This is a genomic window from Syntrophotaleaceae bacterium, assembly GCA_041390365.1.
Lineage (GTDB): Bacteria > Desulfobacterota > Desulfuromonadia > Desulfuromonadales > Syntrophotaleaceae > JAWKQB01.
In genome coordinates, this window is the sequence record JAWKQB010000001.1 from 976424 (window position 1) to 1032857 (window position 56434).

Sequence of the window (56434 nt, forward strand, 5' to 3'; positions counted from 1 at the left end):
ATCCAGACCGCCGGTGGGGCGGACCAGATCGATGTGGACCGCCTCACCGTGACCTCTACCGTCTCCGCCGAAGCCCTGGCCTACAGCAACACGGATTCCTACGACAATACGTCCCGGGCCTACGCGGGCGGCGATGCCAGGGCCGAAGGCATCAAGGCGGGGGATGGGGACAACCGGATCCGCCTGGTCAGCGCACTGACCGTTACCGCTACAGCGACCGCCGCTGCGGTGGGCGGCGGAGAGGACTATGGTTATGCCTATGTGGGGAATCCAGGCGCCTCCGGCGCCGTCGCCGAGGCGGTCGGGGTTGCCGCGGGCGATGGCAACAACAGCATCACCAATGACGGCCGCCTGGAGGTCAATGCCACGGCCACCGCCTCGGTTGCGACTTCGGGTGAAGACGGGCAGGGCAGCCACGCCTTTACTCATGCGGCTGCCACCGCCATCCGCACGGGAGACGGAAGCAACACCATCGTCAATCGGGGTGTGATCGAAGTGACCGCGAAAGATGCGACCTTCGGTATTGTGACGGGTGCCGGGACCGATACCATCATCCACTCCGGTACCCTTGCCACCGGCGATGCGCCTGGGTCTTTCAGCGGAACCGGCATCGCCATCACCACCGGCGCCGGCGCCGATCAGGTGCTGCTGGACGACGGCTCGGTGACGGTCGGAATGGTCGACCTGGGCGCGGACGACGACCAACTGTGGTTCACCGGCACGCCGCAGGTGACAGGTGTGGTCACCGGCGCGGCGGGCACCGACACGCTGGTGTTCGACGGCGCCGGCGGCATCGCCTTTACGCCGGCGGAGTTCGAGCAGGCTCGCAAACAGGGAGCCGGAACCTTCGTCCTCGCATCCCTGCCGACGATGAAAAACCTTACCGTCGACGAAGGGACCCTGCGTATAGAGAGCAGCTACGCCATGGATGACGACAGCACCTTCCGGACCGTCATCAACGGCGACGGCAGTTCCGGGCGGCTGTCGGTCGCCGGGACCGTCGGGCTTGACGGAGTTTTGCAAGTCAGCAAAGGAACAGGGTTTTTCTTCGACGGGACCAACTACGACATCATCACCGCAGCATCGGTCGACGGCGCCTTTGCCGACATCACCCTTCCCGACACCAACAGCCTGGTCAGCTTCACCCTGGAACAGACCCTTGACGCGGTTCGGATCGAAACCCGGGCCGAAAGTTTCACTACCGTCGCCACCAACCCGGTGGCCAGGAGCGTGGCCGATTACCTGGACCGGATTCAATCGGTCGCTTCCGGCGACCTGCTGACCGTTCTCGCCGAAGTGCAGAATCTGTCCCCCGGCTCATTCGAGCAGGCTTTTTCCAGCCTGAGCCCCGATTCCTACAACAACTATTCGATGACATCCTTCACCATCGCCCGCCAATTTCTTCATTCCTACCGGCAGCGGATGAATACTATTCGGGTCTTCTCCCTGGGAGGGGAAGTGCCTGACCATGACAAGCCGATCCTCCTGGCCTATTCAGGAACCGACCTCGGCCAGTTTGCACCGTCTATTCAGAAGCCGAAGAAATACGGTTTCTGGTTCAAGGGACTTTGGCAGGAGGGGGACCGGGAAGATGAAGACGGCACCACCGGCTCTGATTTCAGGATAAGAGGAGCGGCCCTCGGCTTCGACCGGATCTTCGGCGACCACCTGCTCGTCGGGGCCGGTTTCGGCTACTCCCGCGCCGATATCGACCTGAATCACGATGCCGGAAGCGGCGACATCGACACCTGGCTGGGCTCCCTGTACGGAAGCTGGTTCATGGATAATTTCTATCTGGATGGAACGGTTTCCTTTGGTGACAACCGCTACGATTCACGTCGCCATATCGTTGTGGGAACCCTGGAGGGTGAGGCGGTCAGCGACCACGATGGAGACATTTTTTCCGCCTGCCTGGGCGCCGGATACATTTTCGACTTCGGCAAATGGTCGGTCGGCCCGATGGCGTCCCTGGAGTATGCCGCCTTGTCGGAAGACGGTTTCACCGAAGCTGGAGGCGGGGGCGTCGGCCTTCGGGTCGAGGGGAGGGATACGGAGGCCCTGATATCGGAAGCGGGACTAAGGGTCCGGCGCGAGTTTGAAATGGGAGCCGGCTTCCTTTCCACTCTGGAGATGAGCGGCGCCTGGCGGCATGACTTCTCCATCGACGACGGCGTGATCACCTCCGCCTTCGCCGGTTCTCCGGGTCTGACATTCGCCATCCCCGGCCAGGATGTCGATGCAGACGGGTTGCTCTTGGGAACGGCCCTGACCCTGCTGAACAAAAAAGGGTTTTCTTTGACCGTCGACTACCAGGGTGATTTTCGCTCCGACTACGAATCTCATGCCCTGGCGGCTGAATTGCGATTGGTGTTTTGATGGCCTAACCCGGGTTATCGGGATACCCCCTGCGGATATGACCCTTGATGAAGTAGCGCTTGCCTCTCTTGCTTGATTTTAATATAAGTAGAATTTATAGAGAGGCAGCTTTTCAATGAGGGAAAGGAGGGGGCATGGTCGCCGAAATTCTTCAGGAACTGTTGGACTCAGCCGATATCCGGCTGAACGGATCCCGGCCATGGGATATTCAGGTCAGGGATGACCGCTGGTTCAAACGGGTCTGGCGGGAAAAGAACCTGGGGCTGGGCGAGTCCTATATGGACGGCTGGTGGGATTGCGAACAGCTGGACGAAATGTTCTTTCGCCTGCTGGGCTGCGGCCTGGACCAAAAAGTTCGGGGAAACTTGCATTATCTTTTCTGTTTTTTGCCGGCGATACTTTTCAATCTGCAATCAGGGTTTCGCTGCCGCCGAGTGGCGAAACAGCACTATGATCTGGGGAACGACCTGTTCCTCGCTTTTCTCGACGACCACCAGCAGTACAGCTGCGGGTACTTCAAAGAGACCGAAGATCTGCAGCAGGCACAACAGAACAAACTTGCCCTGATCGCCGGAAAATTGCAGCTTTCGGCTGGAGAACATGTCCTGGATATCGGGTGCGGATGGGGCGGACTGGCCCGGTATGCCGCCGAACGCCATGGTTGCCGGGTGACGGCGGTCAATATTTCCAGGGAACAGTTGCATTACGCCCGGGAGCGCTGCCAGGGATTACCTGTCGAATTTCACGACTCCGATTATCGGGCCCTGAATGGTCGCTTCGACAAGGTCGTTTCGGTCGGCATGTTCGAGCATGTCGGCCGAAAAAACTATCGCACCTATATGCAGGTGGTGCATCGCTGTCTCAAGGACGAGGGTATCTTTCTGCTGCATACCATCGGCAGCAACGTCTCCCGCAACGGCTGCGACCCATGGGTGAACAAATATATCTTTCCCAACGGCATGCTGCCCGGTCCGGCTCACATCGGTAAAGCGGTCGAGGGGCTTTTCGTGGTCGAGGACTGGCACAATTTCGGACCCCACTACGATAAGACACTGATGGCCTGGAACCGGAATTTCAAGCAGGCCTGGCCGAAGTTGAGGGACAAGTACGACGAGCGCTTTAAACGAATGTGGGAGTACTATCTGCTATCCTGCGCAGGAGCGTTTCGGGCCCGGACCATCCAGCTGTGGCAGATCGTCATGACCAAACAGGGCAGCTGCTGCCCCCAGCCCGCCTGCCGATTACAATAAAGAACAGCAGCGTTGATCCCTTTTCGATAGGATTAATGTCTTGTTGATCAAACTGTCAAATTCAAAACGGGAAGAGGGATCTTTGCATGGATAGGGAAAAACGTGATTTCGACAAGGAGGCTTCCGCCTGGGACGAAAATCCCCGGAGGGTAAAAATGGCGAAGGACATCGCCGCTGCGATCAGCGAGGAAATACGGCTGACGCCTGACATGGATGTCCTGGATTTTGGCTGCGGCACGGGCCTGCTGGCCCTCGAACTTCTGCCCCTGGTTCGTTCAGTGGTTGGGGTCGACAGCTCGCAAGGGATGCTCGATATCTTCCGCCAGAAGATCGCTGAAGGCCGGCTGAACAATGTGCGCGTCATGGAAATCGATTTTGAACGGGGCGATGGTCTGCAGGGGCGGTATGATCTGGCGGTCAGCAGCATGACCCTTCATCATATCCCCGAAATCGCCTCTCTGTTACGACACATCCGGAATGTATTGAAACCCGGAGGATATCTCTCGGTGGCCGACCTCGATCTGGAGGAGGGAAAGTTTCACACCGATAATACCGGCGTGTTCCATTTCGGATTTTGTCGTGAAGAGCTGCGCCAACTGTTTTTTGAGGCAGGCTTTGAAGATATCCGTGCTCGCAATGCGGCAGTGGTTATCAAGCAGGGTGCGGACGGTGAAATGAAACAATTCGGCATTTTTCTGATGACCGGGCGAAAAGGGAAGGCCCGGACAACTCGCTCAGGAGCAAGGTAAATAGTTCGATTACGATTCTGACAACGACAAGGTTATACGGGGGATTCATTAAAGGTTTTGCAGATCAGGCTTTCCGCTTCCGCCACCACCTCGTCCACGCTGACCCGATTCAGACAGGGGGCGCCCATGGGGCATTCGGCCTGTTGACAGGGTCGGCAGGCGATCGGATGGGCAATCATGCGGAACGGACCGGGCCGCAGGGCACCGTATCGAGCGGGGTCTTTCCCGCCGAATATCGTCACCGTGGGTGTGCCCAGAGCGTAAGCGATATGAGCCGGTCCGCTGTCATTGGTCACCAGTACGGACAGGTGTTGGATCACAGCCCCCAGTTGGCCCAGACTGAGCCGTCCGCTCAGGTCGATCCCCGGCACTCCGGCGGCTTGCAGAACCGCCTCGGCCGTCTGCCGTCCCTCCGTGTCTCCGAAGAGGACCAGCCGCCCTCCATGATGTTGCTGCAGCCTGCGTCCCACTTCCGCAAACCGCTCGGCCGGCCAGCGCCGCGCGGCGTCCCGTGCTTCGGGGTGCAGTCCAATCAGGACGCTCTTTCCCTCTCCAATCAATCGTGAGGCCTGCCGACGGTCAACAGCTGCCAGAGGAAACTCGGTTTCCAGGGTCTGATCCGGCAATCCCAGGAACCGGGTCAGGGCCAGGACCCTGAGGATTTCATGCCCCTCGGTCGGCAGGGGCAGCGCCGCATCCAGCAAACCCGGCCCGTCTCCCGGTCGCACGAATCCCGCGGTCGCACTGGCTCCCAGCATCAGGGTGAAGGGGTTGGAGTTGACTCCCGAACCTTGCATCTGAATGGCAAGATCGAACTTTTCCGACTGCATGCGATAGAAAAACCGACTGGCCGACCGTGACGAAAATAGTTGTTCGGCCAGTCCCGGATAGCCCGGGAAAGGTGCAAAACTGTCGAAGTTCGACGAGCGGCGCACCAGACCTTCCAGCATCGGCAGCGTCACCATGGTGATGTCCGCCTCAGGCAAGCCTTTTCTTATCGACCGGAAAGCCGGGGTGGCGCAGATGAAATCGCCGATGCGGCAGGCACGCACCAGTACGATCTTGCGGGGAGGCCTCTTCAAACGCTGCACCAGTCCGGGCTGGAAAGCCGAAACCTTCATCGGTCTTCTCCGGATTTCATCCCTTCCACCATGTCCTTCAGCAGATCGAGGGCATGTCCGTCCACCTTTTGTTCTTCGTTGAGCACGGTCGAGGGTTCCTCGGTAAAAAAGGTCCCGGATGGAACTAGGCCGCAGCCTCCGTAGCGGCGCATGAGCAGATTCTGCACCAGGGCCTCTTCTCCGGAATGGTAGCGTGGCAGGCGGTCCCAGAACTGAAAACCTCCTACACTCTGCAGTTTCTTGCGGTCGTAGAGCACGCAGCCGCCGATCCAGGCCACTTTGTACAGGCGCATTTCACCGGCGGGCAATCTCTGCCCGACATGATACAGGTTTGCGGCGCGGTGAAGGTGCCAGCGTTCCCATGCCAAGGAGCCGGGTTCCACGATTTCCGGCTTCACCAGGCCTTGCCAATACTCGATCGGCTGCTGCTCCGGCCGCACATCCCCGATAAAGGAGAGCCCGGCGCCAAAAGCGCCCACGAAACCGCAACGATGTTCCTCAAGTATCGAAACCAGTTGTTGCAGAACCCACGGTTCCATCAGCACATCGTCGTCAAGAAACAGCACGTAGGGAGCCTGCGCCTGTTTCAGAAGGAAATGGCGTTGTTCCGCAATTCCCTTTGAGGGCAGGCGGTGGAAATACGCGGTGCTGCCGCCTCTGGCCAGAATCAGGCGACGCAGAGTGCGTATCGCAGGGTTGTCCATGGCCGGAATTTCGCTCTGGTCGGCGATGGTCACATGGAGCGTTTTGAAGCTCTGCTGGGCGACACCCGTCAGGGTCACGGCCAGCGAGGCCGGCCGGTTGCAGGTCGGAATCAGCACATCCACCCGCCTCATCAGAAAATCCCCCGGTAGATCGAACATTCCCGACAGATTCGAGGTGGGCGGCGGGATTGAAGCTGCTCACGAAAGGATAGGTACTCCGGTCCGTTCCATATGTCCCGAACCGGTTTTTCGGCGAGACTGCCGAAGCTGACCCTGTCCGGCGAAGCCGCCATGCAGCACGGCATCACCTGACCAGTCCAACTGACATAGATTCCCGACCACGGCCAATCGCAACGTTCCCTTCCGGACCTGTCCGGGGCCTGTTTACTGGCTTCTGTTTTCGGCAACCGCAAGCGTATGCCGGCTTTTCGGGCTTTTGAACGGGCTGCCCCGAAATATCGGGCGATCCGCTGAGGGTTTTCATGCAGCAAGGTCTGTTCTTCCACGAAATTCCGCATCGTCAGTACCTTTTCGGAGAGGTCCGGTTCGCTGAATTCCTGGGACAAATGCTGTACGAAAACCTCCTCCATGTCCCATTCCTTGGCAAGGTCAACAAGATCCGGCAGCTCTGCCAGATTTTTCCGCATGATGACCATGACCAGTTTCAAAACCGGCGTGCTGGAGGACATCCGGCGCCTGGTTTTGACCAATAATTCCAGATTGGATTTCAATGTCCGGTAATCGGCGCCTGTGCGGATCCACTCGTAGGTTTCCGCACTGGTCCCGTCGACGGAGATATGCAGCTCGTTCAAACCACTGATCACGCACTCTCTGGCTTGCGTTTCATCCAGCAAAGTCAGATTGGTACTGGTCGTTACCACAAGGCCGCGCTTCCGGGCAAAGGCGGCCATATCGAAAAAACGCGGGTGCAGCAGGGGTTCGCCCAGACCCTGGAGATGCAGTTTTTCCAAACCGGGAAAGCCGTCGAGCAACTCGGCAAAAAGCCGGAAATCCATTAAGGCCGGAGACCCGTTTTTAGGCAGATCGGTCCGAAAACGGATCGGGCACATGCGGCAGAGCAGATTGCATCGACCCGACGGTTCGACCTGAAGGTAGGTGGGCAAGGGAAGATCGTTCATCCCGATTCCTCCAAGCGCATCCTCACAGAAAAAATACCCGATACCGCAGGGCTCCACGCAAACGCCAGTAGATGCTCAGCGGCGGGATCGCCAGGGAGGTCAGCGCCATCTCGAGCACGTGGGCCAGGGTGCGTCGGGTGTTCTGCAGGCGGCGCAGAATGAAGCGTAACGTCAACCCGAGCCAAAGCCCGAAACCGATAGCTGCCAGCGGAAGATTCCACGTGAACAGTCCTGTCGCGAACATCGGCAGAGCCAGGACGATTCCATAGTAATGCCAGGGGGGCGAAGGTTGCAGCTGCCGGTAGAGGTCGGGATGCTTCTTATAGAGCAGGGCGTTGAACTGGCTCTTTTTCTGCTGGCGGATGCTGACTCCCCAACGGACCGTGCGGGTCGGATGCACGACCACGGCTTCCGGGGTTTCGACCAGCCCGAACCCCCCTTTTATTAGACGAAAGTAGAGGTCGCTGTCTTCCCGCCAGGCCAAACGGAAATTTTCATCGAATCCTCCGACGGATTCCAGAGCGGAACGACGGTAGAAGCAGTTTGCGGTGACGAAGCGCGATCGTTCCAGACCGGAGGCGTCCAGTTCGTAATCGGTGGGAGAATCGGGGATCGGAACCAGCACACGTCCTCCTGCTCCGGCGATGCCCTTGCCCATGGACGCCGTTCCCTTGGCCAGCCAGCCGGATTGGGGCACGCAGTCGTCATCTGTGAAAGCGATGATGTCTCCTCTCGCCGCTTTCCACCCCAAATTGCGGGCTGCCGCGGGACCGCTCCTGCCACCTTCCAGGTAGCGTAATCGTGGATGCGACCCGGCGGCATCCAGGGTATAAGTCCGGGATCCGGCGGTTTCCCCGGCCGCCGGCAGACAGCCGGAATAGGTCATTGCCGCAGCGCAGCGCTCGACCAGGCGCCGTGTTTCCTCCTGAACTCCGTCGTCCACCACAACAATTTCATAGCGGTTCCGGTCGAAATCCTGTTCCATCAGGGCGTTCAGGCATTTAATCAAAAGTTCGGGCCTGCGAAAGGTTGGCACGACCACCGTGACGGTCGCGTCCTTCATGATTTTTGCCCCCCGCCGGGCGTCGACTTTTCAACCAGAAAAGGGCCGATCACCAGGGCATCCAGGGGTGAGGTCCAGAAGCATTCCAAAGCGTCCCGAGGGGTGCACACAATCGGTTTGCCCCGTGTATTGAAGGAGGTGTTGACCAGCACTGGAACCCCCGTTTTGCGGAAGAAAGCCTGCACCAGATCGTAGTAGAGCGGGTTTTGCCGCCTGTTGATAGTCTGGATCCTTGCGGTCCCGTCGACGTGGCGCACGGCAGGAATTCTGTCGGCCTTGTCCGGAGCCACCGGGAAAACGAAGAGCATGAAAGGAGAGGCGGTCGCCTTTTCGAACCATTGGCCGGCCTCCTCCTCGAGTACGACCGGGGCCACGGGGCGAAAATCCTCACGGTCCTTGATGTCGTTCAGCCGCTCCTGCATTTCGGCATGGATCGGGGACGCCAGAATCGACCGGGCACCCAGTGCCCGAGGGCCGAATTCGAGCCGCCCCTGGTACCACCCGATGATTTTGTCATCGACCAGCAGGTTCGATGTTTCTTCCTCAATGTTTTGCAAACGCCTGTAAGGGATCTTCGCCCAGCGAAGACAGGTTTCGATTTCCTGTTCATCATACCCAGGACCGAGGAAAACGTGGTCCATGCGGTAATTCCTTCCTTTCGGGGTTCCTTCCCGGATATCTACCCACAGGGCGGCTCCCAGGGCTGTTCCGGCATCTCCTGCTGCCGGCTGAACCCAGATGTTTGTGAAAGGCCCTTGGTCTCGAAGGCGGGCATTCAGAACGCAGTTCAAGGCTACTCCTCCGGAAAGACACAGGTTTTGCGACCCCGTCTGCAGGTGCAGCCAGGTCGCCAGCTCCAGCACCGTCTCTTCCAGGGCCTTCTGCAACGAGTAGGCGATGTCGTAGTGGCGCTGAGTGAACGGATTTTTTCTTTTTCTTTTAGGACCGAAGCGTTCTTCCAGATGCAGCGGGCCGAGAGTAAACTGTCCGTCCTCCCGCAACCGGATGAGGTCGAGAAACTCCTTCAGGAATGCCGGCTTGCCGAAGGAGGCCAGGGCCATCACCTTGTATTCGTCGGAAGAGTGGAGAAACCCGAGATGTTCCGTGACGCGCTCGTAAAGGATACCCAGCGAATGGGGCATGTTTACCTGAGCCAGTTTCTCGATATGCAGGCCGCTTCCATGATGATAGGAGGTGGTGGCCTGTTCACCCCGCCCATCCAGGGTCAGTACAGCCGCTTCCTCAAAAGGGGAAGGCAAATAGGCACTGGCGGCGTGGGCCGCATGGTGTTCCACGAAATGCCAACGGTGCCGGAACTTTCCGTTTTTCTGAGAATTGGCGAATTTCGCCTGAATATGGAAGGGTGCGCCGTCGGCCAGTTGGCGGGGGGCATTGACGATATAGGAGAGAAAAAGTGGGTCCCAGGGGCTTGTCCCGTCCTCGGGAATGGCTTCGGCGCTCGGCTGCAGCGGCAAGGCGATCTGACGCCGGCCGGCATTGGGGCCGAGAAGAATGTAGGGGTCATAGGAGTAGGCCACATGATCAAGGGCCGCCAGATCGATTCCCCCCTGGTCGAGACAATAAGCGATGGCATGATAGGGAAGCTGATAGGCGGTGAAGGGAACGGGCCGCTTGCCGTGCTTGACGTGAGTGAAGCGCTCCTCTTCGGCGGCCGCCACTACTTTGCCATCCTTGACCAGGCAGGCCGCCGGGTCGTGATAGGCCGCATTGATTCCCAGAATGTACATCCTGGCCTCCTTGAAGATCAATGTCCCACGTCCGGTTCGCCCAGATGATCGTCCAGTCGATTTGACAGGGCCTCGGGATGAAAAATATGTCTATTAATCAATTAATTACGCTTGGTCCCCGGCATTGCTTTCAGATAAACAGTAAACGGCCAATTGTCAATCGGGCGGTTGCAGGACAGGGGTTATTTCCTGTAAACCAACGAACTTCCCCCGAGTTGAAACCCTCGTCCTGGACCGGGTTGTTGGTCCAATATATTTCTGCATTGTTTGCGGAAATAATGGTGCAAAGAACTCCGTGGTAAAATTCGGAGTATAAATTTTGCAACAAGTTTGTTATTTTAATTTTGCATGGAGGGCGTTTATGGAAGTCAGAAGATATAAATTTTCATGGGATCTGCTGGGAGACCTGGTCAAGGGCCGTCCAAACCTGGGCCCCGAAACCCGGCTTGAAGTCTATCGGCTTATGCAGTTTGTATTTCGGGATGTCATCGAACAGCATGTAGGGGCGGAAGAGACCGATAAGATTTTTTTTGAATCCGGCAATCTGGCCGGCAAGGAATTTTACCGGCATCTGTTTACCCATCAACAGGATTTTAAGGGTTTCATAAAGAAACTGCAGGATGTTCTGCGGGACATGGGGATCGGGATTTTGCGGATCGAGGAAGCGGATCTGGATAAGGGAAAACTGGTATTGACCGTGTCAGAAGATCTTGACTGCTCGGGATTGCCGGAAGTCGGCTATCAGACCTGCAAGTATGATGAAGGTTTCATCGCCGGGCTCCTGGAGAGCTTTACCGGCGCCTCCTTCAGGGTCACGGAAGTCGATTGCTGGTGCACGGGGGACCGGACCTGTCGCTTTGTTGCCGAAATCGATCAATAAGGCAATTTCGATTCATCGAACCCGAGGTGTCCCCAATGCTCCCTGAAAAGGAACATCAGTTAGCAGAAGAGCTTGCAAGCTTTTTGATCGATACTCTGCTGCTCCCCCTACCTCCTGAAATTCCAAAGAATTTTTCAGGAATAGACTCTCTGCGGACTCTTCATGAAACCCTCTGCCAAATGCGCGGATATCTTCATTCGATATCCAACGGGGATCTGTCCGGGAAGGTTCCGGTAGCGGGTTTTGTCGGAGCCACGCTCAAGAGCCTGCAGGCCAATCTGCGCCATATGACCTGGCAGACAAAGATGGTGGCTTCGGGAGATTTTTCCCAGCGGGTGGAATTCATGGGGGAGTTCTCCGAGTCCTTTAACGCCATGGTTGAGCAACTGGACAGAACCATGCGCGAGCTTGTGGCAAGAAAACAGGAGATCAGTCTGGCCAATGAGGAGTTGCGCAGGGAGATCGGCATACGCCAGGAAACCGAGGCCGCTCTGCGCAAAAGCAGGGAGAAACTGCGACAGTTGGCGATGACGGACAGTCTGACCGGTCTTTTCAACCGGCGCCATTTCAATCGAATGGCATTGAAGGAAGTCGAAAGGGCGCTACGCTATTCCCGTCCACTTTCAGTGATAGTGATGGACCTGGACCATTTCAAAAACGTCAATGACGGGTTCGGGCACGCCACCGGCGATCGGGTTTTGGTCATGGTCGCCGATACCTTGAGGGACGTTTTGCGCAAAACAGAGATTTCCGCCCGTTATGGCGGGGAGGAATTCATCGTCATGCTGCCGGAAACCTCCGCTCGGGGCGCCGCCGATGTCGCCGAAAGACTGCGTGGCAATATCGAGGGGAAACGATTGGATGTTCCAAAGGGACGCATCACCGTCACCGCCAGTTTCGGTGTCAGCGACGCCCTCGACCGCACCCAGCCTATAACCGGTCTTCAACGCCTTTCCGACCTTGTTTCTTCCGCCGATCGAGCCATGTATGCTTCGAAGGGATTGGGCAGAAACCGGGTGACGGTTTTTTCCCCGGACGCAGCCTAGTGCCCCGTGCGGTTAATCCTGTCTTCAAAACCCGGCCCTTTTGGTCGCTATCTTCGTTCCGCCTTCTCGGCTTAACTCTGGCTAGGCCTGCGGCAGCGCGCCTTGACAGCAACCAAATTGGCTCAGGATTTCTTGACTCGCTCAACCGCACGGACACCAGATTCATATAATCCAACCCCCTCAGTCTTTCCCACCCTGCCGATCCCCCTGAAGTCTGTTCCCATTTTTCTGATGGTTCTCCAGGTTGAAATCATCTGCCGTCTGATTAAAGTATATAAATGGAAAAGTTCCGGGGTTTTATATTTCTTCGACAAAAGCAGGCAAGAAAGGAGCCCACCATGAAAAAGTTTCGTTTGTTGATGGTCGCTCTGATGGCGGCCGGTTCCATGGTTGTTGCGGGGTGTGAAACAGATAAAGGTGTCGTCGAGGAAGAAGTCGTTGAAGAAAACGGCGTTGTTGGGGAAGAAGCGGTAGAGGACAACCAGGTCGACGGAGGAGGTATTCTGGAGGAAGGGGAGGGGGTTCTGGAGCAGGAACAGCCGGAGGGAGTTCTGGAAGAAGGTGAAGGCGTTCTCGAACAGGAAAAGAGGGAAGGAATACTGGAAGAAGGGGAAGGTGTCCTCGAGCAGGAAAAGAGGTAGGCGAACCTCATCTGGAACTGCGCGCAATGGGCTGGCAGCAAAGGAGGGGTGCCTGAGGGAAAGGTCCTCCAAGGAGAAGCATCATGTTTAAGATAACCCTCAAGGGAGCTGATCGACTGGATATCGAGATGAGCGGCAGGCTGAATTCCGATGAAATGAAAATTGTTCTCGACGAGCTCGAAAGCAAATCAAAACATATCGTCAACGGCAAGATGCTTTACGATGTCATTGAATTCCACCTGCCCTCCCTCGGCGCCATCGGCCTGGAACTCGCCCGTATGCCCTCCATGTGGAAGGTTATGAAAAAATTTCAGAGGGCAGCTGTATTGACTGACAAGACATGGATCAAAAAGGTGAGTGAGCTGGAAGGATTATTTCTCCCGGGTCTCGAGATCAAGGCTTTCGACAGGGATCGGATAGCCGAAGCCGAAGCCTGGCTGGCCGGTTGAAAGCGACCCGTGGCTGCAAAATCTCGAGCAAAGCAAACAGCTCAGAATATGAGATCGAAAACGCCGATTACGACCAGCAGTCCGATGATGAAAATGGCCAGTATGATCCAAAGAATTATTTTCATAGGGCACCTCATAAGACCGATTTTAGGCTCCCGACCCTGCGCTGCTAAGATTTTAGCTCTCTGCAGTACGCTTTCCAGTGCAAGGGGGGGAATATTGGAGTTTAGAAGGTTATAAAAGGAGCTCATCATTCCCCCATACGTCTTGTATCCCTGGGCCGCGGTCAGTCTGTTCGTCCTTGGCGCTACCGGACTGCCCCTTATCCGTTCGAATGAATGGTGGATCCGGTGGTTCGATTTCCCGAGGTTCCAGCTCATGGTCATCGGACTGGCCCTGATCCTGCCGGCCCTGTTGCGGGCGGGACAGATGCCCTTGTTGCCAAAACTGCTGCTCCTGTTGCTGCTGTTGGCCGTCGGGTTTCAGGGGGTCAAAATGTTCCCCTATTCCAGATTGTCTCCCTTTCAAGTGAAGCAGGCCGCTGCAGACGGAAACAGCGCGGTCATCCGTCTCGTCACCTGTAATGTCCTGATGGAAAACCGGAATTTATGCAATTATCTGAAGGTTTTGCAGGAGGCTGATCCGGACGTGATTCTGACCACGGAAGCCGACCAATGGTGGGCGGATCAACTGGCAATCCTGGACTCTGCCTACCCCTGGCAGGTCAAGCATCCTTTGCCGAACACATATGGCATGATTCTTCATTCCAGGTTTCCACTGATCGATCCAGCCGTCCGGTTCCTCATCGAGCCCGATGTTCCCTCCATCCACACCGCCCTTCAACTTCCGGACGGACGAAGGATTCATCTGGTCGGGCTTCATCCCCGTCCGCCGGTACCATCGGAAAACGAGGATACTGCGGAAAGGGATGCAGAACTTTATCTGATCGGCAAAATGGTCAGCGGTTCGGATCTCCCGGTGTTGGTTCTCGGCGATCTCAACGATGTCGCCTGGTCCCGGACCACCTCGCGTTTTCAGAAAGTCAGCGGACTGCTCGATCCAAGAATCGGAAGGGGCATGTACAATACCTTTCATGCGGACTACTTTTTCCTGCGTTTCCCCCTGGATCATATATTTCATTCCCGCCACTTCCGACATGTCAGCATGAAACGGCTGTCCCACATCGGCTCCGATCATTTTCCTTTTTTTGTCGCCCTGACCCTGACCGGAAACGAAGCATCCGAAGAGCATCAATAGCCTGCAGGATTTTCTCTGATATGTTGTAAGCAAGGCGGAAGCGGTACCGGTTTGCGGAATCGGGGAGGGTAACCTTGTATGAATACCTGAAACCTTTTGCGGAATGGGCCGGGGCGGTGGTGGAGGCTATCGGCATCTTTCTTATTTCCGCCGCTGCCTTCCATGCCCTGATCATCGTCATGGTTCGTCTGGCTCAGAAACAAAAGATCGAGACGGCCTTTCGGGACGTGCGACAAAATTTGGGACGCGGCATTCTGCTCGGGCTGGAATTTCTGGTCGCTTCGGATATTATTCACACTGTTGCGGTTGATTTGACCTTCAGGACTATCGGAGTTCTGGTGACCATAGTGCTGATTCGAACATTCCTCAGTTTTACCCTCGAAGTGGAACTTACAGGGAACTGGCCCTGGCAACATGAAAAATAATGTCGATGGTAAACACCAACCGGAAAAAGGAGGTCGAGCATGGGAATCCTGACTTGGATCATCATGGGATTGATCGTAGGGGTCATCGCCAAGCTCATTATGCCCGGGAAAGATCCGGGAGGTTTCATAATCACCATCCTGCTTGGCATTGCCGGCGCTTTTCTGGGAGGATTCATCGGCCGGTTGCTCGGTTTCGGGGCTGTAACCGGGTTCAATATCGGGAGCTTCCTGTTGGCGACCCTGGGCGCCATTCTGCTGCTGGTTCTGTACCGTTTCATAAGAAAGTAAACGATTCCGTCAGGTGAAACCGATGAAGTCAGGCAAAGCTCCGTTGCCCCTGTTGTGCTTATTGATCGGCATGCTCTTTGGTTGCAGCAACCTTTATTACGGGGCCATGGAAAAGATCGGGGTGCATAAGCGTGAAATCATGGTCGATCGCGTGGAAGCGGCGCGGGATGCTCAGCTCGAGGCCAAAGACCAGTTTCTGACAGCCATGGAGCAGTTCAGAAGTGTGGTCGCTTTTCAAGGCGGGGAACTGGAAAAGGAGTACAACCGGCTGAACCGAACCCTGCAGGAGACCGAGGCGAAAGCCGAGGCCGTGAGCGACCGCATCGATGCCGTTGAAGATGTCTCCGTGGCCCTTTTTGAGGAGTGGCGGGCGGAGATCGATCAATATGCCAGCAGTGATCTGAAGCAGGCGAGCCGGCGCAAATACCGGGCGATGCAAAGCAGATACGAGGAACTGATACAGGCCATGAGGCGGGCCGAAGCCAAGCTCGATCCGGCTTTGGTCCCGCTGCGCGATCAGGTTCTTTATCTGAAGCACAACCTGAACGCCCGGGCCATCGCCGGACTGAGCGATGAAGCGGTCAGTATCCAGGCCAATGTCGATACCCTGGTTCGGGACATGGAAAGAGCCATCGCAGAGGCGGACGCCTTTATCGCTTCATTGCAGGACTAGCTCCTTTCAAATGGAATGATCGAGCCAAGTCGTACCCACTTCCTCGAAAAATGATGACAAACGCTTCGGCGGCGCGAAGAAATTATTTCGACCCCCCTCTGTCAGCTATCCGCAGGCAAGGACTCCGGACTTCCCCCATTCTATCCCCCATAGAAGCAAGATGAAAAATGCCTGATTGACATTTTTTCTCATTGGGATACTATTCTCGAACAACAATTAATGCTCAACGGAAAGACCGAATCCTTAACCATTGCCAACACTTACAGAGGGAGGGAGGAAAATGGCCATTCTAAAGGAGTTCAAGGAATTTGCCGTCAAGGGGAATGTCGTGGATATGGCGGTCGGTATCGTCATCGGGGCAGCTTTTGGACAGATCGTCTCTTCCCTGGTCGCCGATGTGGTCATGCCGCCCATCGGGATGATGATTGCAGGGATAGATTTTTCAAATCTGGCCCTGACCCTCCAGGAAGCATCGGGCGAAACGCCGGCAGTGGTCATCACCTACGGCAATTTCATCATGAAGATCATCAACTTCATCATCATCGCCTTCGCCATTTTCCTTGCAGTCAAAGGGATCAATTCCCTCAAGCGCAAAAAGGAGGAAGCTCCCGCCGCGGCGCCGGAAATTCCCGCTCAGGAAAAACTCCTGCGGGAAATCCGCGATCTTCTCAAGGAGAAGGCTTGATGGTTTTGGCGATCCTGGCGGATTTTCCTGAACCGGAGGGGTTCCAGAATGTCCACCTAAGTGACCGCCCACTAGTCGAAATCTCTTTCATGGTCTCCTCTGAGGACGTCTCGGAGGATTGTGGCTGCCCCGCAAAATATTTGCCTGTTGCGGCTCCCTCTCATGGGCCGGTTCGAGTCTGTCGACCCGGCCCTCATTTCTGCCCTTTGCCGCCCTGGCCACCGTTATTCTCCAAAAAAGACAAGAGCTTTCCGACTTCCTCGACCGTTTCGCTGTCCCCTGCCTTTTCAGCCAGATTCGCCGCCCGGGTCAGCCAGTCCCTGGCTGCTTCCCTGTCACCGCGCAAACCGGCACTTCTGCCGGCCTGAAAATAACGGATTGCCGCCGCTCGTGACCGGCCATCCCGTTCCAGGGCCCCGGCGGAAAGGGCCGTTGCAGCGGCCATGGCCCGGTAGTTCAGGAGTTGCCGCTGGAGCCAGGCCGCCCGGTCGAAGGCAACTGCCGCATCGGCCCAGCGTTGCTGGGAAAGGCCGAGGTATCCCCTGAGCTCGTCGAGATCCGCCTTCAAATCAGGCGGATCAGGAGATCCCATTGCGGTGATGGCGGATTGTATGCCTGCAGCATCTCCGCGGTCGGCGGAGATGCGTCCCCGCAGGTAATGGGTTCGTCCCAACACCTCCGGACCCGCTCGGCCCTTTTCCTCAAGAATGAGGTCCGTGACCTCCCAGGCCTGATCTCTGCGATCCGCCCGATAGAGAAGCACGGCGTCCACCAGGCGAAACGCCGGTGGAAACTTGCTGTCCTGCCTTTGAAAACCGGCTTTCGCTGCATCTATCTGTCTGCGGGCACCGGCAACATCGTCCTGCTGCAGCAAAGTCACGGCGAGATTGTAATGGGCATCGACGATTTCGGCGAACCCGTTTCTCAACCTTGCCCTCTGCAGGGCCTGCTGATAAAGACGGGCGGCTTCGGCATATTCGGATTTTTCGTAGACAAGTCGTGCTGATCGGTTCAACCGGTTCAGGTGATCGTCCCCGACCGGCATTCGTTCAGCAGGGTTTTTTGAACTGCATCCAACCAAGGTGAAAGGTGCGGCAGCCAGCAGCAAAAAAAGCATGCAAGGAATTTTGAGTACCAAGGAAGACCTCATGGCCGTGCCTCCAGAGGAGGAAGGGTATCCGGCCGGGGTTCCTCGTCGGAGGAACCGCCAAACAGCCAATTGGACTGAAGCTGTCGCAGGAGTTTCTCCATTTCCACCATGACCTGCTCGGTCTGCAGCAGCAGGACGGGGAGATTGGAGGTTGCATCTCCCACCCGATCGGTAATGGATGGCAACGCGGGGGTGGTTTGGTGCAGATCGCCCAGGATGCCGTTGAGAGAATCCAGGGCCGTCCGTAGATCCCGGGAAAGATTCGGCATGTCAGCAACCTGGGTATCGATCCTGCCAGTGAGACGGGAGACGTTGCCGGCCGTACCCTGCAAGGAACCCATGATCGGCTCCAACCGTCGTGCCACAGAACGAAGCTGCGTCAGCAGGTCCTCGATGTTGTCGGCCATTTCCTTCTCCCTGATCAGGCGGCCTGCCGTTCCTTCGCCACGGGCAATACCCCCGGTAATGTCGGCGAGGTTGTTCAATATCAGACGCAGGTCTCCCTGGGGGTTTTGCAGGTCCCTGGCCAGGGCGGAAATATCCCGGATGGCGGTTTGAGCATCCTCGATCAGCGGCATGACCCGTTCGTGAAGATCGTCGACGAGGGCCGTCAGGGTCTCCGTAGGCGCCCGATCGGCCTTGGCTTTGATCACCGCATAATCGTAGTCGAGGGGCTGTCCCTGCCCTCGGGTAATTTCCAGATAGGCTGCCCCGGCAACTCCAAAACGTTTGCGGATAATGGCTTGGGAATCTCGCCGGATAAAAGCCTCCATCCCGTCCTCTATGCGTACTTCAGCATATATCCTTTGGTGCGGATCGATGACGATATCCGTGACGGTTCCGGCGCGGGTGCCGAGAATCTCCACTTCGGCTCCTTCGGCCAATCCGAACAGGCCCTCCTCCGGCATCACCACTTTCAAGCGTGCGCCCGGGTCGATCCATTCGCGGAAGCGGCCGCTGCCCAATACCGCTGCCACGAACAGCAGCAGGGTCACGAGGAAGATAAGGCCTACGGTTTCATTGACGTAGCGAAACTGGTGACGATCATTCGATTTCATGGGCAGGTCACCTCGGTCAGCCTGCGGTTTGCCAGACGCATCCTGCGGGTCGCCGGCAGGGATGAATCTTTCCAGACAGATGGGTTTCGGGTCATCCAGATCACCGCGGCACCCCTCAGACGCGCCCTGCCCATGACCTGAATCAACCGGCAGGAGGCGGGGTGTGGCCAGTCCTGGAAGGGTTCCTCCAGCAGGATCAGCTGAGGGGTCCCGAGAAAAGCCCGAATCCACGCGGCCCGCTCGAGGTCGGTCGGCAGGGCTTCTTCAGGGTACCCCGTGGGGAGACCGGGAAGGCCCAGATCCAAGCCCAGCTGAGCGGCCTCGGCCTGCACCTTGGCTACAGAAAGCCTGGAATGATGCAACGGCCGCATGAGGATATTTTCCCGAATTGTCAGCTTTATAAACCATGCACCCCGGCAGAAGATCCTGCCGATTTTGCCGCGCATCCCGTTGGCAAAATCCGGTCCTACCTTCGACCAGTCCCGGCCGAGAAATCGCACGTTGCCCACGGAAGGGTGCAGCAGACCCGAGAACAGGTCTCCGAGGATCGTACACTGCCCCGGTTGCTCCAGACGGATGAGAAGCAGCTCGTTTCCCGAAATGTCGGTTTGGAGGGAGACGGGCCAGGGAGTTTGCAGGATATCCTCTTCGATCAGGACTTGATCCAGGCTCAGAACGATGCGATGTTTCCGGATCATGACGGGTCCCTTTCCGTTATCGGGACAGCAGCAGGGTGTAGAGCCCGGATATCAGAATGATGACCATTGCCGACAAACCGAAGGCTCGGGGCAACAGACCTTCGGGCATGTCCGAATCCGTTGCTTCCGTTAATCCGATGGTGCAGGCCAGCAGGCCGATAGCGAAACCGACGGACAGCGACTTCAGCGGGATAATGGCGAATTCCGCCGGACCGAGGGAAGTGAGCAGGGAATTAAGGAATTCGGTTGCCGAAAGCGCCGATACTTTCGACGCATTGCCGGCGATGAATCCGGTTCCGAGGGAGACCAGCAGAAAGGCCACTGTCAGACAGAAGGTACCGAGCGTCACGGCCAGCACCCTGGGGACGACCAGCAGCAGAAAGGGGTCGATTCCCTGGGAATCCAGCATATGGATCTGCCCGCCGGTCTTTTGCCTGCCGAGTTCAATGACCATGGCCAGACCGTGGCGGCCCAGTACGATAAAGCCGACCAGAATCGGTGCCATTTCCCTCGCCAGGACCAGAATGAGGAAATCGCCGATCAGCTGGCTCTGACCGAACAGGTCCAGCCAGTAGAGAAGCTGATAGACCAGACCCAGGCCCACCAGTAAGCCGACGGCCATGGTAAAGATCAGGGAATGCCTTCCGATCTGAAAACAGTGATGGATGAATTCCCGCCTTACTGTCCCTCTCCAGGTCAGAGGACGGAAACTCTGCCAGAGAACGGCAGCAGCGGCGGCGAAGGTCCAAACCAGGGAATAGATGCCACCGATGAGCCGAGCACCGACCCCCGCCAAAAATTTTTTCGGCAAGGAGATGGCCTTTTGGGTAGAGCCGCCATGCGGTTCGGCGCGAAGAGTGATCGTCATCCTATTTTCCCTCGCAGCAGATAGGTTCGAATCTCCCCGATGTCCGGGACGAAAAAGGTGCCTCGCTGGCCGAAAAGATAATCGTTCTGCAGATGGCGATAGGCTCCCTCACCGGCCTGAATGCCATTCTCGGGGCTGGAACTCGCCATTCCGCTGGCGGAGCGGACTGCGGGACCCCAGAGATTGAAGGAGCCCTTGCCGCAGCCAACCAGGTTGCCCAGGACCATGCCGGTGTCGAAACCCACTCGAAGGACGCCGGACTCTGAATTCACGGGAAAGACCCGCGGCAACTCCTCGAGAATCGCCAGGGCGGAATCGGCCGTCCTTTGGGCGTGTTGGCCTGAGGTGTTGGAAAAGCCCGTGGCGAGAACGATCTGGTCTCCCAGCATTTTCAGATATTCGATGCCATTGGCTGTCGCAATCTGCTCGATTCGGCACACAAGATCCTCCAACAAGGAGCAGGCTGTATTTTCCTCAGGATGGGCAAGAAACAGAGAGTCGCCGAGCAGGACGACCATTACGGACAAATTCTCGAATACCGTGGAGTAGACGGTTTTTGGGTCCGGCTGCGGCCGGTCGGGACCCTGCAAGCTATCCCGTAGAGAAGCGCCCCGCATGGTGCGCAGTGGAGGAAGTGTGGGAGAGGTTTCCACGGAAACCCATGGAGCCTGGCTTTTCTGCCCGTCTTCAGCGCCGGGCGACTCGACCAGGATGTCTTCATGGACCGTTTCAAAGGAAGAAAGGGTGTGTTCCCCATCGTCCTGGAAACGGAAGGCCAGAAGACCTGCAATCGCCCGGGCCAGGTTTCGATCCTCCTTGGACCACCCCCTCGATTTTCCATCGTGCTCGAGCCAGACGCTGCCGGCTGACCGGTTCCCCGGGCGGATCGGTGTTGCCAGCAGGGCGCAGCAGTCGAGGGGCTCGAAATAGGCTTTGAAAATTTCTCCCGCCCGAAGATCATTTTCCAGGTCCGTCGATTCGATCGGGTCACTTCCTGAAACGGCCTCGAAAAAGCGGGGAAAATCCTGCTGTGAAAGAATGGTCCCACTGGTATGACCATTGTTTTCCCGGTCGTAACTGTCCAGGCAGACCAGGTCTTTGCCGTGATCCATCGTTTTCCAGAGGCTGAATCGCCTGATTGCCATGGTTTGGCATACGATTTCTGAAAGTGACTGCAGGGACTCATTGTCCCCTTGTCTGTAAAGGGAGGGCAGAGAAACGATATTTTCAAAGGCCTGGCTTTGGGCCTCCATCCGCCGTTCCCTTGCCGCCAACTGTCGTTGGGTGCGAATCGCTTTCTGACTTCGCATCAACAGCAAAGCGGCAATCAGGGCCACCATGAAAAAGGCGATGCTGGACAGGAGAAGTGCTCTTTGGAGGTTCTCCTTGAGAAAACCGACGAAATCTGCCTCGGGTACCGTGATCAGAAGAGTCCACTCCCGGTTGACCAGCGACCTGAGGGACGATGTCATGCTGGAATAGCGTTTGCCGTCGAGGGCCAGGTGGCGGATTCCATAGCCTTCGATACGAAACCGATCATAGGCTCTGGTGAGCAGGGCGTTGTCCAATTGGTCGATCTTCACCGGGGCAAAAGACCCTTTCGAGATGCGCAGCATCCGATCCATGACCGGAAAGGCCACCAGTTGACCTTTGCCGTCAATGATGAGGGCCCTTCCGGTTTTTCCGATTTCGAGCCCGGCCAGAAACCGGCTCAATCCTGCCAGTTCGATGTCGATGCTGAGCACGCCGCGCAGGTCGCCTTGCGGGTCGCGAACCGCAAGGGCGGCCGTGACACCGGGTTCGCGGTTGGAAAAGAATATGTAGACATCGGTCCAGTACACCTCCTGCGATTGGGCCGCCCCCTGATACCAGGGGCGGGTCCGGGGGTCGTAGGTGTCTGCCTGATCCTGTTCGATGCCCAGGATATTGCCGGCCGGATCGCGACGCACCCAGCGGACCTCCCGGTTTGGCCCGGTTTGCCGAATGATTTTGGTGTGCATCGACCCGTCCGACATGCGCCGCACCATCAGGAATCGGCCGTCGGGTATGCCGACCTGAAAGGATTGAATCTGCGGGTAGACCGCCAGGAACTGCAGGCCGAGAGTCTCGAACAGGTTGACGGCTTCGGTGCTCCAGTTTTTCGAGGCAAATAGACCCGAGGCCAGTCTGGTCAGCTCACCGGCGGGGGATAGATGATTTTTAACTTGAGACGTGATGCGCTGGTCGAGCATCTCCACCAGGGAGTCGGCAAGGGCTACGGCATCCCTTCGATTCCGGGTGTAGGTATATCGGGCAATCGCCATGACCACGGCGACCAGGATGACAAGGTAGATCGCCGGCAACAGGCTCTGCATCAGTTGCCGGCGACTTTCCTTACGCCGAAGCTCGGCTGCTTCCCGTGTATCCACCCATTCGTTGTTCGGCACTTCTGCAGCTCCCTCAGTCAAAAGGGACCGGAGTCATCCTCGGAAGAACCCAACAGCAAACAATCGGCTTTTCTGGATCTGGTATTCCCGGGCGAGGAAAAAAATCGTCCAAAGCCAACAAAACAGCACTTGCTGCTGTGGCTTGCGAGCAGGGGTAAAAACTGGATTCTGGAAATGTTTTGAAATAGTATAGCGAAAGAAAACGCAGACGTTCGCCTGAATATGAAAGGAATCTTAAGTGAACAAATCTGGAATTTTGCTGACGGTCTTGACCTTATTCGCTTTTTGCAGATTAGCCACCGCCGGGGAGTACCGCAATCTTCCTCTGACCCAGGAACTGGTTGATTCGGGAGTACTGATCGTCGATATCCGCACTCCGCCGGAATGGCGGGAGACCGGAGTCATTCCCGGTTCCGTTTTATTGACGTTTTTCGGGCAGGACAGGAGTTATGATCTGGACGGCTTCATTGCCGACCTGCAGCTCTACGCGGACAGAAACCGGGACATTGCACTGCTTTGTCGAAGCGGCAACCGGACGGCGAAAGCGGCCGGGCTCCTGGCGGAACGCGGATATACCTCCGTCATCAACGTGACAGGGGGCATCAGGACGGCACCGGAAAAGGGCATCAAACTGGTTCCCTATCCGGACGAAGATTCTCTGGAAGACTGAGATCCGCGAGACAGGGGAGTGGCCAGGAAAGGTTCCTCCTTTTTTCTGTATGCCGGGAAATAATCATTTCCAAAGGCTTTTTCGGCATCCGACTGCTGGCATTTCATTACCAGCTGGTCATAACGCTGCTGATTGAAAATCATGCGAAATGTGTGAAATTCAGCCCTTTTTTTGGAAAACCCCGCCTTGAAGCGAAAAAGGCTGTCCTTTTTTCCGCCGACACCGCCACCCAGATGCAGATACCTTTCCCCCCTGTTTTGAGCCCACTGCCGGACGCTGTCGAACATAAGTTTTGAGGGCGCTTTTTCAAGGAAAGGCGAAGCTGTTGCGGCCAGATGAAATTGGACCAGTCCGTCCATGACAGTGACCAGTCCCGAAGCCGCGACCTTGCCGTCCGGGGCTATTACAGTGCAGAGGTGCAGTCGGAATCCGAGGGCAAACCGGAATTCGTCAAAGTAGGAGTCGGAAAAACAGTAGCAGCTGCTGGCTTTGAGTCGGTTCATGGTTTCATGGTACAGGGTTATGAAGTCGGACCAACGGCTCCAATCGTCCATGACCGCCTCAAATCCCTCCTCCCGCAAACGCTGGATATTGTCCCGGTGATTCTCCCGGGTGTTACGCCAGATGTCACGGTCACTCATGACCAGATCGATATAGACGGTCTCGCCGTGATAAACCAGTTTCCCCTGTCGATCCAGGGAATCCCAGGGCAGGCCGATCAGCGGATGGAGGCGGAAAAACCCGCTGACGGCATCGATATCGGCGGCGCTCCTGCCAAACTCCCGCAGAAAGTAGTCGGGGGATATATGATCGGCTCCCGGACAGTACAGAGGTGATGGATAACCATAGGGTGATGCAAGATCACACCAGTGTCGGGGAGCTTGAAGATGGGGGGGGAGACTGCGTATCAAAAGGGGAATGAGCATCGACGAATCCCCCTGCTCAGCGTAAAAGGCCGCGGGTTGACCGGTTTCGTGTTCTGCGGCAAGGGACACATAGGCAGGGAGATGGTAGAAGTCGTGGAGGGTTTTTTTCAGCATGAAGGCCCAGCGTTCATCCAGGGGATCGATAAAGCCGGCAAAACCGCTTTCAGGAGCAGGTGCTTTCCGGGATGGGGGAGCGAGATTTTTCGCACAGTGCTCTTCCGTGATCCTCATCTTGTCACCTCCACCATCAAGGAAAATAACCAAAAACCAATAAGATCAGGGGAATTTTTCGGGGTCAGGCCCCGCCTCCTTTCTTTTCCCCAGCTGGTCTATTTTTCCTCGATGCAGCACAGGACCAGACCAGCTAATGAATCGAACGGGATTTCCACTTAGGATAATATAATTAATGTATCTTTCAACCCTATCGATAAAAAAAACGTTTCAGGTCCTTCTACAGGAGGATCTTTGGGAGGAGAACTTTCGGTTGGGGTGAAAAATCCTTCCGGTATCCCAGGCACAAGCAAAAGGTTTTGCCAAGGGCCTTGCCTCCTGTAACTGGGGAAAGCGGCAATCGGGAAATATCGGCCAGAAGCAGTTTGTATGCAGGAAGTCTTTCATGGTCGCCTCCTATGGTGGGAATCAAACCCCTCGCAAACTTTGTGCCATCATCAAAAATTTCGTAGAAACGGTAGGTTGAGCAGTGAAATATACGTTTTACCCGCATTGCGCTTAAAAAAGTGTTCTTATTGGACGACACAAATTGGAAAAAAATTATGTAAGTGGTTAGATCAGAACGGAAGTTTGCCGTATCTAAACGACGACAGGCGGGTCAAAAAGGCCAAACCAAGGGGGTCAGGAGAGTGCCAAGCAACCAGGTCAGCACCGCCAGGATGCTGCCTAGCTGAAGATAATGGTGGAACCGGTAGCGACCGGGGCCGAGGACCAGTATGGTGCTTTCGTGAGCCACAGGCGTGCAGAAAGCGGATGAAACGCAGATCGCCAAGCCTACCATGAAGGGTTTGGGATTCAGGGACGTTTCGGCAGCTACCTGATAGGCGAGGGGAGCCAGAATGATCGCTACCGCGGCATTTTCGATCAGTTGGGTCAACAACACCGCCAAGAGCAGGATCGAAGCCAGGAGGATGAACGGCGAAACGTGGTGAAAGGCGCTTACCAGAAGATGGGCGATTTCGGCTGCAGCCCCGGTTTTTTCCAGTGCCAGACCCAGAGGTATCATGCCCCCCAGGGTGATGATGGTCGGCAAGTCGATATTCTTGTAGGCGTCCTGAAGATTGATGCAACCGAGAAGAATAGCCAGCAGGGCCGCCAGGGGAATAGATACCGGCGGGGCGAACAGTCCGGTCACCGCGGTGAAGATGATGCCGGCCAGGAGGCTCAGGGTCAGGACCGCCTTGCGCCGGCCGATGGCCGGGACCGATTTTTCCCCCAGAAGGATCAGGTTCGGGTTGCTCCGCAAGCGAGGCAGATCTCCAACGTTCCCAAGCAGCAGCAGATAGTCCCCGTATTTGAGGGGGATTTCCGTGGGTCGGCTGAGCAGGGTCTCGCCGTTGCGGGATATGCCGATAAGAGTAAAACGATAGAAACGGCTGAAGTCCATCTGGGCAAAGGTGGCTCCCTGATAGAAGGAGTTGGGTGCCAGCAGGGCTTCAACCGTGACCAGATTGACGCTCCTCAGGGTTTTTTGATCCATTTTCACTTCACCCACCAATTGAAAGTCTGTGGATTTGAGCAGTTCCTGGATCGTGTGGGGCGGTCCTTTCATGATCAGGACGTCGCCGGGTTCCAGCCGGAACCAGCGGGGAATTCTCTGCCCCTGGCGAAGGGCGTCGATGATGGCGAGATCGCTCCGTTTTGACCAGTCGAGATCCTCGACTATCTTGCCTACTGAGGAGGAGCTTTCCATCACCAGGACCTCCGCCAGATATTCCCTTGTTTCCTCAGATCTTTCCTCTTTGCCCCAGGTAGGAAGAAACCTTCTGCCGAAAGCGATCAGGTAGAAGGCGGATGCCAGAAAAATTCCAGCCGCCATGGGGGTAAAATCGAAAAACCCGAGCCCTTCCCCGGTATATTGCCGGTAAAAATCATTGATCAGGATATTACTCCGAGTGCCGATAAGGGTCCATTGGCCGCCCAGGAGCGATCCATAGGCGGCAAACATCAGGTACCGGGACGGTACCAGGTCTTTTTCCCGGCAGACCGTAAGTATCAACGGCATGAAGACCAGGACGGTCGTTGTATCGTTGACGAACATGGAGCAGAGGGTGGTCGCGGTCAGGATCGTCAACTGCAGCATCCATTCCCGTTTGGAAGCAGCCCGAAAAAGCCGGACTCCCGCCCATTCCGCCGCTCCAGTCTGAACCAGCGCGCCGCCGAATATGAACATGGCCGCAATCATGATGACGGCTGAACTGCCGAAACCTGAAAAGGCCTCCTGATAAGTCAGGACTGATTCCCAGGTTCCATCCGGATGGGGCCAGGGCAGGATCAGGCAGATAAGGACCAGGGCGGCGATCAGTTCATAGGACAGCTTCTGGGTCCAGAAAAGGTAGAGTGCAGATGTCAGAATGGCCCCGAGCACCAGATATTCATCCATCCTGAACCTCAATAAAATGAAAAATGAGCGGGAGTGGGGGTTCATGAGTTCACTCTGCAAGCTACCCAGAGTTTAATGGCGAAACCCGGCTATGCAAGCAGGGCACAAAAACCCCCGGCCGGATACCGGTCGGGGGGATAATCACACAGCAGGCCTTTGCTGGAAAACCAGGACTGTTCAAAAATTGGAGGTTACCCGCGAGGGTGGGAAAGGGTAAAAGGGGTTTCCATTCCGATCAGGAATGAATGGGTTGTCAGTGTTTTTTGTAGGTCAGGCAGTCAGGCTGACCGCTTTTCATTCCGACCTGGATATTGGAGGCGGTACATTCGAAATCCTTGTTATAGGTGCAGTCTTCGGTTTTGCAGGCACCCACTCCGGCAGTCACTTCCTTGACGCCGCCATGAGAGGAGGATTCGAAAAAGGTGTCACAGATCGGTTGATCGGGATTTTCCCCGATGGTAATTGCCAGTGCATGGCAGGCTTTTTCTCTGTTGTAGGCACAGTTGCTGACGGTACAGTCTTTAACCTTGGGCATTTCCATGGGCATGTTCTACCTCCTTTGCCCTCCGGGATGGAACCTCGCCTATCGAACACTATCAGGGGGCCGAAAACTGTCAAGGGCAAGAAAAAATATTAACTTTCGTGTAGTTATGAATTAAGATTTCGACTTGTTTATTAAATTTTGAAATTCCCGTGCTGCAGTCCGTAATGTCAGGCATGCAACTTGCTGGTTCCCCTGGCGGGGACGCTCCGGGTTGCCGGAACGACCTTGCGCCTCACGCCCTGATTGGGCTGCAATGGCATTTTTCAGGTTCCGAATGAATGACCAGGGGACAATACAGATGGCAAAAATTGACGCGCTGTTCAAAATTTTGAAAGAAAAGGGTGGTTCAGACCTTCATCTCAGTCCGGGGAATCCGCCTTTGATCCGGCGTGCGGGGGATCTGGAGCCGATCTTCGACCGACCGATCGGACACGAGCAGAACAAGGCTCTGCTCTACGAGATCATGAGCGAGGCGCAGCGCGCGGTTTTCGAGGAGACCCAGGACCTCGATTTTGCCTACGAAGTGGCGAGCCTGGAGTCCCGTTTTCGGGCCAACATCTTCATGGGAAGGCTCGGCATCAGTGCCGTCTTCCGCCTGATTCCGGCCAAAATCCTGACCGTGGAGCAGTTGGGGCTGCCCCCTGCCGTGCTCAATTTCACCAGCTACAAAAAGGGGATGGTTCTGGTCACCGGACCGACAGGCAGCGGCAAATCGACCACATTGGCCGCGATGATCGATCATGTCAATAAAACGCGCAAGGAGCACATCCTGACCGTCGAGGATCCGGTGGAATTTGTCCACGTCAGCCAGCAGAGCCTTGTCAACCAGCGGGAGGTCGGACGTCACACCCGGTCCTTCGCCGCCGCTCTCAAGGCGGCCCTGCGGGAGGATCCCGATCTGATTCTGGTCGGGGAGATGCGGGATCTGGAAACCATCGAACTGGCCATTACCGCTGCAGAAACCGGTCATCTTGTTTTCGGCACCCTGCACACCAACAGTGCCGCCAAAACGGTGGACAGGATCATCAATGTTTTTCCGACCAATCAGCAGGAACAGATCCGGACCATGCTCGGCGAATCCCTCAAGGGGGTGATCGCCCAGCAGCTGCTGAAAACCGTCGACGGCAAACGCTGCGCCGCACTGGAAATACTTCATGTGAATCCGGCCGTGGCCAATTTGATCCGGGAGGGGAAAACTTTCCAGATCCCTTCGGTGATTCAGACCGGAAAGGCTCAGGGGATGCAGCTGATGGATCAGGCCATCCAGGAATTGCTGGTGGCGGGCAGGATCAATCGGGACGAGGCGCTAAAGTTCGCGTCCAACAAGACCATGTTTCAAGGAGGCTGAAAGACTGATATGACGGAGCAGGTTATTGCAAAAAAGCGGCGCCGGGTTCGGTTTACTCTCATCGACGGCAGCGAAGTTGAAGGAGATGTGTTTCTCTGGCTTTATGAAGTCCGTCACTTCGGGCCGCAGAAGGTGGGGGAACTTCTGAACGGAGAAAGCGGATTCATACCGGTTGCCACCGTGCAGGGTCTGGTCCATCTGAATGTGGTCAACATCGTCACTGTCAGAGCTACCGCCGAGGAAGAGTGGGACGATCTGGACCGGCTGGGGAAAAATTATACCGTCCGAATCAGAACCCGCATCGGTGAGATCAGCGGTGAAATGTTTGTGAACCTCCCCGCCGAAAACAGCCGGGTTAGCGACTGTCTGAGCCAGGCCGACCGCTTTCTGCGGATTTTCTGCGGTGATGAAATCATCTACATCGGTACGCGATTTGTTCTTTCGGTTCAGGATTGAATGGTTATTATAGGGCGTGAGGGATGAGGGGTGAGGAGTGAGGGGTAAAATCAAGATCAAAAGCCGATTTCGATCCCGATCCCGATTTCGATTTGGAAAAGGTTTAAGATCTTCAGGTTTTCAACAAACAACAATGCTGACTAGTGTCCCTTGCGGTTGAAGGCGCAACGCAGGCAGCGGCCAAAAAGGCCGGAATTTGAAGGCAGGATTAACCGCACGGGACACTAGACCCTTTTTCCCGTGAATCGCCCCTACTGGAGGCATTGCAGCAGGCCCATGGCCCACTGGCAGGAACCGCAGGGTTCGTTGTTGGCGAAACAGTCGTGGACGAAATCCTCCTCCTGCACCAGATCGCAGGGGGCCACGCAACAGTTGGCGCAATAGGGATAATCGAACTTCACCACGTTGCCGCGAAAGGTGCGGAATTCATCGCTGTTCCAGATATCCAGAAGCGGACGGTGGTTGACGTTGCCGAATTCCTTGACCTTGACCAGCCGGTCCCAGTCGTTGATATAACAGCGGTACTGGTGCCAGAGGTAGTAACAGGGATGGACGCCCCCGTACCAGGAGATGAAGGCCGAGCCGCCGGTGACGAAATCGCACTTGCGGACAGCTAATGGCGTCGTGACCGGGAGCTTGAGGGCGATTCCCAGCTCATCGGCAACCTGCTGTGCCTCGGCATAGGTGTCCATGACCTCGGCCTGCAGAGCCGAATCCCGCCGCAGCATCTGGATGACGTCGAGAAAAACGTCGGTCCTGCGCGCTTCCTTGCGCATCTGATTGACCAGAGTATTGACCTGGGCGATGCGCGGATCCACCGTATGCTTCAGAACCCGCTCCCTCTCCCAGGACATGTAGTCGTACAGGTAGATATCCAGGTCCATCTCCGCCAGGTGCTTTTTCCATTTGTCGAAGAGTTCGATGGCCGCCTCGCTGGCGTTATGGTAGGTGGTCTGCTTTACCGACGAAGAATCGTATGGCAGGGTTTGGGAGACGATGAAAAAGTCGGCTCCGCGCTCTGCCACCCAGCGAATGGTGTCGGGAAGCTGACGGAAATTCTCCAGCATGGTAACGAATTCCGCGCCGACCTTGAGCCGGCAGTCGGACTGTGAGCGGCGCGCTTCGGCCAGCAGGGCAAAGGCCCGATCCATATCGCTGAGGTCTTCCCCCTGGCGAACCTTGCTGAAGGTTTCGGGCTTGACCCCGTCCACCGACAGGCAGATGCGGTCGAGTCCGGCCTCGACCAGCTTCCGGGCGATTTGCTGATCCAGGAGCAGGCCGTTGGACTGGAAGCCGATCCATGCGCTGTCGGGCATGGCTGAACGGGCTCTGGCAATCCATTCGAGCAGGTGGGGGTGCATGAGCGGTTCGCCGATGCCGTTGAGGACCAGCGATTCGAGACGGGGAAAGGCGGGCTCCAGGGCGGCGAAGGTTTCCCGGCTCATGTCCCCGTCGATGACCCTGCTGTCACAGGACTGCTTGACGCACATCGGGCAGCGCAGATTGCAGAAGGTCGTCGTCTCAACGAACAGCTTGCTCGGGTAGGGCAGAAAGGGAGCTTCCTGCTCGTAGTTGGAGGCCTTTACGGATTTCCGGATATCCATCTTCATCGCTCAATATTCTCCTTGACAGGGACCCTCGACCGCTGATTGTCTTCAGGATACGGGGGATACAACCACAAAACCTTGATCCAGGGCAAGTAATTATAAGATTTTCCCGCTATGAACCTCGGAGACCGTTTTTTCGTTGTCAGTGAAGCGGTAGCGGAACGGTTGTCGTTGTCGTAATCGTAATCGATATTGCGGCAACGACTACGATTACGACAACGACAACGATGGCCCATGCCAGATAGGATTTTTCGAACAAGGGGGCGCGGATCTCCGAGCGGGAGCGGATTGCGACTCTATTAATAGCGAAAATGTTTTATTTTTTCGCCCATTTCACCGATTTCCGTCATCGCTTCGATACCGATCTGCAGGTGGACGTCGGTCCATTGCCGGGACACTTTTTCGTCCATTTCTTCCGTTTTGATGCCCTCGGGGGAGAAGGGCAGATCGGAAACCAGCAGCAGGGCTCCGCGGGAGATGGCGTTGTAGTGGCCGACGATGAACAGGGTGGCCGTTTCCATGTCGATGGCAATGCAGGTCATGGCCTGCAGCCGTTTCAGAAATTCCCGGTCGTGTTCCCACAGCCGGCGATTGGTGGTGTAAACGACCCCTGTGCGGTAATCGTGGCCATGGGCCAGGATCTTCTCGGAAACAAACTTGTGCAGTTTGAAGGAAGGCAGGGCGGGCACCTGCTGAGGAAAGTATTCATCGCTGGTCCCTTCACTGCGGATGGCGGCAATAGGCAGGATGAAGTGGCCGATTTCCGAGGACGTTTTCAAACCGCCGCATTTTCCCAACAGCAGAACTCCCCTGGGTCTGCGCGCACTCAGCAGGTCCATGATGGTGGCTGCATTGGCCGAACCCATGCCGAAATGGATCATGGTCAGGCCCTGGGAATTGGTTGCGGAGGGCATCGGCCTGTCCACGCCCCGGATTTCACAGTTGAATCTTGCCGCAAAACGGTTCAGGTAAGCGCGGAAATTGGTCAGGAGAACATAATCGCCGATTTCATCCAGCGTCGATCCCGTATACCGTGGCAGCCAGTTTCTGGCGATGTCCAGCTTTTCAGTCATTCGATCCGCCCTCCTTCTGCACTAACAGCAATCCGGCGAAGCCGGAATTCCGACGGTTCGGGCCGGAACCGCCGGAATCAACAAACTTACTCATCCTCCGTTTCGGGTTTGTTGCGCAGGGCGGCCCGCTTGATGTTGAGCAGGTGACGATAGTTGATGTTGTCCGTGGTTACATTGCCGCCCGCGGTGCCGCAGCCCAGGGTCATGGAGGGAACCAGTTCGTTGTACAACTGTCCCACGGAACCGTGAGCGGAAGGAGCGTTGAGGACCACCCGGTTGGCGGGAACCGCCAGCGAAAACTCCTTGAGGACTTCATCGTCATGGGAGTAGCAGGTGGCGGTATGGCCGGCCCCGCCGAACTCGAGCTGCTTGATGCAGGTCGCGATTGCCTCGTCCTTGCCCCTGGCAACCATATAGCCGAGGACCGGGGAAAGTTTTTCATGGCTCAGCATGTCCTCCGGTCCTATACGACTGACATCCAGCGGCACCATCAGCAGCTTGGTGTCGTCAGGCACATCGAACCCCGCGAGTCTTGCAATCACCTGAGGGGACTGCCCGATGATCTTTTGGCTTGGAACACCTTTTTCCTCGTCGAACATGACTTTGGCCAGCTTCGACTTTTCATCTTCGCTGCAGATGAATGCTCCCCTTTCGGCAAACATCCTTAAAGCTTTTTCGGCGATGTTCTCGTCGTCGAAGATGACGCTCTGATCCGCCGAGCAGAGGGTGCCGTGGTCGAAGGTCTTGGAGGCGATGATGTTGTTGACAGCCATGCTCAGATTGGCGGTTTTTTCCACATAGACCGGAACATTGCCCGGTCCAACTCCCAGTGCCGGATGGCCCGAGCTGTAGGCGGCCTTGACCAGAGCGCCGCCGCCGGTGGCGATGACCAGGTTGACCTTCGGATGGGTGATGAGCAGGTTGGTGGCCTCGATGGACGGTTCTTCGATCCACTGTATGCAGTTCTGAGGCGCCCCCGCGGCGATGGCAGCGTCTCTCAGCAGGGTGGCGGCTGCGGCGCTGCATCCCTGGGCCCGGGGATGGAAGGCGAAGACGATGACGTTGCGGCCCTTCAAGGAAATGAGGGCTTTGAACATGGTGGTGGAGGTCGGGTTTGTGGTGGGGGTAACGGCCACCACGATCCCGAAAGGTTCAGCGATTTCGATGATGCCATCGTTTTCACTGATGATGCCCACCGAGGGCTTGTCCTTCAGGTACTCATAAACCACATGGCAGCCGATGTGGTTTTTGACGACCTTGTCCTCGACCTTTCCCATGCCCGTTTCTTCTACGGCCATTTCCGCCAGTTTCCTTTCGTTGGCGGTTCCGGCCTTTTCCATGGCCGCGATGATCGAGTCGACCTGCGTCTGCTCATATTTCTTGAACTGTGCCGCGGCGGCGCGGGCATTGACAATCAGTTCCTCTATCCTGTTCTTGACATCGGTCATGACGAAATCTCCTTTCCTGTTTCTCCCATGAATCGCCCGATGATGATCACGGGCGGGACAATCGTTCCTGCGAATTTTTTGGGAGATGCTCATTATTATACCGCAGTCGCCTTGGAAAACGGGCAGGACCGGCAGGGTTTTGCAGGAAAATCGATTGACAGGATGAAAGCTTCTCGGTTAGAAGTGCCTCAAGGCGATCGGCATTGGATCCTGCGACGCGCGATTTTTATTTCCAGCGATATGGGTTCTCTTTTTGTATAATGAGACGCAAAGCCTTTCAGGATACATTGCTGGACATTCTGGTTTAGAAATAATCCGGGGACGGGGCTGTCTCTGCCCTTGATGAAAAGTATTCAAAGTCGAAGGAGGAGTCTGACATGGACAGGGAACAATATGTGCTCTACAGCGGTGGGGCCAATGGAGCGGAAGCAGCTTTCGGTGCCAATGCCGAATGTTTCGGCATCGACGAGGTCAATTTCACGTTCGAGGGGCACAAGATCGAGCGGCAGCGAGGACTGCGCTTTCTGACTCACGAAGAACTCAAGAACGGCGATTTCAGTCTCGAATATGTCTCGCGCCTGCTGAGTCGGCGCTATTCGGAGAGTCGCAGCATCCGCAAGATTCTGCAGAGCATCTGGTACCAGATCAACAACGGCCAGGAAATCTATGTGGTCGGCGAAATTCAGGATGACAATACCGTCAAGGGCGGCACCGGATGGGGCGCCGAATTCGCCAAGCTCTGCAACAAGCCTCTGTGGGTCTTCGATCAGAAGCAGGACGGCTGGTTCCGCTGGAACCAGTCGGCATGGGTGCCGTGCCAGGGGGCCGATCAGCCGGTTATCCGCCATCCCCACTTTACCGGGACTGGCACCCGCTACCTGCAGGAAAACGGCAAAAAGGCGATCGAGGAACTGTTCGCCCGTTCCTTTGCCTAAAACAGATTCGAATCGATGACTCGGCCGGCAGTTTCGGGATCTCCCCAAAGCTGCCGGTTTTTTTTAGGGACCCAGTGTCCAGAAGTCTGCTTTCCGCCTGTAATCAGGGCTGGCCTTTTCCCCCCGGTTGCTGCTAGAATCCTGGCAGAAGAAAAATTTCCCTGATTCCGGTCCTTTAGAATGTTGAACGGCCAGATGGACAACAAGAACCTGCTCGAACATCTCGAGAAGCTGGATCCGGGTATCGTCCTGTTCGGCAACGACTTCTCGGTATCCCACATCAATCATGCCCTGATGCTGATCTTTCGGGATGTACCCCGGGAGGAGTTGCTCGGCAGGGATCTGATGGAGATGCACGGTCCCAAATCCCGGGAGCGGCTGAAAGAGGTCTTTTCCCTCATGAAGGATTCGACCCGGTCGATCCCCTTTTCCATCAAGCGGATGAACAGCGGGGACCAGGAGCGGTTCCTCCTGCTGAAATTGATGCCGCTGGTGGACAAGGAGTTCAAGGATTCCCTGAACTGCTGCCTGGTCTACGATATCACCTCCTTTATCACCACCTCCCAGCACGATCTGGTCAAGATTCCCGTGACTGCAGGAAACGGCATCCGGCTCATTGATCCGGCCGAAGTGCTCTATCTGAAGGCGGAAAACATCTATTCCAAGGTCATAACCGCCAGGGGGGAATTTCTTTGCGATCTTGGTCTCGGAGTGCTGGAGGAGGGGGTGTCCAAAAGCAGTTTCTATCGCATCCACCGCAGCTACATTGTGAATCTCGGCAAGATCGACAAGATCGACCGCGAAAACGGGTCCCTGACCGTCAGCCTCGAAAATTGCGATGCCCGTCTCCCGGTCAGCCGCACCCGGGCAAGGGAATTTCTTGCCAGGATCGGCCTTCGATGAAGACCGTTCACTTGTTTAATCCGCCATTCACAATCAATTCATTGCAACCCGCCATTAATTCTGTCTAGAATTCCCGCAGTATTTTAGTCGGATCAGTCTTTACCTTCAAGGAGCCGCCATGTTTGAAAAACCGGACTGCCGCAGCGTCGATTCCGCAGCGGTGAAAATGCTGAAGATCGCCGATGCCCACGGACTGGAAACCGCCTGGGATCGTCTGGAGAAACAACAGCCGCAATGCGGTTACGGACAGCTCGGCACCTGCTGCCGCAACTGTTCCATGGGGCCCTGCCGGATCGACCCCTTGGGGGAAGGTCCGCAAAAAGGGGTTTGTGGCAGCAATGCAGACACCATGGTCGCCAGGAACCTGGCCCGCATGGCCGCAGCAGGATCCTCGGCCCATTCCGATCACGGCCGCAAGGTGGCCCTGCTGCTGAAGGATGTGGCAACCGGACGGAACACCGACTACAGCATCATTAATCCCGATAAGCTGTTTGTCGTCGCCGGTCGCCTCGGCATTCCCGCCGAAGGGCGGGAGACCCTTGAGGTCGCAAACGACGTCGCCGATCTGGCCATCGCCTGTTTCGGGGCGCAGGGGGAGGAGACCCTCCCCATTGTCTTGAAATACATGCCGAAAAAACGCCTCGAGCTGTTGAAAAACGTTGAAAAAACCCTGGGAGAATTGACCGGCGCCCGCATCGGTCTGCTGCCGAGGGGTATCGACCGTGAAGTGGTCGACATCATGCATCGAACCCATTTCGGCTGCGACGCCGATCCTCTGTCGCTGGTCGCCCAGGCGCTGCGCTGCTCCTTCGGTGACGGGTGGGGCGGGTCGCTGATCGCCACCGAATGCCAGGACATCCTCTTCGGCTCGCCGACGGTGCGGACCATCAAGGCCAATCTCGGGGTGCTGGATCCGGACATGGTCAACGTGCTGGTTCACGGCCACGAACCGGTGCTGTCGGAAAAGGTCGTGGAATGGGCCCGCTCTCCGGAAATGGCGCAGGCCGCCAAAGCCGTCGGCGCAAAAGGAGTCAACGTCGCCGGTCTCTGCTGTACCGGCAACGAGATCCTGATGCGCCAGGGGGTCAACGTGGCGGGCAACCTGCTGCACAGCGAACTGGCCATCATGACCGGGGCGGTGGAGGCGATGGTGGTCGACGTGCAGTGCATCTTCCCCTCCCTGGCCGACCTTTCCTCCTGCTTCCACACCCGGTTCATCACCACCAGCGAGCAGACCAACATCCCCGGCGCGCTGCATATCCAGTTTGAGGAGAAAGACGCCAACGCCATTGCCCGGCGGATCATCCAGACCGCCATCGACGCCTTCCCCAACCGCAATCAGGCCAAAGTCTATATCCCCCAGGAGACGGAAGAGGCCATGGTCGGCTTCACCGTCGAGCAGATTCTGGCCGCTCTGGGCGGCAAGCCTGATCCCCTGGTGGAGGTTATCGCCAACGGCACCATCAAAGGTGTGGTCGGGCTGGTCGGCTGCAACAACGTCAAGGTGCAGCAGGACTTCTTCCATCTGGCCCTGACCCGGGAGCTGATCAAACGGGACATCCTGGTGGTCGGTACCGGCTGCTGGGCGATTGCCGCGGCCAAGGCCGGTTTGATGAACACGCGGGCCCAAAGCCTCGCCGGCCCCGGACTCAAGGCGGTGTGCGAACAGCTCGGCATTCCCCCGGTGCTGCATATGGGCTCCTGCGTCGACTGTTCGCGGATGCTGGTTCTGACCGGGGCGCTGGCCGATCATCTCGGTGTCGACACGGCCGCCCTGCCCGTTGTCGGGTCGGCACCGGAATGGACGACGGAAAAAGCCGTGGCCATCGGTTCCTATTTTGTCGGCAGCGGCCTGCCGGTGCACCTCTGGCCCGTGCCGCCGATTCTCGGTTCGGCCGCTGTCACCAAGATCCTGACGGAGTCCGCGAAGGACCTCCTTGGCGGCTACTTCTTCGTGGAAGAGGACCCCATCGCGACCGCCGACCGGATGGAAGCGATCATCATGGAAAAACGGGCCGGACTCGGCCTGTGAGGGGGAGGATGATGACCAACAAAGGATTTCGCGTCGTCATCACCGGCAAGGGCGGTGTCGGCAAAACCACCCTGACCAGCTGCCTGGCCAAAATCCTTGGTCAGCGCGGGATCAGGGTGCTGGCCGCCGACGAGGATCCGCAGATGAATCTGCCCCACGCCCTCGGTCTGCCGGCCGATCAGGTCAAGGGGATCGTGCCGCTCAGCCGGAATCCCGACTACATCGAGGAGAAGACCGGGGCCCGTCCCGGCAAGTCCTTCGGCGCCCTGTTCCGCCTCAATCCCAATGTCGAGGACGTTGTGGACCGGTTCGGGGTGCGGATCGACGAAAAACTCAGCCTGCTCGTCATGGGGACTGTTGTCCAGGCGGCAGCCGGCTGCCTCTGCTCGGAAAATGTGCTTCTCGACTCGGTCCTGAACTACCTGGCCCTCCGGGAGGAGGAAGCGATCCTGCTTGATACCCAGGCCGGGGTGGAACATTTCGGCCGGGCCCTGGCAAAGGGTTTTTCCCAATGCCTGGTGGTCAGCGATCTCTCCTTCAATGCCCTTTCGGTGGCGGCCCATGCCGCCGAACTCGCCCGCCAGCTCGGCATCCCCCGCATTCATCTGGTTGTCAACCGCTATCGGGAGGAAGTCGGGGATAAGCTGGAGGCTTTTGCCAGGATGGCCGGAAAGGACACAGGAGCCCTGTTCGATGCCATTCATACACTCCCCGGCGAGTGCCGTTTCGAGGAACTTGAGCCTGACGTCACCCGGATCCTCGAACAGGACAGCGCGTATGTGACGGCCGTGAATGCCTTGGCCGACGAAATGATTGCGTTTCAGACTTCCTCCGCCGATGCCCTTGCAAAGGCGGAAGAGGGGAGGCTTTGATGAAGAAGATCTTTGTCGACTATAAAAAGTGCGTCGCCTGCAAGGCCTGTGAAACGGCCTGTGCCGTGGCTCACCACCCGAGCGGCACCCTTTTCGGACTGGTGGGTGACGGCAAAACCCAGGTCAATGTGCGGGTGCTGGGAGTGGAGCATGAAGCCTTTCCGGTTTCCTGCCGGCACTGCGATCCGGCCGCCTGTCTTTCCGCCTGCCCCTCGGGGGCCCTGCAAAGGGATCCGGACACAGGGGCTGTGGTACTCAATCCGAAAAAGTGTAAAGCCTGCGCCATGTGCGCCATGGTCTGCCCCTTCGACGCCATCTCCTTCAAGATTACCCATGCTTCTCCCCACGGACGGGAAATCGCCTACAAGTGCGATCTGTGCCATGAGGAGTTGAAGAAAGGGGAAACCCCGGCCTGTGTTTCGGCTTGCCACTCGGGGGCTCTGGTATTTCGCGAATCGGAGCCTCTGCGGGAAAACAGAGCGGTGAAGAACCTCAAGATCTATCTGCTGGGGGAAGGGGGAGAGCCGCCTCTGTTCGCCCTCTACCGGGAACTCCGCCGCAAAGCTTTTGCCCGGCGGCGGGAGAGTGAATCATGAAGATCGTGACCGTCGGCACCGGCATGGCCGCGGCCGAATTCGTGCAGAACCTGCGTCAGGGAGGCTTTGCCGGCGAGATCGTGATGATCAGCGACGAACCTTATGCTCCCTATTCGCCCTGCATCATACCTTTCTTCCTGGCGGGGGAACCCCTTGCCGATGTTTTCTGGAAAGGAGAGGATTTCTATAATCGCTACGGAGTGACCACCCGCCTGTCTGAAAAGGTGGTCGAGGTGGATGCCGAACGGCGGCAGGTCAGGACCGAATCGGGCCGGGTGGAGGGCTACGACCGGCTGTTCTTTGCGGCGGGGGCGAGGAGCTGGTTTCCGCGGCCCGAATGGCTCGAAACGGAAGGGGTCCATGGTTTTAAAAGTCTGTCGGACATGCTGGACATCGACCGGCAGATCCGTGAGGAGGCCTGTTCGCGCGCTGTCGTTTTCGGCGGAGGTTTTATCGGTACCGACGCTGCCCTCGCCCTCTGGCACCGGGGGCTGCAGGTCACCCTGGTGCATCGGAACAACCGACTGCTGTCGCAGATGACCGATGTGGAAGGCGGGCAGTTCGCCACCCGAAAACTCGCCGAAAAAACCAGCCTGGATATCCGGTTGGGAACCGAGGTAGCCGGTATCGAGAGGCGGGACGGGCGCCTGGCAGGTGTACAACTGACCGATGGCACCCGGATCGAAACCTCCCTGCTGATCATCGCTACGGGGGTGACACCAAATTCCGGCCCCCTGACCGGCGATGATCGGGGCGTTTCCGCAACGCAGGATCTGCTGGCCGACCCCCTGATTTACGTTGCCGGGGATGTGGCCCTGACCCGGCATGCCGTCGACGGTCGGCCGGGACTTTATGCCATGGCGCCCAATGCCGTGGAACAGGCGCGGACGGCTGCAAGGCAGGTCCTTGGGGAACCGGTTCTTTTCAGCGGTTCCGTCAATACCAACGTTCTGCGTAAACACCTCGATTTTCCCGTCCTTTCGGTCGGGCGCTTTGAAGGAGAGGCCGTAACTTTCGAAAGAGGAGATCTGTTTCGGCGGGTCTATCTCCGGGAGGGACGCATCAATGGTTATATTCTGGTTGGAGACACCCGCCTTTGCGGGTATCTGTATGACCTCTATCGGGCGCAAACGCTCATTGGAAGGGATATCGGACCGTTGCTTGCGGACACCCGGGGGGACTGGTATTATCGCAGCGTAATGGGGCTGGCCGGAGCGATAGGCTGAATCGACTGGACGAATCTATTTCTCGAAATCGGGCATTTGCTTTGGATTTTGCATAAAAAGGCTAACCCCCGATTTCGATTGCGATAGCGATTTCGATTTGGAAAACCATAAGGCTAAAAAGCAGGATTAGTGTTGAACGAAACTTACGGAACATCTCACTAGGAGGAATACCATGCATATACCCGATCCGATGCTTCAGGGCGCGGTTTGCCCTGTCACCATAGCTATCGCTGCTGGAGGCGTAGCGGCCGCGGTCGCTGTTGTTTCGAAATCAGGGAAAAATCAGGATCTGACGAAATTCGCTGCGGTGACCTCCCTGATTTTTGCCGGACAGATGCTGAATTTTCCCATTGCCAACGGAACCTCAGGGCATCTTCTGGGCGGGGTTTTGGCAGCTGCCCTGCTCGGAGCGCCTCTGGGGGTTCTGTCCATGACCTTTGTTCTGGCTGTTCAGGCACTGATTTTTGGAGATGGCGGGATGGTGGCCCTGGGGGCGAACGTCACCAACATGGCGCTGATTGGAGTCGGTGTCGGCGCCCTGATGAACGAAGTCCTCCGCCACAGGGTTGATACGAAACTTCTGCAGCGGGCCTTGTTGTATGGCCTGGCTGCCTGGTTTTCCGTAATGCTGGCCGCCCTTGGGGTGTGTGTAGAGTTGACCGCTTCCGGAGCCGTCGAATTCGGCAGGGTGGTGCCGGCCATGCTTGGCAGTCATGCCTTGATAGGTATCGGGGAAGGACTCATTACCGGGGCCTGTCTGGCTCTCCTTGGTCGTGAAAACGCTGCTTTCGGTTTTTCCAAAAAGCTGGCCCTGACCCTTGCCGTTGCCTGCGGCGCGGGTCTGTTTCTGAGCCCGTTTGCCAGCAGTTTTCCCGACGGTCTGGAAATGGTGGCCGAATCCCTGAAGTTTCTCCCGGTAATGGAGGTGGTCAGGTTTGCTCCTCTTGCGGATTATACTGTTCCCGGTGTTGGGCATCCGGGACTTGCTACAGGACTGGCTGGTCTTATCGGAGTTCTGCTCACCTTTACCGGTGCCCTGCTGGTCGGACGTGGGTTTCAGAAAGTCGGTTCCTGATACGGGACGACTCTCCAAGATTCATAACAAAAGGGGGATGATGTGAATACATCATCCCCTGTTTTTTTTAAAACATCCTGAAACTTCGAGGATATTGCGAGGGGGGACAAAAAAATTAGTTAAAACCAACAAAAATGAAAAAATTGCGGTAGAATAACGGGAATGAGCTGGCAGGCCCTCCCAGGGTCACTGTCAAAGGTCCGTCAAATTTTCAGAAGGAGGTGAACCCCTTGAAGAAACTGGTTCTGATCTGGAGTATGGTGCTGATGGCCGCCCTCACTGTTGTTGCCTGCGAAACGCAGGAGGAAACCGCTCCGCCCGCAACGACCGAGCAGCCCGCTGAAACCGTTGAGCAGCCCGCTGAAACCGTTGAGCCGCCTGCTGAAACCGTTGAGCCGCCTGCTGAAACCGTTGAGCCGCCTGCTGAGCAGCCTGCTGAAACCCCTGAAAACGAGGGTCGGGTTATAGAAGAGTAGCGGTCGAGTGAAGTCCTCCTGCCGAGCAGGGGGGGAAGAATCCGTGGAAAAGCCTGTTGGAATTGCCGACAGGCTTTTTCACGTCTATTAGCTCTCGTAATCTCTGTTGTAAAGACGCCGAAAAATCGGGGTTTGCCCGATGGGATAGGAAATAACCGCAAAACTTGTGGTCAATTCGGAAAGACCGCCCGGGTGTTTCCTTGAACAGTCAATGCAGATGCGTAAGCTTTTAGAATTCAATGACTTAACTATGTGCCTAAATATTGGGCATGTTGTTGGGTGCCCGCTGGAGTGCAGGTCATGGCCGTCTGTAAACAGGGTTGTTCACAGAGGGTCCACAGCTTTTGTTGAAAAGGTGGCGAGTCGATTGATTGACCGTTGTTTTTAGTCCCGAGTCTGTTTTTCGTCTTCCAGTTTTTTGGCCGATTGCCAAAGCTCGCTCATTTCCTCCAGTGAGGTGTCCTGAAAATGACGACCGGTTTCACCCAGGGTCTTTTCGATATGGGAAAACCGAAAAATGAACCGGTCAATGGTTTTGCGCAGTGCGCCTTCGGGATCTATGTTCAGAAACCGACCCAGATTGGCGATGGCAAACAGCATGTCCCCCAGCTCATTTTCCATGGACTGCTGATCCCCTGACTGAAGAGCGGCCTCAAACTCGGCAATCTCCTCATGAACCTTTGCAAAAACACCATCCACTTTCGGCCAATCGAATCCCGCTCTACTTGCGCGGGCGGTCAGCTTGCTTGCTCGCATCAGGGCGGGGAGGGCCTGCGGGACCTGCCCGAGGACGGACTTCCCGGCGCTGCTTGCAGATGACTTTTCCTGGGCTTTGATGTTTTCCCACTGGACGGTAACCTCTTCCGGTGTGCGGCAGCGGGCGTCGGAAAAGACATGGGGATGCCGTCGAACGAGTTTTTCAGCAATGCCCTCGACCACATTCCGGATGTCAAATTCACCTCTTTCTTCATAGATGCGGGCCTGAAACACGATCTGCAGCAGCAGGTCGCCCAGCTCTTCACGGACAGCATCAGAATTTCCATCGTCTATCGCTTCCAGAAGCTCGTAGGCCTCTTCCAGAAGATAGGGTTTCAGGCTTTCCGGTGTTTGCTGCGCATCCCATGGGCAGCCTTCTGGCGAGCGGAGCCTGGACATGATGCCGAGAAGGGAAATAAAAGATTTGCCAGCGGAATCCATTTCCATGTCGTCCTCCGGGTGTGTGTTTATTTAAAAAGTGGTGATGTGTGTCGGGGAGGGAACACCCGAGCCTTTCTAACCCAGTCTTTATCGGAATGCAAGGAAATGGAAAATCTTTGTACCGCTACTGAAATAAACCCTTGCATTGAGTCGGCGGATGAGCTAGTTAGTGACCATCCGGTCACGGCGGATGGTACAGTATTGTTATCCGAGGTGAATCGAGGGAGAGCCCGAAGGCCCTGCAAGCGGCGTAAGGACGGGCTTTCAATGGTCTGATTTTCCTTGACAAAGCAGGGGCAAGCTTTATACTACGCGCTTATTCGCGACGGTGGAGACAATGGGATTGCTCATTCAAATCGAACGGATAAAAGCCCCTGGGCTGATTCTCGATCTGGAAGAGTCCCCCGAGACCTTCCCCGTTCTTCGGGAGATGGAAGAGGCAGGAGAATGTTGCTTCCCCTCTCCGGTGAAGGTACACCTGCGGGCCTTCCGCCTGCAGGAGATGGTCGAAGTTGAGGGGCAGGTCGAAACCATCGCCCGTTTCCCCTGCAGCCGCTGTCTGAATGAATTCGATCTGAAGGTGGAAGAGGGTTTTGCCGTCGCCTTCACCCGGCAGTTGCCCGAAGTTCAGGATGAGGAAGAAGAAGGGGCGGAGTTGACTGCCGAGGATATGGGTCTGATTCTTTTCCAGGGTGACGAAATTGATCTGACCGACGCGATTCAGGAGCAGGTGGTGATGGCCCTCCCGGTCCGCCCGCTGTGCCGGCCGGAATGCAAAGGGCTCTGTTCTCAATGCGGCGCTGATCTCAACCTCGGAGACTGCGGATGTGATCGCGGCGATTTCAACATCAAGTTTTCGGTTCTGAAGGATTTCAAGGTCAAAAAGAAGAAGTAGCCTTCTCCTATTAATTCAATGTCCCGCCCGGCTGTCGATCAGGGGGCAGGCGAAAAATATGACGACCGCCAAGCCGGTGGTAAAAAAGGAGCACATCAAATGGCTGTACCCAAGAAGAAAACCTCCAAGTCCAAAAGAGATATGCGTCGCGCCCACGATTTTCTGACGGCCCCCGGCATTTCTGTCTGCCCTCAGTGCAAGGAACCCAAGCAACCCCATCATGTCTGCAGCAGCTGTGGTACCTACAAGGGTAAGGCCGTCACTGAAACCGCTGAATAGAGGGCGCAATTTTTGAAAGAACGGATCATAGTTGCCGTCGACGCCATGGGCGGGGACAATGCCCCGGACGTTGAGGTGGAAGGCGCTGTCGCCGCGGCACGACGGTGGGGAGTCTCGGTCATCCTGGTGGGTGATACGGAACGCATTGAGGCCTGTCTGTCACGTCATTCATGGCAGGGGCTCGACATCTCAATTCAGCATGCCAGCGAAGTTGTCGGAATGCATGATTCGGCTTCCGATGCCGTGCGCAAAAAGAAAAATTCTTCGATCAGAGTCGCTTTTGAGCTTGTCCAGAGCGGGCGGGCCCACGCCGTGGTGAGCGCCGGAAATTCAGGGGCCACCATGGCGGTCGGGATGTTTCTGCTGAAACGCATTTCGAATATCGACAGACCTGCCATTGCCACCATTTTGCCTAATCTGAAAGATCAGACGGTAGTCCTCGATGCCGGCGGCAATGTCGACTGCAAACCCCTTCATCTGGCCCAGTTCGCAACCATGGGGGATGTCTACGCCCACTCTGTGCTGGGCAAGGTCCGGGCAAGGGTCGGGCTGCTGGCCAACGGTGAAGAGGAAAGCAAGGGCAACGACCTGATCCGCGAAGCTCATCGTCTGCTCAAGAATTCAAATCTGAACTATGTCGGATTCGTTGAGGGGCGGGATATCTACAACGGCTCGGTCGATGTGGTGGTCTGTGACGGGTTTGTCGGCAACGTGGTTCTCAAGGTTTCCGAAGGACTGGCAGAGGCCATAGGCGTCATGCTGCGAAAAGAAATTTCCCGTCGCTTTCTGGCCAAAATTGGCTATATCCTGGCCCGGCCGGCGTTCAAGGCCTTCAAGAAAAGGGTCGATTACGCCGAATATGGCGGCGCCCCGCTTCTGGGCATACAGGGAACCGGGATGATCTGCCACGGCGGATCGAATCCCCGGGCGATAATGAACGCGATCGGCATGGCGCGGGAATCGGTGGCTCAAGGGGTCAACGAACGGCTGGTTGCTCAGCTCCAGGGTTGCCAACAGGAAACTCTGATCGGAGAGGCGACAAAAGTGGCGCCCGAACAGAAGGGGTATTCGGCCTGAGCTGCCGAGGAGTAGCCACATGAAATACAGCAGGATCATCGGGACAGGCTCCTTTTTGCCTGAACGCGTGCTCACCAATAAGGATCTGGAACAGATCCTCGACACGTCGGATGAGTGGATCGTGACCAGGACCGGCATCAGTGAAAGACGGATTGCCGGCGAGAAAGAGCACACTTCCGACCTGGCCGCTCAGGCTGCCCGGCGTGCCCTGGAAATGGCCGGTTTGACCGCCGGTGATATCGATCTCATCGTTGTGGCTACGGTTACGGGGGATTTCAGCTGGCCGGCAACAGCTTGCATGGTCCAGACTTTGATCGGGGCCGATCGTGCTTTCGCCTTCGATGTTTCGGCTGCCTGCAGCGGGTTCCTCTACGGTCTGGCCACAGCCGACAATTTTCTGCGGTCTGGGTCGGCTCGGCGCGCCCTGGTCATCGGCGCCGAAATCTTCAGTCGCATTGTCGACTGGGAGGATCGTGCGACCTGCGTCCTGTTCGGGGACGCGGCGGGAGCCGTGGTACTGGAACAGCAGGAGGGTGATCGGGGAATTCTGTCCACTCACCTGCACTCCGACGGTTCTTTCTGGGAACTCTTGTACCAGCCTGGCTTCGGCTCGCGCAATCCCTACGACGGAAAAGGCGGCACAGCCCAGCCCCCCTATCTGCAAATGAAGGGGAACGAGGTTTTCAAGGTCGCCGTGCGCTCCCTCTACGAAGTGGCCATCGAGGCTTTGGGCGCCAACGGTATGACCGTGGACGATATCGACTGGTTCATACCCCACCAAGCCAACAACAGGATCATCGAGGCTGCTGCGAAACGTCTTGAATTGCCCCTGGAAAAACTGGTGGTCAACGTGTCCCGGGTTGGCAACACGTCGGGGGCCTCGATACCTGTGGCCCTGGACGAGATCAACCGGAACGGCAGCCTGAATCCCGGCAATATCATTTTGATGGATGCCTTCGGCGCCGGCTTCACCTGGGGATCGGCCCTGATCCGGTGGTGAGACGGCGGCAAGGGACAGGACCCTGGCTGAATTGAAGAGTAAGGAGATTAGGGCAGAAATGGTTGCTTTTGTCTTTCCCGGACAGGGATCGCAGTTCGCCGGCATGGGCAAGGACCTGGCCGACAACTTCCCGGCGGCCCGACAGGTTTTCGAAGAAGCCAACGACAGTCTCGGCATCAATCTGGCCAGGCTCTGTTTCGATGGACCCGAAGAGGAACTGAAGCTGACGGCCAATACCCAGCCGGCCATCGTTACCGTCAGCGTCGCCGCTTTGCGGGTGGTGGAAACGGAATGCGGAATGCAGGCCGACTTTTCGGCGGGTCATTCGCTGGGCGAGTATTCCGCGCTTGTCTGCGCCGGTGCCCTGAGTTTTGCCGATGCCGTTCGGACGGTGCGGCAGCGCGGTACCTTCATGCAGGAGGCGGTACCTGTAGGCGTCGGGACCATGGCCGCGATCATGGGGCTGGATAATACTGTATTGGAAGCTGTCTGCAGCGAGGCGGCCCAGGGAGAGATAGTCGCCCCCGCCAACTTCAACAGCCCGGGGCAGGTCGTGATTGCGGGTCATGTCGCCGCTGTTGAAAGAGCCATCAAGCTGGCAGGGGAGAGGGGCGCCAAACGCGCCATGGTCCTGCCTGTCAGCGCGCCCTTTCATTCTTCCCTGATGGTCCCTGCCGCCGATCGGCTGCAGGAGGTGCTGCAGAATGTTGTCGTGGGTCCCATGAGGCACCCTGTGGTGAGCAACGTCGAGGCGTCCCCCAACCAGGACCCGGAAAGGGTTCGTTCACTGCTGGTCAGCCAGGTCAGTGCGCCGGTTCGTTGGGATGAATCGGTGTCGGTCATGGTTCAACTGGGGGTGGAAAGGTTCGTCGAGATCGGTCCCGGGAAGGTACTGTCCGGGCTGATCAAGCGGATTGCCAAGGGCGCCGTCATTCAGAATGTCCAGGATGCAGCCGGACTCAAGGACCTGTAGTCTGGACCGGAAACAGGGAGAAACCGAATGTTCAATGAAAGAGTAGCCGTGGTGACCGGCGCGTCCCGAGGTATAGGACGGGCCATTGCCTTGCATCTTGCTGCCGGCGGCGCCAGGATTGTGGCCTCGGCCCGCAATGCCGAACTTCTGGACGGGCTGGTGGACGAAATTCGCAGCAAGGGCGGCGAAGCTCTGGCAGTTCCCGGCGACGTCGCCCTGGCCGCCGATGTGGAGCGGCTCTTCGACGAGGCGGCCAAGACTTTCGGACGGGTCGACATTCTGGTTAACAACGCCGGCATCACCCGCGACGGGCTGCTGATGCGGATGAAGGAGGAGGATTGGGATGCGGTGATGAACACCAATCTCAAAGGTGCATTTCTCTGTTGCCGGGCTGCCGCCAAGCTGATGGGGAAACAGCGCTATGGACGGATCATCAATATCTCTTCTGTGGTGGGGGAAATGGGAAACGCCGGACAGGCCAATTATTGTGCCAGCAAGGCCGGCATGATCGGCCTGACCAAGTCCGTCGCCCGTGAGCTGTCCAAACGGGACGTCACCGTCAATGCCATCACCCCCGGATTCATTGTGACCGACATGACTGACGGCCTGACCGAAAAGGTCAGGGACGAGCTGCAGGGGCAGATCCCGCTCGGTCGCTTCGGGGAAGCCGAAGATATCGCTCATGCTGTCGCCTTCCTGGCGTCCGAGGCTGCCGGATACATCACCGGCCAGGTCCTCGGGGTCAACGGCGGCATGTATATGTAACTAGCCCGGGCTTTATTCGTAAAAGCCCGACACTTGCAGGGTTTACACGTCCGATCATGGTATCGGTCCGAACAACAAAAAGGAGGTGAAGCAAATGGCTTCTATTGAGGAAAAAGTGAAACAGATTGTGGCGGAACAACTCGGGGTGGACGAAGACCAGGTGACCGGTGACGCATCCTTCATGGACGATCTTGGCGCCGACTCTCTCGATACCGTGGAACTCGTCATGGCTCTCGAGGAGGAGTTCGACATCGAGATTTCCGACGAAGATGCCGAAAAAATCGCCACCGTTCAGGATGCTATCGACTATATTGCCGAGAATTCCTGATTTGTACTAGAATTACGGAAAATGTGGAGGAAACGTCAGTTTCCTCCCATTTCAATCGTCAGATACCGACCGCTGCGGCCTCCGAGGCCGGCGCCGGTTGTTCGAAGATACCGGGAAGCCGACTTTGATGTCGGCTTTACCGTAAGGAGACAGAGAATTTATGCGAAGAGTCGTCGTAACCGGGCTTGGCGTCGTTTCTCCCCTTGGTACCGGGGTAGCCAAAAATTGGGATGCCCTGATGCAGGGCAAATCCGGCATCGGGCGGATTACCCGGTTCGACGCCTCGGAGTTCCCGACCCAGATCGCCGGGGAGGTCAAGGATTTCAATCCTGACGACTTCATCCCCAAGAAAGAGACCAAGAAGATGGATCTCTTCATCCAGTATGCCCTCGGGGCAGCCGAAGAGGCCATGCAGGACTCCGGTCTGCAGATCACCGAAGCCAATGCGGAGAGGGTCGGGGTTCTGGTCGGAGCAGGACTGGGCGGACTTCCGACCATCGAAAAATATCACCAGGCGATGCTCGAGGGCGGGTACAAGAAGATTTCTCCTTTCTTCATACCGATGCTGATCATTAACCTTGCCCCGGGTCACATTTCCATGCGTTTTGGGGCAAAAGGGCCTAATCTTTCCTCCGTCTCCGCCTGCGCCACAGGGACCCATTCCATCGGTGACGCCTATCATATGATCGTCCGCGGCGATGCCGATGCCATGATTGCCGGTGGCGCCGAATCCACCATTACCGGTCTCGGCGTGGGAGGGTTCAATGTGATGCGCGCCCTGTCCACCCGCAATGACGACCCCGAAGCCGCCAGTCGTCCTTTTGAAAAGAATCGCGACGGCTTCATCATGTCTGAAGGGGCCGGCATCGTCATTCTGGAAGAGTATGAAAGTGCCCGCAAGCGCGGTGCCCGTATTTACGGCGAAATCGCGGGATACGGGCTGAGCGGCGACGCCCATCATCTGACCGCACCGGCCCCCGGAGGGGAAGGTGCTGCAAGATGCATGAAGATGGCTCTCGATCGGGCCGGCGTTAATCCGGACCAGGTCGATTATATCAACGCCCACGGCACGTCAACACCTTTCAACGACCTGTATGAAACCATGGCGATCAAGACGGTTCTCGGCAACCATGCCGCGAAAACCATGGTCAGCTCCACCAAGAGCATGACCGGTCATGCCCTCGGCGCCGCTGGCGGCATTGAGGCCGTCTATTCCCTGTTGACCATGGTAAAAGGGGCGGTGCCTCCGACCATCAACTACGAAGAGCCCGATCCGGATTGCGATCTGGACTACGTGCCTAATCAGGCCCGGCAGGCGGAGGTCAGGATTGCCATGTCCAACTCCTTCGGCTTCGGCGGGACCAACGCCACGCTTTTGTTCAAAAAGGTTTGAGGAGGCCGAAATGCTGATCGTTGCCAGCGACCACGGCGGGCTCGAGCTGAAGGAACGGATCAAGGAGTTCCTCCGGGAGCGAGGCTGTGAGGTCCGCGATCTCGGCACCTACAACGGAGATTCGGTGGACTACCCGGACTTCGGCATCATGGTGGGTCGGGCCGTGTCCCGCGGAGAGGCCGAAAAGGGCATATTGATCTGCGGAACCGGCATAGGCATGTCGATTGTGGCCAACAAGTTTCCCCGGGTCAGGGCCGCTCTCGCCTGGGATGAATTTACCGCCCGCATGGCCAAGGAACACAACAACGCCAATATTCTCGTCCTTGGCGGGAGAACCCTGGATGCTGAGAATGCCTGCAAAATGATCGGGACCTGGCTGGATGCCGGTTTCGAGGGGGGCAGACACCAGCAGCGCCTTGATAAAATTGCCCGGATCGAAGACGATATCCGCAACGGACGCGTCTGAGTTACCGCCGGCCAACAGCATTGAATGGGCAGGCTGCGGTCTGCCCATTCGGTATTTTTGACCTACTCATACAGCGAAATCAGTCACGGAGGAAAGGCATGTCCGAAATGCTTGAAGGTTTTGACCCCGAAGTCAGCCGGGCCATTTATCAGGAAACCGAGCGGCAGGAATACAACCTGGAATTCATCGCTTCGGAAAACTTTGTCAGCGAGCGGGTGATGGAAGCCCAGGGTTCCGTCATGACCAACAAGTACGCGGAAGGCTATCCCCGCAAGCGGTTCTACGGCGGCTGCGAAAAGGTCGATATTGTCGAGGATCTGGCCATCGCCAGGGCCAAGGAACTGTTTGGCGCGGAGCATGCCAACGTCCAGGCCCACTCCGGCTCCCAGGCTAACATGGCGGTCTACTTTGCCGTCTGCCAGCCCGGCGATACCGTGCTTGGCATGAACCTCGCCCATGGCGGACACCTGACCCACGGGTCCCCGGTCAATTTCTCCGGTAAGCTCTACAATATCGTTTCCTACGGAGTGCAGAAGGAAACCGGGCGCATCGACTATGACGAGTTGGAGCGTCTTGCCGTCGAGCACCGGCCGAAACTGATCGTGGCCGGGGCCAGCGCCTATCCCCGCCTTATCGATTTTGAGGCTTTCCGACGGATTGCCGACAAGGTCGGCGCCAAGGTTATGGTCGATATGGCGCACATCGCCGGTCTGGTTGCCGCCGGTCTCCATCCCAGCCCGATCCCCCATGCGGAATTCGTCACCACCACCACCCACAAGACCCTGCGCGGCCCCCGGGGCGGTATGGTGCTGTGCCGGGAGGAGTTCGCCAAGCAGATCGACAGCAATATCTTCCCCGGCATCCAGGGCGGGCCGTTGATGCATGTCATCGCGGCTAAGGCGGTGGCCTTCAAGGAAGCCCTGTCCCCTGAGTTCAGGGAGTACTCGGCCCAGGTGGTGAAAAACGCCAAAGCGCTGGCCGAGGCATTGGTCAAGCGCGGCTTCAATCTGGTGTCCGGCGGCACTGACAATCACCTCATGCTGGTCGATTTCAGCGGTACCGAAATTACCGGAAAGATGGCTTCCGCCGCCCTGGAGGAGGCCGGGATCACCGTGAACAAGAATACGGTGCCTTTTGAAACCCGCTCTCCCTTCGTGACCAGCGGCATCCGCCTTGGAACGCCGGCGACCACGACCCGTGGACTTCAGGAGCCGGAGATGGAACGGGTGGCCGGATGGATCGCGCGGGCGATCTCCGATATGGACAAGCCGGAAGTGCTCGCGGAAATCAGAGGTGAAGTTCGGGATCTTTGCAAGAAATTCCCCCTCTATGCCCATCGGCTCAAGTAAATGAATCGTCCTTCCTGGGAAGAATATTTTATGGAAATCGCCCGCCTGGTGGGCAGCCGGTCCACCTGTCTGCGCCGGCAGGTGGGTGCCGTTCTGGTGAAGGACAAAAATATCCTGGCTACGGGATACAACGGAACGCCCTCGGGGATCCGCCATTGCCAGGAAATAGGCTGCCTGCGTGCCCGCCTCAGTGTGCCTTCCGGGGAACGGCACGAACTCTGTCGCGGGCTGCACGCCGAACAGAACGCCATTATCCAGGCGGCCAAGCACGGTGTCAACATCAGCGGCGCCACGCTCTACTGCACCAATTCTCCCTGCATCATCTGCTCCAAGATGATCATCAATGCCGGCATCGTCCGGATTGTGTTCCTGGAGGGTTATCCCGACGAATTGTCCGTTGAAATGCTGCGTGAATCCGGCATCGAGGTGGAGCAGTTCGGGACCGAAACGGAAGAACGATCATGAAGTGTCCGTTCTGCAATTTCGGCGATACCAAGGTCATCGACTCCCGCCTGGGGAAGGAGGGAAACAACATTCGCCGGCGCCGGGAATGCATCCAGTGCGAGCGGCGTTTCACCACCTATGAAAGGGTCGAGGAGATTCTGCCGCTGGTGGTTAAGAAAGACGGTCGCCGTCAGCCCTTCGATCGCCTCAAGGTGATCGCCGGAATCCAGCGCGCCTGTGAAAAAAGGCCGGTGTCCATTTCCACCATCGAAAAGATCGTCGATCAACTGGAACGTCAGCTGCAGGAGAGCGGGGAGCGCGAGGTTGAATCGAGCCGTATCGGCAAGGCGGTCATGGATGCCCTGCACGATACCGATGAGGTGGCCTACGTCCGTTTTGCCTCCGTCTACCGGCAGTTCAAGGATATCAACGAGTTCATGGCGGAATTGAAGGACATTCTGGCTCATAGCGGGGGACGGAAAGAAACCTGAAATGCATGGTGTGGACCATTTCATGCGTCTGGCACTGTGCCAGGCCCGCCGGGGTGAAGGGCGGACCCGGCCGAACCCTGCGGTCGGCGCCGTGGTCGTCCTCGACGGCCAGGTGATCGGGGAAGGCTACCACCCTCAGGCCGGCCAGCCCCACGCCGAAATCTTCGCCCTGAAGGCCGCCGGGGAACGAGCCCGGGGCGCCGATCTTTACGTCACCCTCGAACCCTGTTCCCACTACGGCCGGACCGGGCCCTGCACCGAAGCGATCCTTGCCGCCGGTATCCGGCGGGTTTTCGTCGGCACCGTGGATCCCAATCCCCTTGTTGCCGGGCAGGGGTTGAACCGGCTGCGGCAGGGGGGGGTGGACGTTGCCTGTGGTTTCCTGGAAAAGGACTGTCGCCGCCTGATCGCCCCCTTTGCCAAACATGTCACCACCGGTCTGCCCTTCGTCATTCTCAAAAGCGCCGTGACTCTTGACGGCAAGACGGCCACCTCCAGCAGCGATTCCCAATGGATCACCAACGCCACCAGCCGCGCCTATGTCCATCATCTGCGGGACCGCCTCGATGCCGTCATGGTCGGGATCGGAACCGTGCTCAAGGATGATCCCCTGCTGACCACCCGGTTGCCCGGAAAAACGGGCCGGGATGCCATGCGGATCGTGGTCGATTCGAGCTTGCGGATTCCATCTGAATCCCGCATGCTGAACCAGACTTCTTCAGCACCCACCCTGATCGCTACCACCGAACAGGCCTTGAGGCAGAGGGGGCCGCAACTCTCCCGGGAGAATGTCGAGATCCTGGCCCTTCCACCCCGCGACGGTCGGGTCGATCTTTGCGAATTGCTGGGGAAACTTGGGCGACGGGGGGTGCAAAGCATCCTGCTGGAAGGAGGGGCGGTGCTCAACCACGCTTTTCTGAAGGCCGGCCTCATCGACCGCATGATGGTGTTCATTGCGCCGAAAGTGATCGGGGGCAGCGATGGAAAGGGGATTTTCGCCGGTCAGGGGGTTCCCCTGCTGGATGATGCCGTGCAGCTGGAGGACATTCGGATCCGGCGTTTCGAGGACGATATCCTGGTCGAAGGGGAGGTGAAACGATGTTCACCGGTCTGATCGAGGATCTTGGCAGCGTTCGCACGCTGCAACGGGACGGCGACAGCGGCAGGATCACCATTTCGACGGCACTGCCTCTGGCAGAGATCCGCATTGGCGACAGCATCGCTGTCAACGGCGCCTGCCTGACCGTCACCTCTCTGGGCGATGGGATGTTTACTGCCGACGTATCGCCGGAAAGTCTCGCCAGGACCACCCTGGGAGAACTCCAGACAGGTCAGAGGGTAAACCTTGAGCGGGCCCTGCGTGTGGGTGACCGGCTCGGGGGGCACCTGGTCAGCGGCCACGTCGACGGCGTCGGGCAGGTGGTCGAGCGGGTTCAGGAACGGAATACAATCCGGTTCACCATCAAGAATCCCCCCACTCTCAGCCGCTACCTGGTGGAAAAGGGGTCGGTCTGTATCGACGGCATCAGCCTGACGGTCAATGCCGTGGGCAGGGAGACCTTCAGTTTGACCATCATTCCCCTTTCGCTGGCCAAGACGACTTTGCAGGACCGCAAGACGGGATCGCGAGTGAACATCGAAACGGATATCCTCGGAAAATATGTGGAACGTCTGCTGCGGTATCGGGAAACCGGTCAGCCGGCCTCGGGGTCGGTCGACCTTGATTTCCTTGCCAAGCACGGTTTTCTGTGACATATTACGGGGTCGCGAAAAGGGAGAAGTGAAAGATGCCTATAGCTAGAGTAGAAGCAGCATTGGAAGATATCCGCCAGGGCAAAATGGTTATCCTGGTAGACGACGAGGATCGGGAAAATGAGGGTGATCTGGCCATGGCCGCCGAACTCGTGACCCCCGAGGCCATCAATTTCATGGCCAGGGAGGGATGCGGTCTGATCTGCCTCTCTCTTACGGAAGAGCGTGCCAATCACCTGGATCTTCCGCTTATGGTGCGAGAGAACTCCTCCTCCTTCGGTACCGCCTTTACCGTTTCCATCGAAGCGCGCCGCGGGGTGACCACCGGCATCTCCGCCAAGGACCGCGCCACCACCATCCAGGTGGCGATTGCCGACGAGACCACGGCCCGCGATCTGGCCCGACCGGGCCACGTTTTCCCCCTGAGGGCGAAAAAAGGCGGCGTTCTGGTGCGTGCGGGGCAGACCGAAGGATCCGTCGACCTGGCCCGCCTGGCCGGCCTGAAGCCTGCCGGTGTGATTTGCGAGATCATGAACCCCGACGGTACGATGGCACGCATGCCCCAACTGGAGCAATTCGCCAAAAAGTTCGATCTGAAGATCGTAACCATAGCCGATCTGGTCAGCTACCGGATGCAGAAGGAACTCCTTGTCCATCGGGGGGCCGAGACCATCATTCCCACCCCTTTCGGCGGTGAATTTCTGGCCATCGGATACGAAAACGATGTCGACGATCTGCAGCACCTCGCCCTGGTCAAGGGGCAGATCGATCCGGAAAAACCGGTTTTGGTTCGGGTGCATTCCGAATGCCTGACCGGCGATGTCTTCGGCTCCATGCGCTGCGACTGCGGCGATCAGCTTCATGCGGCCATGTGCCAGATCGCTGCGGAGGGTTGCGGCGTCATCATCTACATGCGGCAGGAAGGTCGTGGCATTGGCCTGATCAACAAGCTGAAGGCCTATGCTTTGCAGGATGACGGTCATGATACCGTCGAAGCCAACGAAGCCCTCGGCTTCAAGGCCGACCTGCGGGATTACGGCATCGGCGCGCAGATCCTGCTCGATCTCGGCGTCCGCAAGATCCGCCTCATGACCAACAACCCGAAAAAGATCGTCGGCCTCGAAGGTTATGGTCTGGAGGTCGTCGAACGGGTGCCGGTCGAGATGACCCCGACCTGCACCAACATAAAATACCTGAAAACCAAACGCGAAAAGCTGGGGCACCTGCTGGAAAATCTTTAATGCTGGTTGCAAGACACGGTTTCGCTATCCGGGAGATAGATAAATGGTCAAAATCATCGAAGGCAAACTTGACGCCAAGGGTCAGAAGATCGGCATTGTCATCAGCCGTTTCAACAGTTTCATCTGCGAGCGGCTCCTCGAAGGGGCGATGGATGCCCTGATTCGGCACGGCGCCGAGGAGGAGGATATCGAGGTCGTTCGCGTACCGGGCGCCTTCGAAATCCCTCTGGCGGCGAAAAAGATGGTCGACTCCCGTCGTTACGAAGGGATCATCTGCCTTGGAGCGGTGATTCGCGGGTCCACCCCGCACTTCGACTACGTCTGTGCGGAAGTGTCCAAGGGTATCGCCTCCGTTAGCCTCGACTCCGGCATGCCGGTTGGATTCGGCGTCCTGACCACCGACTCCATCGAGCAGGCCATCGAGCGTGCCGGCAGCAAGGCCGGCAACAAGGGCGCGGAGACGGCCTTGGCCGTCATTGAAATGTTGAACGTATTCAAGGCACTGCAATAAAGATGCAGATCGGGTATCGGCGCCAGGGGCGTGAACTTGCCGTAAAGATTCTTTACTGTTTCGATCAGGGGGCAGAGAACATGCAGGCCGTTCTCAACCTCTTCTGGAACAATTTCCGCTTCAGCAATGATGTTCTCGGCGAACCCCTGGAGGACGCCAACGCCCCCGTTCCCTCCGAAGCAAGGAGCTTCGCTGAGGCTCTTGCCCATGGGTTCTATCAGCACCGGGATCAGATTGACCGGATCATCGATGAATTCTCCACCAACTGGTCGATCGAACGGATGGCCAAGGTTGACCTGGCTATTTTGCGCATGAGCTGTTATGAAATCCTCTTCATGCCTGAAGTTCCGACCAGCGTAGTGATCAACGAAGCGGTGGAGATCGGCAAACGCTACGGTACTGGAGAGACACCTTCCTTTGTGAACGGTCTGCTCGACAAGATTTCGCGTATTTACAGGGCTTCTTCGGGATGAGCCCCGTGAGGATAGAGAACCAGGCGCCCGACAGGATCGCGGGCGATGTGGTGACCGCTTTCTTTTTTGAGGATCAACGCCCGTTGCAGGGTTCGGCCGAACTTCTGGACTGGCGTCTCAATGGAGTATTGACCCGGCTGCTGCTTGATGGAAATGCCAGGGGCGCTCCCGGGGAATTCATTCTGGTCCGGAGCAATGGCAAGCTGAACGCTGCCTGGGCACTGTTTGCCGGCGGCGGAAAAAGGTCCCATCTGGCGCCTTTCACCTATTCCGGTTTGATTGAAGGAGCCCTCGAACATTGCCGG

General features: G+C 57.2%; 59 protein-coding genes (2 of these 59 cut by a window edge). 42 read left to right on the top strand and 17 right to left on the bottom strand.

Annotation, left to right across the window (positions count from 1 at the left end; genetic code table 11):
• The 3 genes from R2940_04590 to R2940_04600 all read left to right on the top strand — a co-directional run.
• Nucleotides 1-2376: the 3' portion of a hypothetical protein gene (locus R2940_04590; protein MEZ4599049.1), read on the top strand. Its footprint begins 8397 nt before the window's first position; 2376 of the gene's 10773 nt are visible here — the last part of the coding sequence; the start codon falls outside the window, past its left edge; it ends in the stop codon at nt 2374-2376.
• A gap of 134 nt (nt 2377-2510) precedes the next feature.
• Nucleotides 2511-3626 carry a cyclopropane fatty acyl phospholipid synthase gene (gene cfa, locus R2940_04595; protein MEZ4599050.1) on the top strand — a complete coding sequence of 372 codons (1116 nt, stop codon included), beginning with the start codon at nt 2511-2513 and terminating at the stop codon, nt 3624-3626.
• An 86-nt stretch (nt 3627-3712) separates the two neighbouring features.
• Nucleotides 3713-4375, top strand: coding sequence for a class I SAM-dependent methyltransferase (locus R2940_04600; protein MEZ4599051.1), 663 nt, complete (start codon nt 3713-3715; stop codon nt 4373-4375).
• Nucleotides 4376-4407: 32 nt separating this feature from the next.
• Here R2940_04600 and R2940_04605 read toward each other — a convergent pair whose 3' ends face one another.
• The 5 genes from R2940_04605 to R2940_04625 are packed head-to-tail and all read right to left on the bottom strand — an operon-like array spanning nt 4408 to nt 10150.
• Nucleotides 4408-5496 carry a glycosyltransferase family 9 protein gene (locus tag R2940_04605; protein ID MEZ4599052.1) on the bottom strand — a complete coding sequence of 363 codons (1089 nt, stop codon included), beginning with the start codon at nt 5494-5496 and terminating at the stop codon, nt 4408-4410.
• Complete coding sequence (locus R2940_04610) at nt 5493-6332, bottom strand: glycosyltransferase (GenBank protein ID MEZ4599053.1); 840 nt, start codon at nt 6330-6332, stop codon at nt 5493-5495. The genes R2940_04605 and R2940_04610 overlap by 4 nt, the downstream gene beginning before the upstream one ends.
• On the bottom strand, nt 6332-7339 hold the full coding sequence (locus R2940_04615; GenBank protein MEZ4599054.1) for an SPASM domain-containing protein: 1008 nt from the start codon (nt 7337-7339) through the stop codon (nt 6332-6334). Before R2940_04615 ends, R2940_04610 begins: the two co-directional genes overlap by 1 nt.
• Before the next feature lie 22 nt (nt 7340-7361).
• Nucleotides 7362-8402, bottom strand: a complete 1041-nt coding sequence (locus R2940_04620; protein MEZ4599055.1) for a glycosyltransferase — start codon at nt 8400-8402, stop codon at nt 7362-7364.
• A complete protein-coding gene (locus R2940_04625) occupies nt 8399-10150 on the bottom strand; it encodes a carbamoyltransferase C-terminal domain-containing protein (protein MEZ4599056.1) in 1752 nt (583 codons plus the stop codon). The genes R2940_04620 and R2940_04625 overlap by 4 nt, the downstream gene beginning before the upstream one ends.
• Before the next feature lie 361 nt (nt 10151-10511).
• On the opposite strand from R2940_04625, the gene R2940_04630 reads away from it, so the two are divergent.
• The 9 genes from R2940_04630 (at nt 10512) to mscL (ending at nt 16494) form a co-directional block, all read left to right on the top strand.
• Nucleotides 10512-11030, top strand: a complete 519-nt coding sequence (locus R2940_04630) for a V4R domain-containing protein (protein ID MEZ4599057.1) — start codon at nt 10512-10514, stop codon at nt 11028-11030.
• Between the two features lie 179 nt (nt 11031-11209).
• Complete coding sequence (locus R2940_04635) at nt 11210-12076, top strand: GGDEF domain-containing protein (protein ID MEZ4599058.1); 867 nt, start codon at nt 11210-11212, stop codon at nt 12074-12076.
• A 338-nt stretch (nt 12077-12414) separates the two neighbouring features.
• Nucleotides 12415-12717: a hypothetical protein gene (locus R2940_04640; GenBank protein ID MEZ4599059.1), complete on the top strand. Its 303-nt coding sequence runs from the start codon at nt 12415-12417 to the stop codon at nt 12715-12717.
• A gap of 83 nt (nt 12718-12800) precedes the next feature.
• A complete protein-coding gene (locus R2940_04645) occupies nt 12801-13166 on the top strand; it encodes an STAS/SEC14 domain-containing protein (protein ID MEZ4599060.1) in 366 nt (121 codons plus the stop codon).
• A gap of 378 nt (nt 13167-13544) precedes the next feature.
• Nucleotides 13545-14423: an endonuclease/exonuclease/phosphatase family protein gene (locus R2940_04650; GenBank protein MEZ4599061.1), complete on the top strand. Its 879-nt coding sequence runs from the start codon at nt 13545-13547 to the stop codon at nt 14421-14423.
• Between the two features lie 74 nt (nt 14424-14497).
• Nucleotides 14498-14848: a DUF1622 domain-containing protein gene (locus tag R2940_04655; GenBank protein ID MEZ4599062.1), complete on the top strand. Its 351-nt coding sequence runs from the start codon at nt 14498-14500 to the stop codon at nt 14846-14848.
• A gap of 39 nt (nt 14849-14887) precedes the next feature.
• Nucleotides 14888-15136 (top strand): GlsB/YeaQ/YmgE family stress response membrane protein, encoded by a 249-nt coding sequence (locus R2940_04660; protein MEZ4599063.1) that lies wholly within the window; start codon nt 14888-14890, stop codon nt 15134-15136.
• A gap of 22 nt (nt 15137-15158) precedes the next feature.
• Complete coding sequence (locus R2940_04665) at nt 15159-15809, top strand: DUF2959 domain-containing protein (protein MEZ4599064.1); 651 nt, start codon at nt 15159-15161, stop codon at nt 15807-15809.
• Between the two features lie 280 nt (nt 15810-16089).
• A complete protein-coding gene (gene mscL / locus R2940_04670) occupies nt 16090-16494 on the top strand; it encodes a large-conductance mechanosensitive channel protein MscL (GenBank protein ID MEZ4599065.1) in 405 nt (134 codons plus the stop codon).
• A gap of 193 nt (nt 16495-16687) precedes the next feature.
• On the opposite strand, the gene R2940_04675 is transcribed toward mscL, so the two are convergent.
• The 5 genes from R2940_04675 to R2940_04695 are packed head-to-tail and all read right to left on the bottom strand — an operon-like array spanning nt 16688 to nt 22694.
• The gene (locus R2940_04675; protein MEZ4599066.1) at nt 16688-17644 is read right to left on the bottom strand and encodes a hypothetical protein; all 957 of its coding nucleotides are present in this window, start codon (nt 17642-17644) and stop codon (nt 16688-16690) included.
• Entirely contained in the window at nt 17641-18702 is a 1062-nt protein-coding gene (locus tag R2940_04680; protein ID MEZ4599067.1) for an MlaD family protein, read from the bottom strand. Before R2940_04680 ends, R2940_04675 begins: the two co-directional genes overlap by 4 nt.
• Nucleotides 18699-19400, bottom strand: coding sequence for a hypothetical protein (locus tag R2940_04685; protein ID MEZ4599068.1), 702 nt, complete (start codon nt 19398-19400; stop codon nt 18699-18701). Before R2940_04685 ends, R2940_04680 begins: the two co-directional genes overlap by 4 nt.
• A 16-nt stretch (nt 19401-19416) precedes the next feature.
• Nucleotides 19417-20268: an ABC transporter permease gene (locus R2940_04690; GenBank protein MEZ4599069.1), complete on the bottom strand. Its 852-nt coding sequence runs from the start codon at nt 20266-20268 to the stop codon at nt 19417-19419.
• On the bottom strand, nt 20265-22694 hold the full coding sequence (locus tag R2940_04695; GenBank protein MEZ4599070.1) for an adenylate/guanylate cyclase domain-containing protein: 2430 nt from the start codon (nt 22692-22694) through the stop codon (nt 20265-20267). The genes R2940_04690 and R2940_04695 overlap by 4 nt, the downstream gene beginning before the upstream one ends.
• Nucleotides 22695-22932: 238 nt before the next feature.
• Here R2940_04695 and R2940_04700 point away from each other — a divergent pair, with 238 nt between their 5' ends.
• Nucleotides 22933-23364, top strand: coding sequence for a rhodanese-like domain-containing protein (locus R2940_04700; GenBank protein MEZ4599071.1), 432 nt, complete (start codon nt 22933-22935; stop codon nt 23362-23364).
• Here the strand turns inward: R2940_04700 and R2940_04705 are convergent.
• The 3 genes from R2940_04705 to R2940_04715 all read right to left on the bottom strand — a co-directional run bounded on the left by R2940_04705 (nt 23334) and on the right by R2940_04715 (nt 27451).
• Nucleotides 23334-24521: a GNAT family N-acetyltransferase gene (locus R2940_04705; protein ID MEZ4599072.1), complete on the bottom strand. Its 1188-nt coding sequence runs from the start codon at nt 24519-24521 to the stop codon at nt 23334-23336. The genes R2940_04700 and R2940_04705 overlap by 31 nt on opposite strands.
• 598 nt (nt 24522-25119) lie before the next feature.
• Entirely contained in the window at nt 25120-26904 is a 1785-nt protein-coding gene (locus tag R2940_04710) for an SLC13 family permease (GenBank protein MEZ4599073.1), read from the bottom strand.
• A gap of 253 nt (nt 26905-27157) precedes the next feature.
• A complete protein-coding gene (locus tag R2940_04715; GenBank protein MEZ4599074.1) occupies nt 27158-27451 on the bottom strand; it encodes a DUF1540 domain-containing protein in 294 nt (97 codons plus the stop codon).
• Nucleotides 27452-27746: 295 nt separating this feature from the next.
• Between R2940_04715 and R2940_04720 the strand changes: the two genes are divergently transcribed.
• The gene (locus R2940_04720) at nt 27747-28796 is read left to right on the top strand and encodes a type IV pilus twitching motility protein PilT (protein MEZ4599075.1); all 1050 of its coding nucleotides are present in this window, start codon (nt 27747-27749) and stop codon (nt 28794-28796) included.
• A gap of 9 nt (nt 28797-28805) precedes the next feature.
• The gene (locus R2940_04725; protein MEZ4599076.1) at nt 28806-29252 is read left to right on the top strand and encodes a hypothetical protein; all 447 of its coding nucleotides are present in this window, start codon (nt 28806-28808) and stop codon (nt 29250-29252) included.
• A 251-nt stretch (nt 29253-29503) separates the two neighbouring features.
• On the opposite strand, the gene R2940_04730 is transcribed toward R2940_04725, so the two are convergent.
• The 3 genes from R2940_04730 to R2940_04740 all read right to left on the bottom strand — a co-directional run bounded on the left by R2940_04730 (nt 29504) and on the right by R2940_04740 (nt 33380).
• Nucleotides 29504-30862, bottom strand: a complete 1359-nt coding sequence (locus R2940_04730) for a radical SAM/SPASM family putative metalloenzyme maturase (GenBank protein MEZ4599077.1) — start codon at nt 30860-30862, stop codon at nt 29504-29506.
• Nucleotides 30863-31158: 296 nt separating this feature from the next.
• Entirely contained in the window at nt 31159-31932 is a 774-nt protein-coding gene (locus R2940_04735; protein ID MEZ4599078.1) for an AMP nucleosidase, read from the bottom strand.
• A gap of 86 nt (nt 31933-32018) precedes the next feature.
• On the bottom strand, nt 32019-33380 hold the full coding sequence (locus R2940_04740) for an aldehyde dehydrogenase family protein (GenBank protein MEZ4599079.1): 1362 nt from the start codon (nt 33378-33380) through the stop codon (nt 32019-32021).
• Nucleotides 33381-33419: 39 nt separating this feature from the next.
• Between R2940_04740 and R2940_04745 the strand changes: the two genes are divergently transcribed.
• From R2940_04745 to R2940_04785, 9 genes are all read left to right on the top strand, one after another.
• The gene (locus R2940_04745) at nt 33420-33641 is read left to right on the top strand and encodes a hypothetical protein (protein ID MEZ4599080.1); all 222 of its coding nucleotides are present in this window, start codon (nt 33420-33422) and stop codon (nt 33639-33641) included.
• Nucleotides 33642-33757: 116 nt separating this feature from the next.
• On the top strand, nt 33758-34315 hold the full coding sequence (locus tag R2940_04750) for a hypothetical protein (GenBank protein MEZ4599081.1): 558 nt from the start codon (nt 33758-33760) through the stop codon (nt 34313-34315).
• A gap of 195 nt (nt 34316-34510) precedes the next feature.
• Nucleotides 34511-35218, top strand: coding sequence for a LytTR family transcriptional regulator DNA-binding domain-containing protein (locus R2940_04755; protein ID MEZ4599082.1), 708 nt, complete (start codon nt 34511-34513; stop codon nt 35216-35218).
• A 118-nt stretch (nt 35219-35336) separates the two neighbouring features.
• Entirely contained in the window at nt 35337-37250 is a 1914-nt protein-coding gene (gene cooS, locus R2940_04760; protein ID MEZ4599083.1) for an anaerobic carbon-monoxide dehydrogenase catalytic subunit, read from the top strand.
• A gap of 8 nt (nt 37251-37258) precedes the next feature.
• On the top strand, nt 37259-38122 hold the full coding sequence (locus tag R2940_04765) for an AAA family ATPase (GenBank protein MEZ4599084.1): 864 nt from the start codon (nt 37259-37261) through the stop codon (nt 38120-38122).
• Nucleotides 38122-38718 carry a 4Fe-4S dicluster domain-containing protein gene (locus tag R2940_04770; GenBank protein MEZ4599085.1) on the top strand — a complete coding sequence of 199 codons (597 nt, stop codon included), beginning with the start codon at nt 38122-38124 and terminating at the stop codon, nt 38716-38718. Before R2940_04765 ends, R2940_04770 begins: the two co-directional genes overlap by 1 nt.
• The gene (locus R2940_04775) at nt 38715-39944 is read left to right on the top strand and encodes an FAD-dependent oxidoreductase (GenBank protein MEZ4599086.1); all 1230 of its coding nucleotides are present in this window, start codon (nt 38715-38717) and stop codon (nt 39942-39944) included. The genes R2940_04770 and R2940_04775 overlap by 4 nt, the downstream gene beginning before the upstream one ends.
• A gap of 172 nt (nt 39945-40116) precedes the next feature.
• The gene (locus R2940_04780; protein ID MEZ4599087.1) at nt 40117-41019 is read left to right on the top strand and encodes an energy-coupling factor ABC transporter permease; all 903 of its coding nucleotides are present in this window, start codon (nt 40117-40119) and stop codon (nt 41017-41019) included.
• Between the two features lie 230 nt (nt 41020-41249).
• Entirely contained in the window at nt 41250-41495 is a 246-nt protein-coding gene (locus R2940_04785) for a hypothetical protein (GenBank protein ID MEZ4599088.1), read from the top strand.
• A gap of 384 nt (nt 41496-41879) precedes the next feature.
• On the opposite strand, the gene mazG is transcribed toward R2940_04785, so the two are convergent.
• Complete coding sequence (gene mazG, locus R2940_04790; protein ID MEZ4599089.1) at nt 41880-42698, bottom strand: nucleoside triphosphate pyrophosphohydrolase; 819 nt, start codon at nt 42696-42698, stop codon at nt 41880-41882.
• 337 nt (nt 42699-43035) lie between these two features.
• On the opposite strand from mazG, the gene R2940_04795 reads away from it, so the two are divergent.
• The 18 genes from R2940_04795 to R2940_04880 all read left to right on the top strand — a co-directional run.
• On the top strand, nt 43036-43587 hold the full coding sequence (locus tag R2940_04795) for a DUF177 domain-containing protein (protein MEZ4599090.1): 552 nt from the start codon (nt 43036-43038) through the stop codon (nt 43585-43587).
• A 99-nt stretch (nt 43588-43686) separates the two neighbouring features.
• Nucleotides 43687-43866 carry a 50S ribosomal protein L32 gene (rpmF, locus tag R2940_04800; protein ID MEZ4599091.1) on the top strand — a complete coding sequence of 60 codons (180 nt, stop codon included), beginning with the start codon at nt 43687-43689 and terminating at the stop codon, nt 43864-43866.
• A 12-nt stretch (nt 43867-43878) separates the two neighbouring features.
• Nucleotides 43879-44943, top strand: a complete 1065-nt coding sequence (plsX, locus tag R2940_04805) for a phosphate acyltransferase PlsX (GenBank protein ID MEZ4599092.1) — start codon at nt 43879-43881, stop codon at nt 44941-44943.
• Nucleotides 44944-44962: 19 nt separating this feature from the next.
• Entirely contained in the window at nt 44963-45943 is a 981-nt protein-coding gene (locus R2940_04810; protein MEZ4599093.1) for a beta-ketoacyl-ACP synthase III, read from the top strand.
• Between the two features lie 58 nt (nt 45944-46001).
• The gene (gene fabD, locus R2940_04815) at nt 46002-46916 is read left to right on the top strand and encodes an ACP S-malonyltransferase (GenBank protein ID MEZ4599094.1); all 915 of its coding nucleotides are present in this window, start codon (nt 46002-46004) and stop codon (nt 46914-46916) included.
• A 27-nt stretch (nt 46917-46943) separates the two neighbouring features.
• Nucleotides 46944-47681, top strand: coding sequence for a 3-oxoacyl-[acyl-carrier-protein] reductase (gene fabG, locus R2940_04820; GenBank protein ID MEZ4599095.1), 738 nt, complete (start codon nt 46944-46946; stop codon nt 47679-47681).
• 94 nt (nt 47682-47775) lie between these two features.
• Nucleotides 47776-48009 carry an acyl carrier protein gene (gene acpP / locus R2940_04825; GenBank protein MEZ4599096.1) on the top strand — a complete coding sequence of 78 codons (234 nt, stop codon included), beginning with the start codon at nt 47776-47778 and terminating at the stop codon, nt 48007-48009.
• Between the two features lie 160 nt (nt 48010-48169).
• Nucleotides 48170-49402: a beta-ketoacyl-ACP synthase II gene (gene fabF, locus R2940_04830; protein MEZ4599097.1), complete on the top strand. Its 1233-nt coding sequence runs from the start codon at nt 48170-48172 to the stop codon at nt 49400-49402.
• Nucleotides 49403-49412: 10 nt separating this feature from the next.
• On the top strand, nt 49413-49868 hold the full coding sequence (gene rpiB, locus R2940_04835; GenBank protein ID MEZ4599098.1) for a ribose 5-phosphate isomerase B: 456 nt from the start codon (nt 49413-49415) through the stop codon (nt 49866-49868).
• 98 nt (nt 49869-49966) lie between these two features.
• Nucleotides 49967-51217, top strand: coding sequence for a serine hydroxymethyltransferase (gene glyA, locus R2940_04840; GenBank protein ID MEZ4599099.1), 1251 nt, complete (start codon nt 49967-49969; stop codon nt 51215-51217).
• On the top strand, nt 51218-51682 hold the full coding sequence (locus tag R2940_04845) for a cytidine/deoxycytidylate deaminase family protein (GenBank protein ID MEZ4599100.1): 465 nt from the start codon (nt 51218-51220) through the stop codon (nt 51680-51682).
• Nucleotides 51679-52152, top strand: a complete 474-nt coding sequence (gene nrdR, locus R2940_04850; GenBank protein ID MEZ4599101.1) for a transcriptional regulator NrdR — start codon at nt 51679-51681, stop codon at nt 52150-52152. Before R2940_04845 ends, nrdR begins: the two co-directional genes overlap by 4 nt.
• 1 nt (nt 52153) lies before the next feature.
• Nucleotides 52154-53266: a bifunctional diaminohydroxyphosphoribosylaminopyrimidine deaminase/5-amino-6-(5-phosphoribosylamino)uracil reductase RibD gene (ribD, locus tag R2940_04855; protein ID MEZ4599102.1), complete on the top strand. Its 1113-nt coding sequence runs from the start codon at nt 52154-52156 to the stop codon at nt 53264-53266.
• Nucleotides 53251-53904 (top strand): riboflavin synthase, encoded by a 654-nt coding sequence (locus R2940_04860; GenBank protein ID MEZ4599103.1) that lies wholly within the window; start codon nt 53251-53253, stop codon nt 53902-53904. The genes ribD and R2940_04860 overlap by 16 nt, the downstream gene beginning before the upstream one ends.
• A gap of 35 nt (nt 53905-53939) precedes the next feature.
• Nucleotides 53940-55145 (top strand): bifunctional 3,4-dihydroxy-2-butanone-4-phosphate synthase/GTP cyclohydrolase II, encoded by a 1206-nt coding sequence (locus R2940_04865; protein MEZ4599104.1) that lies wholly within the window; start codon nt 53940-53942, stop codon nt 55143-55145.
• Between the two features lie 43 nt (nt 55146-55188).
• Entirely contained in the window at nt 55189-55656 is a 468-nt protein-coding gene (ribE, locus tag R2940_04870; protein MEZ4599105.1) for a 6,7-dimethyl-8-ribityllumazine synthase, read from the top strand.
• A 2-nt stretch (nt 55657-55658) separates the two neighbouring features.
• Nucleotides 55659-56129, top strand: coding sequence for a transcription antitermination factor NusB (nusB, locus tag R2940_04875; GenBank protein MEZ4599106.1), 471 nt, complete (start codon nt 55659-55661; stop codon nt 56127-56129).
• 5 nt (nt 56130-56134) lie between these two features.
• On the top strand, nt 56135-56434 hold the 5' portion of the coding sequence (locus tag R2940_04880; GenBank protein ID MEZ4599107.1) for a M17 family peptidase N-terminal domain-containing protein. Its footprint extends 144 nt past the window's final position; 300 of the gene's 444 nt are visible here — the first part of the coding sequence; it begins with the start codon at nt 56135-56137; the stop codon falls past the right edge of the window.

Excerpts from the sequence above, each read along its gene's own strand:
- cfa (MEZ4599050.1), top strand. The coding sequence starts at position 2,511 with ATGGTCGCCGAAATTCTTCAGGAACTGTTGGACTCAGCCGATATCCGG.
- R2940_04600 (MEZ4599051.1), top strand. The coding sequence starts at position 3,713 with ATGGATAGGGAAAAACGTGATTTCGACAAGGAGGCTTCCGCCTGGGAC.
- R2940_04605 (MEZ4599052.1), bottom strand. The coding sequence starts at position 5,496 with ATGAAGGTTTCGGCTTTCCAGCCCGGACTGGTGCAGCGTTTGAAGAGG.
- R2940_04610 (MEZ4599053.1), bottom strand. The coding sequence starts at position 6,332 with ATGAGGCGGGTGGATGTGCTGATTCCGACCTGCAACCGGCCGGCCTCG.
- R2940_04615 (MEZ4599054.1), bottom strand. The coding sequence starts at position 7,339 with ATGAACGATCTTCCCTTGCCCACCTACCTTCAGGTCGAACCGTCGGGT.
- R2940_04620 (MEZ4599055.1), bottom strand. The coding sequence starts at position 8,402 with ATGAAGGACGCGACCGTCACGGTGGTCGTGCCAACCTTTCGCAGGCCC.
- R2940_04625 (MEZ4599056.1), bottom strand. The coding sequence starts at position 10,150 with ATGTACATTCTGGGAATCAATGCGGCCTATCACGACCCGGCGGCCTGC.
- R2940_04630 (MEZ4599057.1), top strand. The coding sequence starts at position 10,512 with ATGGAAGTCAGAAGATATAAATTTTCATGGGATCTGCTGGGAGACCTG.
- R2940_04635 (MEZ4599058.1), top strand. The coding sequence starts at position 11,210 with ATGCGCGGATATCTTCATTCGATATCCAACGGGGATCTGTCCGGGAAG.
- R2940_04640 (MEZ4599059.1), top strand. The coding sequence starts at position 12,415 with ATGAAAAAGTTTCGTTTGTTGATGGTCGCTCTGATGGCGGCCGGTTCC.
- R2940_04645 (MEZ4599060.1), top strand. The coding sequence starts at position 12,801 with ATGTTTAAGATAACCCTCAAGGGAGCTGATCGACTGGATATCGAGATG.
- R2940_04650 (MEZ4599061.1), top strand. The coding sequence starts at position 13,545 with ATGGTCATCGGACTGGCCCTGATCCTGCCGGCCCTGTTGCGGGCGGGA.
- R2940_04660 (MEZ4599063.1), top strand. The coding sequence starts at position 14,888 with ATGGGAATCCTGACTTGGATCATCATGGGATTGATCGTAGGGGTCATC.
- R2940_04665 (MEZ4599064.1), top strand. The coding sequence starts at position 15,159 with ATGAAGTCAGGCAAAGCTCCGTTGCCCCTGTTGTGCTTATTGATCGGC.
- mscL (MEZ4599065.1), top strand. The coding sequence starts at position 16,090 with ATGGCCATTCTAAAGGAGTTCAAGGAATTTGCCGTCAAGGGGAATGTC.
- R2940_04675 (MEZ4599066.1), bottom strand. The coding sequence starts at position 17,644 with ATGAGGTCTTCCTTGGTACTCAAAATTCCTTGCATGCTTTTTTTGCTG.
- R2940_04680 (MEZ4599067.1), bottom strand. The coding sequence starts at position 18,702 with ATGAAATCGAATGATCGTCACCAGTTTCGCTACGTCAATGAAACCGTA.
- R2940_04685 (MEZ4599068.1), bottom strand. The coding sequence starts at position 19,400 with ATGATCCGGAAACATCGCATCGTTCTGAGCCTGGATCAAGTCCTGATC.
- R2940_04690 (MEZ4599069.1), bottom strand. The coding sequence starts at position 20,268 with ATGACGATCACTCTTCGCGCCGAACCGCATGGCGGCTCTACCCAAAAG.
- R2940_04705 (MEZ4599072.1), bottom strand. The coding sequence starts at position 24,521 with ATGAGGATCACGGAAGAGCACTGTGCGAAAAATCTCGCTCCCCCATCC.
- R2940_04710 (MEZ4599073.1), bottom strand. The coding sequence starts at position 26,904 with ATGGATGAATATCTGGTGCTCGGGGCCATTCTGACATCTGCACTCTAC.
- R2940_04715 (MEZ4599074.1), bottom strand. The coding sequence starts at position 27,451 with ATGCCCATGGAAATGCCCAAGGTTAAAGACTGTACCGTCAGCAACTGT.
- R2940_04720 (MEZ4599075.1), top strand. The coding sequence starts at position 27,747 with ATGGCAAAAATTGACGCGCTGTTCAAAATTTTGAAAGAAAAGGGTGGT.
- R2940_04725 (MEZ4599076.1), top strand. The coding sequence starts at position 28,806 with ATGACGGAGCAGGTTATTGCAAAAAAGCGGCGCCGGGTTCGGTTTACT.
- R2940_04730 (MEZ4599077.1), bottom strand. The coding sequence starts at position 30,862 with ATGAAGATGGATATCCGGAAATCCGTAAAGGCCTCCAACTACGAGCAG.
- R2940_04735 (MEZ4599078.1), bottom strand. The coding sequence starts at position 31,932 with ATGACTGAAAAGCTGGACATCGCCAGAAACTGGCTGCCACGGTATACG.
- R2940_04740 (MEZ4599079.1), bottom strand. The coding sequence starts at position 33,380 with ATGACCGATGTCAAGAACAGGATAGAGGAACTGATTGTCAATGCCCGC.
- R2940_04745 (MEZ4599080.1), top strand. The coding sequence starts at position 33,420 with ATGATGATCACGGGCGGGACAATCGTTCCTGCGAATTTTTTGGGAGAT.
- R2940_04750 (MEZ4599081.1), top strand. The coding sequence starts at position 33,758 with ATGGACAGGGAACAATATGTGCTCTACAGCGGTGGGGCCAATGGAGCG.
- R2940_04755 (MEZ4599082.1), top strand. The coding sequence starts at position 34,511 with ATGGACAACAAGAACCTGCTCGAACATCTCGAGAAGCTGGATCCGGGT.
- cooS (MEZ4599083.1), top strand. The coding sequence starts at position 35,337 with ATGTTTGAAAAACCGGACTGCCGCAGCGTCGATTCCGCAGCGGTGAAA.
- R2940_04765 (MEZ4599084.1), top strand. The coding sequence starts at position 37,259 with ATGATGACCAACAAAGGATTTCGCGTCGTCATCACCGGCAAGGGCGGT.
- R2940_04770 (MEZ4599085.1), top strand. The coding sequence starts at position 38,122 with ATGAAGAAGATCTTTGTCGACTATAAAAAGTGCGTCGCCTGCAAGGCC.
- R2940_04775 (MEZ4599086.1), top strand. The coding sequence starts at position 38,715 with ATGAAGATCGTGACCGTCGGCACCGGCATGGCCGCGGCCGAATTCGTG.
- R2940_04780 (MEZ4599087.1), top strand. The coding sequence starts at position 40,117 with ATGCATATACCCGATCCGATGCTTCAGGGCGCGGTTTGCCCTGTCACC.
- mazG (MEZ4599089.1), bottom strand. The coding sequence starts at position 42,698 with ATGGAAATGGATTCCGCTGGCAAATCTTTTATTTCCCTTCTCGGCATC.
- rpmF (MEZ4599091.1), top strand. The coding sequence starts at position 43,687 with ATGGCTGTACCCAAGAAGAAAACCTCCAAGTCCAAAAGAGATATGCGT.
- R2940_04810 (MEZ4599093.1), top strand. The coding sequence starts at position 44,963 with ATGAAATACAGCAGGATCATCGGGACAGGCTCCTTTTTGCCTGAACGC.
- fabD (MEZ4599094.1), top strand. The coding sequence starts at position 46,002 with ATGGTTGCTTTTGTCTTTCCCGGACAGGGATCGCAGTTCGCCGGCATG.
- fabG (MEZ4599095.1), top strand. The coding sequence starts at position 46,944 with ATGTTCAATGAAAGAGTAGCCGTGGTGACCGGCGCGTCCCGAGGTATA.
- acpP (MEZ4599096.1), top strand. The coding sequence starts at position 47,776 with ATGGCTTCTATTGAGGAAAAAGTGAAACAGATTGTGGCGGAACAACTC.
- fabF (MEZ4599097.1), top strand. The coding sequence starts at position 48,170 with ATGCGAAGAGTCGTCGTAACCGGGCTTGGCGTCGTTTCTCCCCTTGGT.
- rpiB (MEZ4599098.1), top strand. The coding sequence starts at position 49,413 with ATGCTGATCGTTGCCAGCGACCACGGCGGGCTCGAGCTGAAGGAACGG.
- glyA (MEZ4599099.1), top strand. The coding sequence starts at position 49,967 with ATGTCCGAAATGCTTGAAGGTTTTGACCCCGAAGTCAGCCGGGCCATT.
- R2940_04845 (MEZ4599100.1), top strand. The coding sequence starts at position 51,218 with ATGAATCGTCCTTCCTGGGAAGAATATTTTATGGAAATCGCCCGCCTG.
- nrdR (MEZ4599101.1), top strand. The coding sequence starts at position 51,679 with ATGAAGTGTCCGTTCTGCAATTTCGGCGATACCAAGGTCATCGACTCC.
- ribD (MEZ4599102.1), top strand. The coding sequence starts at position 52,154 with ATGCATGGTGTGGACCATTTCATGCGTCTGGCACTGTGCCAGGCCCGC.
- R2940_04860 (MEZ4599103.1), top strand. The coding sequence starts at position 53,251 with ATGTTCACCGGTCTGATCGAGGATCTTGGCAGCGTTCGCACGCTGCAA.
- R2940_04865 (MEZ4599104.1), top strand. The coding sequence starts at position 53,940 with ATGCCTATAGCTAGAGTAGAAGCAGCATTGGAAGATATCCGCCAGGGC.
- ribE (MEZ4599105.1), top strand. The coding sequence starts at position 55,189 with ATGGTCAAAATCATCGAAGGCAAACTTGACGCCAAGGGTCAGAAGATC.
- nusB (MEZ4599106.1), top strand. The coding sequence starts at position 55,659 with ATGCAGATCGGGTATCGGCGCCAGGGGCGTGAACTTGCCGTAAAGATT.